Source organism: Mycobacterium sp. Soil_C_30, from assembly GCF_057656995.1.
Genome location: NZ_JBDGJH010000004.1, coordinates 170,384 through 226,757 on the forward strand (window position 1 = coordinate 170,384; position 56,374 = coordinate 226,757).

At 68.4% G+C, this 56,374-nt stretch carries 59 protein-coding genes (2 of these 59 cut by a window edge); 43 read left to right on the plus strand and 16 right to left on the minus strand.

From position 1 onward, the window contains the following. The 5 genes in view from AC3A6P_RS09015 to AC3A6P_RS09035 are tightly spaced (at most 51 nt apart) and all read right to left on the minus strand, a layout consistent with a single transcriptional unit that may run on beyond the window. Positions 1-825, minus strand: the 5' portion of a protein-coding gene (locus AC3A6P_RS09015; protein WP_487690905.1) for an ATP-binding protein. The gene continues 669 nt to the left of window position 1, outside the view; the window shows 825 of its 1,494 coding nt (coding positions 1-825); its start codon is at positions 823-825; its stop codon lies beyond the left edge, outside the window. Next, positions 825-2,306, minus strand: a complete 1,482-nt coding sequence (locus AC3A6P_RS09020; RefSeq protein WP_487691444.1) for an ATP-binding protein — start codon at positions 2,304-2,306, stop codon at positions 825-827. The genes AC3A6P_RS09015 and AC3A6P_RS09020 overlap by 1 nt, the downstream gene beginning before the upstream one ends. 14 nt (positions 2,307-2,320) lie before the next feature. Beyond that, the gene (locus AC3A6P_RS09025) at positions 2,321-3,985 is read right to left on the minus strand and encodes an NAD(P)/FAD-dependent oxidoreductase (protein ID WP_487690907.1); all 1,665 of its coding nucleotides are present in this window, start codon (positions 3,983-3,985) and stop codon (positions 2,321-2,323) included. A 51-nt stretch (positions 3,986-4,036) separates the two neighbouring features. Next, positions 4,037-5,461, minus strand: coding sequence for a flotillin family protein (locus AC3A6P_RS09030; protein ID WP_487690909.1), 1,425 nt, complete (start codon positions 5,459-5,461; stop codon positions 4,037-4,039). Then, positions 5,461-6,006, minus strand: coding sequence for an NfeD family membrane protein (locus AC3A6P_RS09035; RefSeq protein WP_487690911.1), 546 nt, complete (start codon positions 6,004-6,006; stop codon positions 5,461-5,463). The genes AC3A6P_RS09030 and AC3A6P_RS09035 overlap by 1 nt, the downstream gene beginning before the upstream one ends. Before the next feature lie 309 nt (positions 6,007-6,315). On the opposite strand from AC3A6P_RS09035, the gene infA reads away from it, so the two are divergent. The 8 genes from infA (at position 6,316) to truA (ending at position 10,940) form a co-directional block, all read left to right on the plus strand. After that, positions 6,316-6,537: a translation initiation factor IF-1 gene (gene infA / locus AC3A6P_RS09040; RefSeq protein ID WP_003418601.1), complete on the plus strand. Its 222-nt coding sequence runs from the start codon at positions 6,316-6,318 to the stop codon at positions 6,535-6,537. Positions 6,538-6,587: 50 nt separating this feature from the next. Beyond that, positions 6,588-6,701 (plus strand): 50S ribosomal protein L36, encoded by a 114-nt coding sequence (gene rpmJ / locus AC3A6P_RS09045; RefSeq protein ID WP_003879483.1) that lies wholly within the window; start codon positions 6,588-6,590, stop codon positions 6,699-6,701. Between the two features lie 159 nt (positions 6,702-6,860). Beyond that, positions 6,861-7,235 (plus strand): 30S ribosomal protein S13, encoded by a 375-nt coding sequence (gene rpsM / locus AC3A6P_RS09050; RefSeq protein WP_487690913.1) that lies wholly within the window; start codon positions 6,861-6,863, stop codon positions 7,233-7,235. Positions 7,236-7,241: 6 nt separating this feature from the next. Then, a complete protein-coding gene (rpsK, locus tag AC3A6P_RS09055; protein WP_487690915.1) occupies positions 7,242-7,664 on the plus strand; it encodes a 30S ribosomal protein S11 in 423 nt (140 codons plus the stop codon). 17 nt (positions 7,665-7,681) lie between these two features. After that, positions 7,682-8,287 carry a 30S ribosomal protein S4 gene (gene rpsD / locus AC3A6P_RS09060; protein WP_487690916.1) on the plus strand — a complete coding sequence of 202 codons (606 nt, stop codon included), beginning with the start codon at positions 7,682-7,684 and terminating at the stop codon, positions 8,285-8,287. A 74-nt stretch (positions 8,288-8,361) separates the two neighbouring features. Further along, positions 8,362-9,414, plus strand: coding sequence for a DNA-directed RNA polymerase subunit alpha (locus AC3A6P_RS09065; RefSeq protein WP_487690918.1), 1,053 nt, complete (start codon positions 8,362-8,364; stop codon positions 9,412-9,414). A 67-nt stretch (positions 9,415-9,481) separates the two neighbouring features. Further along, complete coding sequence (rplQ, locus tag AC3A6P_RS09070; RefSeq protein WP_487690919.1) at positions 9,482-10,054, plus strand: 50S ribosomal protein L17; 573 nt, start codon at positions 9,482-9,484, stop codon at positions 10,052-10,054. Next, entirely contained in the window at positions 10,041-10,940 is a 900-nt protein-coding gene (gene truA, locus AC3A6P_RS09075) for a tRNA pseudouridine(38-40) synthase TruA (protein ID WP_487690921.1), read from the plus strand. Before rplQ ends, truA begins: the two co-directional genes overlap by 14 nt. Positions 10,941-10,985: 45 nt before the next feature. On the opposite strand, the gene AC3A6P_RS09080 is transcribed toward truA, so the two are convergent. The 5 genes from AC3A6P_RS09080 to AC3A6P_RS09100 form a co-directional block, all read right to left on the minus strand. Further along, the gene (locus AC3A6P_RS09080) at positions 10,986-11,675 is read right to left on the minus strand and encodes a cutinase family protein (RefSeq protein ID WP_487690922.1); all 690 of its coding nucleotides are present in this window, start codon (positions 11,673-11,675) and stop codon (positions 10,986-10,988) included. A 37-nt stretch (positions 11,676-11,712) separates the two neighbouring features. After that, positions 11,713-12,420 (minus strand): cutinase family protein, encoded by a 708-nt coding sequence (locus tag AC3A6P_RS09085; protein ID WP_487690923.1) that lies wholly within the window; start codon positions 12,418-12,420, stop codon positions 11,713-11,715. A 62-nt stretch (positions 12,421-12,482) separates the two neighbouring features. Beyond that, the gene (locus tag AC3A6P_RS09090) at positions 12,483-13,094 is read right to left on the minus strand and encodes a cutinase family protein (protein ID WP_487691445.1); all 612 of its coding nucleotides are present in this window, start codon (positions 13,092-13,094) and stop codon (positions 12,483-12,485) included. A gap of 116 nt (positions 13,095-13,210) precedes the next feature. Then, a complete protein-coding gene (locus AC3A6P_RS09095) occupies positions 13,211-13,816 on the minus strand; it encodes a cutinase family protein (RefSeq protein ID WP_487691446.1) in 606 nt (201 codons plus the stop codon). A 126-nt stretch (positions 13,817-13,942) separates the two neighbouring features. Then, the gene (locus AC3A6P_RS09100; protein ID WP_487690925.1) at positions 13,943-14,974 is read right to left on the minus strand and encodes an EamA family transporter; all 1,032 of its coding nucleotides are present in this window, start codon (positions 14,972-14,974) and stop codon (positions 13,943-13,945) included. Between the two features lie 80 nt (positions 14,975-15,054). Between AC3A6P_RS09100 and AC3A6P_RS09105 the strand changes: the two genes are divergently transcribed. Beyond that, complete coding sequence (locus AC3A6P_RS09105; protein WP_487690927.1) at positions 15,055-15,609, plus strand: CGNR zinc finger domain-containing protein; 555 nt, start codon at positions 15,055-15,057, stop codon at positions 15,607-15,609. Between the two features lie 58 nt (positions 15,610-15,667). Further along, entirely contained in the window at positions 15,668-17,008 is a 1,341-nt protein-coding gene (eccB, locus tag AC3A6P_RS09110) for a type VII secretion protein EccB (protein ID WP_487690929.1), read from the plus strand. Here eccB and mycP read toward each other — a convergent pair. Further along, entirely contained in the window at positions 16,961-18,331 is a 1,371-nt protein-coding gene (gene mycP / locus AC3A6P_RS09115; RefSeq protein ID WP_487691447.1) for a type VII secretion-associated serine protease mycosin, read from the minus strand. The two genes, eccB and mycP, sit on opposite strands and share 48 nt — an antisense overlap. After that, positions 18,292-19,371, minus strand: a complete 1,080-nt coding sequence (locus AC3A6P_RS09120; protein WP_487690930.1) for an EsaB/YukD family protein — start codon at positions 19,369-19,371, stop codon at positions 18,292-18,294. Before AC3A6P_RS09120 ends, mycP begins: the two co-directional genes overlap by 40 nt. Positions 19,372-19,495: 124 nt before the next feature. Here AC3A6P_RS09120 and eccCb point away from each other — a divergent pair, with 124 nt between their 5' ends. The 17 genes from eccCb to AC3A6P_RS09205 all read left to right on the plus strand — a co-directional run bounded on the left by eccCb (position 19,496) and on the right by AC3A6P_RS09205 (position 36,733). After that, positions 19,496-23,074 (plus strand): type VII secretion protein EccCb, encoded by a 3,579-nt coding sequence (gene eccCb, locus AC3A6P_RS09125; RefSeq protein ID WP_487690931.1) that lies wholly within the window; start codon positions 19,496-19,498, stop codon positions 23,072-23,074. Continuing rightward, complete coding sequence (locus AC3A6P_RS09130; RefSeq protein WP_487690933.1) at positions 23,071-24,270, plus strand: type VII secretion-associated protein; 1,200 nt, start codon at positions 23,071-23,073, stop codon at positions 24,268-24,270. Before eccCb ends, AC3A6P_RS09130 begins: the two co-directional genes overlap by 4 nt. A 67-nt stretch (positions 24,271-24,337) precedes the next feature. Continuing rightward, entirely contained in the window at positions 24,338-24,658 is a 321-nt protein-coding gene (locus AC3A6P_RS09135) for a WXG100 family type VII secretion target (protein ID WP_487690935.1), read from the plus strand. A 19-nt stretch (positions 24,659-24,677) separates the two neighbouring features. Further along, complete coding sequence (locus AC3A6P_RS09140) at positions 24,678-24,968, plus strand: WXG100 family type VII secretion target (protein ID WP_487690937.1); 291 nt, start codon at positions 24,678-24,680, stop codon at positions 24,966-24,968. A 168-nt stretch (positions 24,969-25,136) separates the two neighbouring features. Further along, the gene (locus tag AC3A6P_RS09145) at positions 25,137-26,429 is read left to right on the plus strand and encodes a helix-turn-helix domain-containing protein (RefSeq protein ID WP_487690939.1); all 1,293 of its coding nucleotides are present in this window, start codon (positions 25,137-25,139) and stop codon (positions 26,427-26,429) included. A gap of 111 nt (positions 26,430-26,540) precedes the next feature. Further along, entirely contained in the window at positions 26,541-26,954 is a 414-nt protein-coding gene (locus tag AC3A6P_RS09150) for an STAS domain-containing protein (protein ID WP_487690941.1), read from the plus strand. A gap of 141 nt (positions 26,955-27,095) precedes the next feature. Beyond that, positions 27,096-28,619, plus strand: coding sequence for an aldehyde dehydrogenase (gene adh, locus AC3A6P_RS09155; RefSeq protein WP_487690943.1), 1,524 nt, complete (start codon positions 27,096-27,098; stop codon positions 28,617-28,619). 283 nt (positions 28,620-28,902) lie between these two features. After that, positions 28,903-29,346, plus strand: coding sequence for a 50S ribosomal protein L13 (rplM, locus tag AC3A6P_RS09160; protein ID WP_487690945.1), 444 nt, complete (start codon positions 28,903-28,905; stop codon positions 29,344-29,346). A 59-nt stretch (positions 29,347-29,405) separates the two neighbouring features. Continuing rightward, complete coding sequence (gene rpsI, locus AC3A6P_RS09165) at positions 29,406-29,855, plus strand: 30S ribosomal protein S9 (RefSeq protein WP_487691448.1); 450 nt, start codon at positions 29,406-29,408, stop codon at positions 29,853-29,855. Positions 29,856-30,190: 335 nt separating this feature from the next. After that, entirely contained in the window at positions 30,191-30,715 is a 525-nt protein-coding gene (locus AC3A6P_RS09170; protein ID WP_487690947.1) for a hypothetical protein, read from the plus strand. Between the two features lie 181 nt (positions 30,716-30,896). Next, complete coding sequence (locus AC3A6P_RS09175; protein WP_487690949.1) at positions 30,897-31,421, plus strand: hypothetical protein; 525 nt, start codon at positions 30,897-30,899, stop codon at positions 31,419-31,421. Positions 31,422-31,623: 202 nt separating this feature from the next. Next, a complete protein-coding gene (locus AC3A6P_RS09180) occupies positions 31,624-32,172 on the plus strand; it encodes a hypothetical protein (protein ID WP_487690951.1) in 549 nt (182 codons plus the stop codon). Positions 32,173-32,391: 219 nt separating this feature from the next. Then, entirely contained in the window at positions 32,392-32,859 is a 468-nt protein-coding gene (locus AC3A6P_RS09185; RefSeq protein WP_487690952.1) for a hypothetical protein, read from the plus strand. 148 nt (positions 32,860-33,007) lie between these two features. After that, the gene (locus tag AC3A6P_RS09190; RefSeq protein WP_487690954.1) at positions 33,008-33,529 is read left to right on the plus strand and encodes a hypothetical protein; all 522 of its coding nucleotides are present in this window, start codon (positions 33,008-33,010) and stop codon (positions 33,527-33,529) included. An 80-nt stretch (positions 33,530-33,609) separates the two neighbouring features. Further along, a complete protein-coding gene (gene glmM, locus AC3A6P_RS09195; protein WP_487690956.1) occupies positions 33,610-34,947 on the plus strand; it encodes a phosphoglucosamine mutase in 1,338 nt (445 codons plus the stop codon). 49 nt (positions 34,948-34,996) lie between these two features. Beyond that, positions 34,997-35,293: a type VII secretion target gene (locus AC3A6P_RS09200; RefSeq protein WP_487690958.1), complete on the plus strand. Its 297-nt coding sequence runs from the start codon at positions 34,997-34,999 to the stop codon at positions 35,291-35,293. Positions 35,294-35,347: 54 nt separating this feature from the next. Further along, positions 35,348-36,733, plus strand: coding sequence for a hypothetical protein (locus tag AC3A6P_RS09205; protein ID WP_487690960.1), 1,386 nt, complete (start codon positions 35,348-35,350; stop codon positions 36,731-36,733). 137 nt (positions 36,734-36,870) lie between these two features. Here the strand turns inward: AC3A6P_RS09205 and AC3A6P_RS09210 are convergent, their stop codons facing one another. Together AC3A6P_RS09210 and AC3A6P_RS09215 are read right to left on the minus strand one after the other, a co-directional pair. Then, entirely contained in the window at positions 36,871-37,911 is a 1,041-nt protein-coding gene (locus AC3A6P_RS09210; protein ID WP_487690962.1) for an LLM class F420-dependent oxidoreductase, read from the minus strand. Positions 37,912-37,952: 41 nt separating this feature from the next. Beyond that, the gene (locus AC3A6P_RS09215; protein ID WP_487690964.1) at positions 37,953-38,795 is read right to left on the minus strand and encodes a dienelactone hydrolase family protein; all 843 of its coding nucleotides are present in this window, start codon (positions 38,793-38,795) and stop codon (positions 37,953-37,955) included. A gap of 66 nt (positions 38,796-38,861) precedes the next feature. Between AC3A6P_RS09215 and glmS the strand changes: the two genes are divergently transcribed. Next, on the plus strand, positions 38,862-40,730 hold the full coding sequence (gene glmS / locus AC3A6P_RS09220) for a glutamine--fructose-6-phosphate transaminase (isomerizing) (protein WP_487690966.1): 1,869 nt from the start codon (positions 38,862-38,864) through the stop codon (positions 40,728-40,730). 116 nt (positions 40,731-40,846) lie between these two features. Here glmS and AC3A6P_RS09225 read toward each other — a convergent pair whose 3' ends face one another. Then, positions 40,847-41,239, minus strand: a complete 393-nt coding sequence (locus AC3A6P_RS09225; RefSeq protein WP_487690968.1) for a hypothetical protein — start codon at positions 41,237-41,239, stop codon at positions 40,847-40,849. 201 nt (positions 41,240-41,440) lie between these two features. Here AC3A6P_RS09225 and AC3A6P_RS09230 point away from each other — a divergent pair, with 201 nt between their 5' ends. After that, the gene (locus AC3A6P_RS09230; RefSeq protein WP_487690969.1) at positions 41,441-42,349 is read left to right on the plus strand and encodes an alpha/beta fold hydrolase; all 909 of its coding nucleotides are present in this window, start codon (positions 41,441-41,443) and stop codon (positions 42,347-42,349) included. Here AC3A6P_RS09230 and AC3A6P_RS09235 read toward each other — a convergent pair. After that, the gene (locus AC3A6P_RS09235) at positions 42,340-42,726 is read right to left on the minus strand and encodes a DUF4440 domain-containing protein (RefSeq protein ID WP_487690971.1); all 387 of its coding nucleotides are present in this window, start codon (positions 42,724-42,726) and stop codon (positions 42,340-42,342) included. The genes AC3A6P_RS09230 and AC3A6P_RS09235 overlap by 10 nt on opposite strands. A 76-nt stretch (positions 42,727-42,802) precedes the next feature. Here AC3A6P_RS09235 and AC3A6P_RS09240 point away from each other — a divergent pair, with 76 nt between their 5' ends. From AC3A6P_RS09240 to AC3A6P_RS09305, 14 genes are all read left to right on the plus strand, one after another. Then, positions 42,803-44,215, plus strand: coding sequence for an NAD(P)H-hydrate dehydratase (locus AC3A6P_RS09240; RefSeq protein ID WP_487690973.1), 1,413 nt, complete (start codon positions 42,803-42,805; stop codon positions 44,213-44,215). A gap of 14 nt (positions 44,216-44,229) precedes the next feature. Continuing rightward, positions 44,230-45,612 carry a glutamate decarboxylase gene (gene gad, locus AC3A6P_RS09245; protein ID WP_487690975.1) on the plus strand — a complete coding sequence of 461 codons (1,383 nt, stop codon included), beginning with the start codon at positions 44,230-44,232 and terminating at the stop codon, positions 45,610-45,612. A 45-nt stretch (positions 45,613-45,657) separates the two neighbouring features. Then, positions 45,658-46,800, plus strand: coding sequence for an alanine racemase (gene alr / locus AC3A6P_RS09250; RefSeq protein ID WP_487690977.1), 1,143 nt, complete (start codon positions 45,658-45,660; stop codon positions 46,798-46,800). Continuing rightward, complete coding sequence (locus AC3A6P_RS09255; RefSeq protein ID WP_487690979.1) at positions 46,797-47,900, plus strand: alpha/beta fold hydrolase; 1,104 nt, start codon at positions 46,797-46,799, stop codon at positions 47,898-47,900. Before alr ends, AC3A6P_RS09255 begins: the two co-directional genes overlap by 4 nt. Continuing rightward, positions 47,893-48,360 carry a tRNA (adenosine(37)-N6)-threonylcarbamoyltransferase complex ATPase subunit type 1 TsaE gene (tsaE, locus tag AC3A6P_RS09260; protein WP_487690981.1) on the plus strand — a complete coding sequence of 156 codons (468 nt, stop codon included), beginning with the start codon at positions 47,893-47,895 and terminating at the stop codon, positions 48,358-48,360. Before AC3A6P_RS09255 ends, tsaE begins: the two co-directional genes overlap by 8 nt. After that, positions 48,357-48,995, plus strand: coding sequence for a tRNA (adenosine(37)-N6)-threonylcarbamoyltransferase complex dimerization subunit type 1 TsaB (gene tsaB / locus AC3A6P_RS09265; protein ID WP_487690983.1), 639 nt, complete (start codon positions 48,357-48,359; stop codon positions 48,993-48,995). Before tsaE ends, tsaB begins: the two co-directional genes overlap by 4 nt. After that, positions 48,992-49,471, plus strand: a complete 480-nt coding sequence (rimI, locus tag AC3A6P_RS09270) for a ribosomal protein S18-alanine N-acetyltransferase (RefSeq protein WP_487690984.1) — start codon at positions 48,992-48,994, stop codon at positions 49,469-49,471. Before tsaB ends, rimI begins: the two co-directional genes overlap by 4 nt. Further along, on the plus strand, positions 49,468-50,493 hold the full coding sequence (gene tsaD, locus AC3A6P_RS09275) for a tRNA (adenosine(37)-N6)-threonylcarbamoyltransferase complex transferase subunit TsaD (RefSeq protein ID WP_487690986.1): 1,026 nt from the start codon (positions 49,468-49,470) through the stop codon (positions 50,491-50,493). The genes rimI and tsaD overlap by 4 nt, the downstream gene beginning before the upstream one ends. Further along, positions 50,490-50,912 (plus strand): nuclear transport factor 2 family protein, encoded by a 423-nt coding sequence (locus tag AC3A6P_RS09280; RefSeq protein ID WP_487690988.1) that lies wholly within the window; start codon positions 50,490-50,492, stop codon positions 50,910-50,912. The genes tsaD and AC3A6P_RS09280 overlap by 4 nt, the downstream gene beginning before the upstream one ends. Positions 50,913-51,101: 189 nt before the next feature. After that, the gene (groES, locus tag AC3A6P_RS09285) at positions 51,102-51,404 is read left to right on the plus strand and encodes a co-chaperone GroES (protein ID WP_003929249.1); all 303 of its coding nucleotides are present in this window, start codon (positions 51,102-51,104) and stop codon (positions 51,402-51,404) included. An 83-nt stretch (positions 51,405-51,487) separates the two neighbouring features. Then, positions 51,488-53,113, plus strand: coding sequence for a chaperonin GroEL (gene groL, locus AC3A6P_RS09290; protein ID WP_487690991.1), 1,626 nt, complete (start codon positions 51,488-51,490; stop codon positions 53,111-53,113). A gap of 197 nt (positions 53,114-53,310) precedes the next feature. Next, positions 53,311-54,813, plus strand: a complete 1,503-nt coding sequence (locus tag AC3A6P_RS09295; protein WP_487690993.1) for an adenylate/guanylate cyclase domain-containing protein — start codon at positions 53,311-53,313, stop codon at positions 54,811-54,813. 80 nt (positions 54,814-54,893) lie between these two features. After that, positions 54,894-55,562, plus strand: coding sequence for an RICIN domain-containing protein (locus AC3A6P_RS09300; RefSeq protein WP_487690994.1), 669 nt, complete (start codon positions 54,894-54,896; stop codon positions 55,560-55,562). Between the two features lie 271 nt (positions 55,563-55,833). Continuing rightward, on the plus strand, positions 55,834-56,374 hold the 5' portion of the coding sequence (locus AC3A6P_RS09305; protein ID WP_487690996.1) for an HD domain-containing protein. The gene runs 38 nt beyond the window's last position; the window shows 541 of its 579 coding nt (coding positions 1-541); the start codon lies at positions 55,834-55,836; its stop codon lies off the right edge, out of view.

Consider the following 56,374-nt stretch of genomic DNA (forward strand, 5'->3'; position numbering starts at 1 on the left):
GTCGTCCACCAGGGCCGAGACCCGCTCCAGCCAGTCGGTGTCCAGACCGGCCTCGACGAACGTCGGGGCGTACTCCCAGGCGCTGGCGATGCCGTGGTCGTCGAGCCAGTCGCCGATCTGATCCTCCCGGTCGGAGGTTTCCAGCGCCGACAGTTCGAGGTCCTTGCTCTTGGCCACCTGCTCGGCCACCTGATCCTGGATGGTGACCAGCATCCGCAGCGCCTCGGGAGTGAATCTCGCCTCGGCCACCATCGCCAGCTTGTGCCGCATGTGGCCGACACCTTCACGCAGGTCGGCGACGGCACGGGCGGTGGCCGCCGCCGGATTGTTGAGCTGATGGGTCAGGCCGGCGGTGATGGTGCCCAGTGCGAGCAGCTTCTCGCGTTGATCCAGGATCGAGCGGGCCCGCGCGGTGCCGACCATGTGCCCTTCGAGCAGATGCACGGCCATGGGGAACTGCGACTGCATGAACTTCGCGAACGCTTCGGCGTCGAGCACGAACATCCGCGACGGGCGGGTCAGCCGCACCGAAGCCTGATAGACGTGTTCCTCGCCAGGGATGTAGGCCGACCACGCGCCGCAGTACACGCCGCGCTGCGAGGTGCGGCCGGTTTCGATGTCGACGCCGCCGGAGCGCTTCGTCATCACCAACTCGCCGTCGATCAGCACGTAGAAACACGTCGCCGGGTCACCCTCGGAATGCAGGGGACCGGCCGGGAAGGTCTCGATATGGCCGTGCCCGCACAGCATGTCGAGCTGCTCATCGGTGAGGTGCTCGAACAGGAACAACGTGCGCAGCTCCTCGGCCAGGCATTGCTCGCCCATCAGGCTTCCTTCCTAAACACGTCGGTGTCGGGCGCGGTCACGTTCACCGGTGGAACCGGTCGCGGCGAGAAATCCGGAGCGGGAGCATCCGGTGCGACGGTCAGCGGCAGCAACACCGTGAAACAAGTGTCACCCGGTTTTGATTCCGCCCACAGATTTCCGTGGTGCCCGTCGACGATGCGTGTCGCGGTGTCGAGCCCCAGACCGGTGCCCTCACCGAACCGCTTGGTGGTGAAGTACGGGTCGAAAACACGGGTGAGCAGTTCGGCGGGGATACCGCGACCGGAATCGCGGATTTCGACGCGCACCGAATCGCCGTCGCGGCGGGTGCGCAGGGTCAGCACCCCGGCAGGCGCCCCGGCGAGGGCGTCGAGCGCGTTGTCGATCAGATTGGTCCACACCTGGTTGAGCTCGGCGGGATGACACGGCAGCAGCGGGATACCCGCGCCGAAATCGCGTTCGACGGTGACGGAGGGCACCAGCCGGTGCGCCAGCATGGTCAGGGTGCTCTCCAGCTGCTCGTGGACATCGCTGAGGTCGAACGGCGCACGGTCCACCTGCGAGTACTGCTTGGCGTAGTCGACGAGTCCGGAGATGCGCCGCGTGGCGTCTGTCAGCTCGGTGAGCAGCAGCTCGGTCTCGACGACGGAGCGCAGCCGCCGCAGCACCGAGTTCAGCTGGTCCGGGGTAGCGGCGCACGGCGCCGCGGCCACCCGTTCCATCCAGTCGATGTCCAGTCCGGCTTCGGCGAAGCTGCTGGCCAGTTCCCACGCGTCGGGCACGTCATGGTCATCGAGCCACTGGCCGACGGCGTCCTCGAGATCGGACTTCTGTACCGCCGACAGCGTGCTGGGCTTAGCCGCCAGCTCGGCCACCCGGTCCTGCAGCTCGACGAGATCGGGCAGTTCGGCGCGCTGATGCCGCAGTTCTGCCACCTGAGCCCGGAGCTCGTCGGCGGCACGGGCAGCCGCGGCGGCCGGGTTGTTGAGCTCATGGGTCAGCCCGGCGGTCAGCTGCCCGAGCTGCACCAGCCGGTCATGGGTGTTGAGAATGCGGGTCTGGTAGGACCGGCCGTCGGAATGGGCGATCAGCAGGTGGCTGGCCATGGGGAATTCGGTGCGCAGGAACGTCCCGAACGCCGTCGCGGGGATGGCCAGCATGCGCGACGGTTTGGTCAGCGTGGCGGTGTTGTCGTAGGTGTCGGCCTCATCGAGCAGGAACGCCGCCCACGCACCGCAATAGGACCCGGGCTGCGAGGCCCGCCACATGTCGATATCGCGGTCACCGGATCGCTTGGACAGCGCGATCTCACCGTCGAGCAGAACGTAGAACACCGCCGCCGGGTCGCCCTCACGGCAGAGCAGCCCCGGCGGCAGTGTCAGGACCTCGGCATCGGCGCACAGACGGGTCAGCTGGTGGTCGGTCAGTCCTTCGAAGATGAACAGCCCGCGGAGCTCGTCGATGTCACACCGGTCTGACAACACCCCCGCTCCCGTCAGGCTTCGGCCAGATACCGGTGCACCAGCATCACCGCCATGGACCCTTCGCCGACGGCGGCGGCCACCCGTTTGGCGGATTCGGCGCGCACGTCTCCGGCGACGAACACCCCCGGCACGCTGGTCTCCAGATGGTGCGGCGGGCGGTCCAGCGTCCACCCGGAGATGTCACGAAGATCCGGTCCGGCCAAGATGAAGCCGTGGTCGTCGCGCACCACCACACCGTCGAGCCAGTCGGTACGCGGCTCGGCGCCGATGAAGATGAACATGCGCCCGCACTTGAAGTCCTCGCGCTCACCGGTTTCCCGGTTCTCCAGGCAGATTCCCTCGAGGTGGCCGTTGCCCTTCACCGCGTGCACCACGGTGTTGGGCATCTCCTTGATCTTGTCGTTGGCCCGGATCTGCTGGATCAGGTAGTACGACATCGAGTCCTCGAGCGTGCGCCGGCTGACGATGGTCACCGACTTCGCCGTGCGCGACAGGTACATGGCGGCCTGCCCGGCGGAGTTGGCGCCGCCGATGACGTACACCTCGTCGTCGTCGCAGTCCGAGGCCACCGACGCGGTGGCGCCGTAGTAGACCCCGGCCCCGGTGAGCCCCGCGCATCCTTCGGCCGGCAGCTGGCGGTACTCCACACCCATCGCCAGGATCACCGACCGGGCGCCGATGGAGCGCCCGTCGGACAGCCGGACCGTGCGGGCCGAACCGTCGACGTCCAGGCCCGTCACCTCGGCGGCGGTGATCAGCTCGGCCTCGAATTTCTCGGCCTGGCGGCGCGCCCGCTCGGCGAGCTGAGACCCCGACAACCCGTCGGGGAACCCGAGGTAGTTCTCGATCCGCGAGCTCTGTCCGGCCTGGCCGCCGGTGGCGGTGCGCTCGATGAGCACCGTCTTGAGGCCTTCGGAGGCGCCGTACACCGCGGCCGCCAGGCCGGCCGGGCCGCCGCCGATCACCACGAGGTCGTAGAAGTCGTCGGCCGGAGTGGTGGTCAGTCCGAGGGTGGCGCCCAGTTCGGCGTCGGTGGGATCCACCAGCGTCTCGCCCTGTTCGGTGATCACCACCGGCAGCGTCAGCTCATCGAGATGGGCGGCCTCCAGCAGCTGTTTGCCCTTGGGCTCGTCGGCGCGAAACCAGGTGTAGTACAAGCGGTTTCGAGCCAGGAACTCGCGCACCTCATTGGAGCGGGCATTCCACGGGTGGCCGATGATCTTGGTGTGCGGAATGGCGTGCTCGCCGGTGGTGCGCCACGCCTCGATCAGCGCGTCGATCACCGGGTACAGCTTCTCCTCCGGCGGATCCCACGGCTTGAGCAGGTAGTGGTCCAGATCGACGACATTGATGGCGTCGATGGCCGCGTGGGTGTCGGCGTATGCGGTCAGCAGCACGCGCCGGGCCATCGGGAAGATGTCCATGGCGGCTTCGAGGAACTCGATACCGCTCATCTGCGGCATGCGGTAGTCGGCGACGTACACCGCCACCGTCTCACCGCGCAGCTTCAGTTCGTTGAGGGTCTCCAGGGCATCGGGGCCGGATTCGGCGCGGACGATCCTGAAATGTTCGCCGTAGTGACGGCGGAGATCCCGAGCGACGGCGCGCGAAACCGCAGGGTCGTCGTCGACGCTCAGGATGACGGGTTTACGGGTCTGTGACTCTGATCCGGACATCGCCTGTAAGTATGCGCCGGGCGGGTGACATCCGGCGCCCGACCGCAGGTGTTACTCGGTGGGCGAAACGGGCTGCCCGTTGGTGATCGGCGGCGCAGGCTCCGGCCGGTTCAATAGCTGCGCCAGATCGATCCCCGACGCCCGCAGGCTCTCGACGATCTTGGCCACCGCCAGCGGGCTCACCCCCAGCAGTCCTCCGACCGCGTCCTGGGCGTCGGACGGGCCGCCGATGATCGAGAGCCGCTCGATCTCCGCGAGCGGCATGGCGGCCGCTTCGGTGGCCTTGACCACCGACTGCAGCACATCGGGCAGGGTCTGCAGCCGGGCGGCCTCGGGGGAGTAGGTGTTCAGCGCGGCGGCGATCTCCTTCTTGCCGGCGGCTTCGGCCACGAGCCTGGCCTGGATGCCGTCGGCCTCGGCCTGGCGTTCCACCCGGAACGCCTCGGCGGCGGCCTTGCGCGCGTCGGCCTCGGCCTGCCCGGCCAGGATGGTGGCCTGCCGCTGCCCCTCGGCGCGGGCGATGTCGGCCTGCCGCTGCGCTTCCGCCGGGGCGATGACGTCGGCCTGCAGCGCCGCCCGGGCCTGTTCGGCGCGCCGCTGCTCCACCTCGATGCGGGCCTGCACGCGGGCCGCCTCGGCCTGCTCGGTCGCGATGCCCACGTCCTTCTGCGCGCGGGCGTTGGCCAGCGGGCCCGCCTGGTCGGCCTCGGCGTTCTCGGCTTCGGTCTGGGCCCGCAGCCGGGCGAGTTCCACATCGCGGCGCTGGTTGGCGGTGGCGATCGCGGTATCGGCCTCGGCCTGCGCGACAGCGCCCTCCTGGCGGGCTTTCGCCGACCGGATCTGGGCGTCGCGCTCGGCCTCGGCGGTGCCCACCGCGGCATCGCGCTTGACCTCGGCGATGCGCCGCTGGCCCAGCGATTCGAGGTAGCCGTTCTTGTCCGAGATGCCGGCGATCTTGATGACGTCGACCTCCATACCGATCCGCGCGAGATCGGCACCGGCCTCCTCGACCACGCTGCGCGCCAGGGTGTCACGGTTGGAGTTGAGGTCCTCGACCGTCATCGTCGCGGTGATACCGCGCAGGCTGCCGGCCAGGATGTCGTTGATCTGATTCTGCAGGGCATCCAGATCCGAGGTCAGGAAGCGTTGCACCGCAGTCTGTACCGCTTCGTCCGCCGAACCGATGCGGACCAGGCCGACGGCCTCGACGTTGACGGGGACGCCGTCGTTGGACAGCGCGTTCTGCAGGTTGATGCTGACGTTGAACGGCTCGAGGCTCATGATGTCGACGCGCTCGATTCCGGGAACCCGGAACCGGGCCCCGCCGCGCACCACCTTGGGTGCACCGCGACCGGTGAAGACGGCGACCTCGTTGGGCGGGACCTTGATGTAGTTCTTGACGTAGATGAGCGGTACGACGACGAGCAGCAGGACGGCCGCGACGGCCGCGACGATGATGATCACGAGCAGAGACATCAGGGTGTGCCTTCCAGATCGGGAATTGCTGGGTCTTCCGGAACCGCGACGACGTGGACGTAATCGGCATCGACATCGGCGATGTAGATGCGGGTGGACTTGCTCAGGGCCGAGGGCTCGGCGGTGACCGCGCGGGCCCGGACCCGGTTGCCGTCGGGGTCGGCGAACGCCACCTCACCCCAACCGTCGGGCGGGATCTCGAGGGTGACGGTGCCCAGCAGGCCGATGTAGGACACCCGGCCGCGCTGGGAGTTCGACTGCTGACGCCGTAGATAGGGCATCAGCGCGCCCTGCAAGATCAGCACGAGCACCACCCCGCTGCCCAGGGCCACGAAACCGGCCCCGAGAGCACCCAGTCCCGCCCAGGTACTCAGCAGTCCGCCGGTGCCCACCCCGAGGATCGCCGCGGACAGGCTCGTCAGGCTCAGGAATGGCAGCCCGTCATGGCCCACGTCATGACCACCGCCTCCGGAGTCGCCGAGCAGCAGGGTCACGAGCAGCGCGATTGCGCCCACCGCGAACGCGGCCACGTACACGGCTGTCACTTCGACCCCCTCCGGCAGAATGGTCGTGGCGGCACGGCTGTCGAGATGATCTTCGCATCCCGGCGTCGTTGCTGGTTGACGCTCGAGCCGGACCACGAACGGCTGTTTTTGGAGCATGGCCGCCGAACGGGTATCGTGGACCAACGGTGCGGCAACCGCGCCGACTCTTTGCGTGCTCGTTCTGCAGATTCATCTGCCGAACTTCAGGAATGTCTCACTTCCGGTCCACGTTGTGTAGTCGGCAACGATTGCTGCGCCGAGTCGGACGCAGTAGATACGAAACCGAACAAGCAAGGATCGCCGAAGCGTATGGCCAAGAAAGACGGTGCCATCGAGGTCGAGGGCCGCGTGGTCGAGCCTCTGCCCAATGCGATGTTCCGCATTGAGCTGGAGAACGGACACAAGGTGCTCGCGCACATCAGCGGCAAGATGCGGCAGCACTACATCCGCATCCTGCCCGAGGACCGCGTCGTGGTGGAGCTCTCTCCCTACGACCTGTCCCGTGGCCGCATTGTGTACCGCTACAAGTAAACAGTCCGACACTCACATCCCCATTTAGACAAGACAGGATCGTTACTGCCGTGAAGGTGAACCCGAGCGTCAAGCCGATCTGCGACAAGTGCAGGGTGATCCGCCGGCATGGGCGGGTCATGGTCATCTGCTCTGATCCGCGCCACAAGCAGCGTCAGGGCTGAACCCCTCCGCCGTTCGGCTGAGCACCACCCACAACTGAATGCAGACCTCCCAGTACCACTGAGGGCATACGGCCCTCGACCACGTCCGGCACGGAGGCCGGACCCCGTGAGGGGAACGGACTGGGAACAGACCTCCGCAACGAAAAGGAACACTGCCTGATGGCACGTCTCATGGGCGTTGACCTCCCGCGCGACAAGCGCATGGAGATCGCGCTGACCTACATCTACGGCATCGGCCGTACCCGCTCCCAGGAGATCCTGGCTGCCACCGGTATCGACCGGGACCAGCGCTCCAAGGACCTGACTGATGACCAGGTGACCCTGCTCCGCGACTACATCGAGGGCAACCTCAAGGTCGAGGGCGATCTGCGCCGCGAGGTGCAGGCTGACATCCGCCGCAAGATCGAGATCGGCTGCTACCAGGGCCTGCGGCACCGCCGTGGCCTGCCGGTGCGCGGTCAGCGGACCAAGACCAATGCGCGCACCCGCAAGGGCCCCAAGCGCACCATCGCCGGCAAGAAGAAGGCCAGGTAACAGCACATGCCTCCAGCTAAGAAAGCCGCAGGCGGTGCAGCTGCCCGTCGTGGCAAGACCACCCGCCGCCGGGAAAAGAAGAACGTTCCCCACGGCGCTGCTCACATCAAGAGCACGTTCAACAACACCATCGTGTCCATCACCGATCCCCAGGGCAACGTCATCGCCTGGGCGTCCTCGGGTCACGTCGGCTTCAAGGGTTCGCGTAAGTCGACCCCGTTCGCCGCGCAGCTGGCCGCCGAGAACGCTGCCCGCAAGGCGCAGGAACACGGCGTGAAGAAGGTCGACGTGTTCGTCAAGGGACCGGGTTCCGGTCGCGAGACCGCCATCCGTTCGCTGCAGGCCGCCGGACTCGAAGTCGGCGCGATTTCCGACGTCACCCCGCAGCCGCACAACGGCTGCCGTCCGCCCAAGCGGCGCCGGGTCTAGGGGAGAGGGACTAAAAAATGGCTCGTTATACCGGACCCGCCACCCGCAAGTCGCGCCGTCTCGGCGTCGACCTCGTCGGCGGTGATCAGTCGTTCGAGAAGCGCCCCTACCCGCCCGGCCAGCACGGCCGCGCGCGGATCAAGGAGAGCGAATACCGCCAGCAGCTGCAGGAGAAGCAGAAGGCTCGCTTCTCCTACGGCGTGATGGAGAAGCAGTTCCGTCGCTACTACGAAGAGGCCGTGCGGCTGCCGGGTAAGACCGGTGACAACCTGCTGCGCATCCTCGAGAGCCGGCTGGACAACGTGGTGTACCGCGCGGGCCTGGCCCGGACCCGTCGCATGGCGCGTCAGCTGGTCAGCCACGGCCACTTCACCGTCAACGGTGTCAAGGTCGACATCCCCAGCTACCGGGTGTCGCAGTACGACATCATCGACATCAAGGACAAGTCGATCAACACCCTGCCCTTCGAGGTCTCCCGGCAGACCGCCGGCGAGCGCCCGATCCCGGGCTGGCTGCAGGTTGTCGGCGAGCGTCAGCGCATCCTCGTGCACCAGCTGCCCGAGCGCGCGCAGATCGACATCCCGCTCAACGAGCAGCTGATCGTCGAGCTCTACTCGAAGTAACACCCGTCCTGGCCCAACCGGGTCATGGATCACCCGACGGCATCAAATAGCGGTTGCCGAGAAGGAGAAAAGAAATGCTGATTTCTCAGCGTCCCACCCTGGCCGAAGAGGTCGTTGCCGAGAACCGTTCGCAGTTCGTCATCGAACCGCTGGAACCCGGCTTCGGCTACACCCTGGGTAACTCGCTGCGGCGCACCCTGCTGTCGTCCATCCCGGGCGCAGCGGTCACCAGCATCCGCATCGACGGTGTTCTGCACGAGTTCACCACCGTGCCCGGGGTCAAGGAAGACGTCACCGACATCATCCTGAACCTCAAGGGTCTGGTCGTGTCCTCCGAAGAGGACGAGCCCGTCACCATGTACCTGCGCAAGCAGGGCCCCGGTGCGGTCACCGCCGGTGACATCGTGCCGCCGGCCGGTGTCACGGTGCACAACCCCGACATGCACATCGCCACCCTGAACGACAAGGGCAAGCTGGAGGTCGAGCTCGTCGTCGAGCGCGGCCGCGGCTACGTCCCCGCCGTCCAGAACAAGGCCTCCGGTGCCGAGATCGGCCGTATCCCGGTCGATTCCATCTACTCGCCGGTGCTCAAGGTGACGTACAAGGTGGAGGCCACCCGGGTCGAGCAGCGCACCGACTTCGACAAGCTGGTCATCGACGTCGAGACCAAGAACTCGATCAGCCCGCGCGACGCCCTGGCGTCTGCGGGTGGCACGCTCGTGGAATTGTTCGGTCTGGCACGGGAACTCAATGCCGATTCCGAGCACATCGAGATCGGCCCCTCGCCCGCCGAGGCCGACCACATCGCGTCGTTCGCGCTGCCCATCGACGATCTGGACCTGACCGTCCGGTCGTACAACTGCCTCAAGCGCGAGGGTGTGCACACGGTGGGCGAGCTCGTCGCCCGCACGGAGTCCGATCTGCTGGACATCCGTAACTTCGGCCAGAAGTCCATCGACGAGGTGAAGATCAAGCTGCACCAGCTCGGTCTCTCGCTCAAGGACTCACCCGCCACGTTCGATCCGTCCGAGGTTGCCGGTTACGACGTCGCCACCGGTACCTGGAACAGCGATGCCGGCTACGACCTGGAAGACACCCAGGATTACGCCGAAACCGAACAGCTCTAACCCAAGCTCTACATCCGTCCCGGTCCTACCTGATACGGGGGCCGGCCCCATTTAGGAGACAGTCGCAATGCCCAAGCCCACAAAGGGTGCTCGCCTCGGCGGGTCGTCCTCTCACCAGAAGGCGATCCTGGCCAACCTGGCCACCTCGCTGTTCGAGCACGGTCGGATCAAGACCACCGAGCCCAAGGCTCGGGCGTTGCGGCCCTACGCGGAGAAGCTGATCACCCACGCCAAGAAGGGCTCGCTGCACAACCGGCGTGAGGTGCTCAAGAAGATCCGTGACAAGGACGTCGTGCACACCTTGTTCGCCGAGATCGGGCCGTTCTACGCGGACCGCAACGGTGGCTACACCCGGATCATCAAGGTCGAGAACCGCAAGGGCGACAACGCCCCCATGGCGGTCATCGAGCTGGTCCGGGAGAAGACGGTGACCTCTGAGGCCAACCGTGCCCGCCGTTCCGACGCTGCGCAGAAGGTGGCGGCCGCCGCCGCGACCACAAGCTCGCCTGTGGAGGATGAAGCGCCGGAGGCCACCGACGCCCCCGTCACCGACGAGGTCGTCGAGGACACCACCACGGCGGCCGAGGCTGTGGAGGAAACCCCCGCCGAGGACGCTCCGGCCGAGGATGACAAGAAGTAGCGACAACGCTGTGAACGTGCCCGCCATCGAATGCGATGGCGGGCACGTCGCTTTTGTCCGCCTGCGCCTCGAGATCGCCTACGACGGCACCGAATTCGCGGGCTGGGCGCCGCAGGCCGGGCAGCGCACCGTCGCCGGTGTCATCGAGGAGACGCTCTCGACGGTGTTCCGGACGCCGGTGGTGCTGCGGGTGGCCGGCCGCACCGATACCGGCGTCCACGCCACCGGCCAGGTGGCGCACGTCGACGTTCCCACGGACGCGCTGGGGCAGGCGTATCCACGCACACCTCGTCCCGGTGAACCCGAATTCCTGCCCCTGGTGCGCAGATTGGGGCGGTTTCTGCCCGCGGACGTCCGCGTACGCGATATCGTCCGCGCGCCTGAGGGTTTCGACGCCCGCTTCTCGGCGTTGCGCAGGCACTATCGCTACCGGTTGACCACGGCCCCCTACGGGGTGGAACCACAGCAGGCCCGGTTCATCACTTCCTGGCCGCGGCCACTCGATGTCGAGGTGATGGCCGCGGCGTCGCAGAACCTCCTGGGGTTGCACGATTTCGCCGCGTTCTGCCGTTACCGCGAGGGTGGTACCACGATCAGGGACCTGCAGGCACTGTCCTGGCAGCGCGACGGCCACCTGATCACCGCGGCCGTCACCGCAGATGCGTTCTGCTGGAACATGGTGCGTTCGTTGATCGGTGCGCTGCTGGCCATCGGTGAGCATCGCCGGCCCGTCGATTGGCTCGGCGGCCTGCTCTCAGAAGACAAGCGCTCCAGCGACTTCGCCGCCGCACCCGCCCGCGGACTGACCCTGGTGGGGGTCGATTACCCGCCCGATGACCAACTGGCCGAACGGATTCACGTCACGCGGGACGTGCGGCGCCGCTGAACGGCATCCCAAAGACCCGCACCGGGTTGGTGGGATGACGCTCCGTCAGATGCGGCCTGCCACGAAGTCTGCGGCCTGATTGACCATGCCGCCGTTGATGTAGGCCGGCTGCAGGTGATCGGACCAGTTGTTCTGCCAGGTGTTGGGGTCGGCAGGGTTGCAGATGGGGTCGGCGCCGTGGCACAGCTCGATGGTGCGCTCCTTGTAGAGCGGGCTGAAGTTGCTGATCGGGCCGATCCAGGCGGCGCCGTTGCCGAACAGGGCGATCGCGGCGATCTTCTGGTCCATCCCCGGCGGCAGGGGCTTGTCGAAGCCGAAGAATCCGAACGGCACAGCCAGCACCACGTCGGTGACGGCGGCGCCCAGTGAGTAGCCGCCGAGCACCAGCCTGGTGTCGGGGCAGCGCCCCGCCATGTCCTGGATGCGCGAGCTCATGTCGTTGGCGCCGACGTCGATCTCGTTGTCGGCCGGGTAGTTCACCGCGTACAGATCGATGTTCTTGTCGGTCTTCTGTCGCAGCGCGCTGACAAACGCATTGCCGATCTGGCCCGCGCCCGCGGGTTCGACGCGGCCGCGGGCGAAGATGACCTCGACCTGCGGGCACGGTGCCGCGGCGGCGGTGGGAAGGCCGCTCGATGAGGACGGTACGACGGCCGGTCCCACCAAGGACAGCGCCGCGGCTCCGATGACTGCACACAATGACCCGATGGCGCGCCCGACTCGCATGAGGCACATGGTACTTGGCCGGGCCGAACCCGCCAGGTTTCTTCGATCAGAGTCTGGCCGCAGCGAATTGCGCGGCCTGGTTCACCAGCCCGGAATCGATGTAGCCGGCCTGCAGGTGATCGCCCCAGTTGTCCGGCCAGGTCTTGACGTCCAGGCTCGAGCTACAGACCGGATCCTGAGCGTTGCACAGGTCCACGATCTTGTGGGTGTAGGTAGGCAGGAACTCCGACACCGGGTAGCCGAGGACCTTGCGGGCGCCGTTACCGAAGAACGCCACGGCGGCGATGTGGCTGTCACTACCCAGGGGCAGCGGGTTGCTGTACCCGAAGAACGGCCCGGGCGTGGCCAGGACCAGATCGGTGACCGTGGCGCCGAGTGAATAGCCACCCAGCACCAGGCGGGTGTCGGGACAATTGGCCACCATGTACTGGATGTGCGAACTCATGTCCTTGGCGCCCTGGTCGACGCTGATCTCGGCATCGTAGTCCACCGGGTAGTACCCGATGTTCAACGAGCTCTTGGCCCGCAGCGCATTCACGAACGCGGTGCCCACGATGCCGGTGCCCGCGGGTTCCTCCCGGCCGCGGGCGAAGACCACTTCGGCCTGGGGGCATACCGCGGCCTCGGCGGTGGGCAGCGCACCCGCACCGTCGGGAAGCGCTGAGGGACCCGCTGTCAGAAGCACGGCGGCGGCGATCACCGCACACGTCGAGGCGAGGACCCGCCGAACACGCGTGTGACAGAAGTGACCCATGTGGTCAATATAGCCTGCGGTGCAGCTCAGCCCCGGGACGAAACCGTCGCGCGCGTCAGTTCTTAGAGCCGGCCGACGATGAAGCCTGCGGCCTGCGGAACCAGCGGACCGCGCTCGTAGCTGGTGTGGGCGAACGGGTTACGACCGTCAGAACAGATCGGATCGCCGTCGCTGCACATGTCGATCGATTTACCGGCGAACTGACCCGAACCGTTGAGGGGGACACCGAACTTCGCCGAGGGGTTGCCGAATACCGCGGCGGCAGCGACATTGCCGTTCAAATTGCCGGGAAGTGGCGGCCCCGAACCGACATCGCCGACCCGATTGCCCAGTGGCGGGATTCCGGCCAGCATGTCCACCACGGCGGCGCCCTGGGAGTAGCCGCCCAGCACGATTCGTGTGTTCGGGCACTGCTGTGACATCAGCGCAATGCGATTGGTGGCATCACGGGCACCGTCGGCCGCGCCGAAGAAGTCGTATGTCGCCGGGTAGATGACACCGTAGGTGCCGACGTTGAGTCCGCTCTGCGCGCGGATCGCGTCGGCCAGTGCCACTCCGACACGGCCGACTCCGGGCGCTTCGCTGGTGCCGCGCGCGAAGACGACCTCGACGTCGGGGCAGGGGGGTTCGGCCGATGCTGTGCCCATACCCCCGGCCGGTGCGACCAGCAGCATGCTCGCGGCAATGACGGGCGCAACGGCACGGGTGATCCGGCGCAACAGTGACGGGGTCTCCGGACGGTCGCTCATGGCGCTAATACTCACACAGCGACGGGTTTCCACCGAATCCATCAGACCAGTCCCGCAACGAAAGTGGCGGCCTGCGCGGTGAGACCGGCAGGGCCGTAACCGCTGTGTGCGGCAATGTCGTTGCCGCCGGAGCACACTGGATCGCCGACATTGCAGAGGTCGATCGACCGGGTGCCGTAAACGGGGCTGACGGTAAGGGGCAGCCCCACTTTCGTGGTGGGATTGCCGAACACCGCGAGAGCGGCGATGTGCGCGGGCACATTCGGGGGCAACGGCGCGTTGAAACCCACCGCCGGGAAGGGAACCGCAGCCAGTACGTCGACGATGGCGGCGCCTTGCGAATACCCGCCCAGCACCAGGCGGGTGTCGGGGCAGTTGGTCACCATCCACTGGATGTGACCGCTGGCGTCGTTGGCCCCGCCGGCCGCTGCCAGGAAGTCCCAGGTGGCCGGATAGTTGACCGCGTAGGTGCCGATCGAGCGGTCGCCGACCTGTCCGCGCAGGGAGTCGACGAACGCCCCGCCGACGCGGCCGAGGCCGACCGGTTCGTCGGTGCCGCGCGCGAAGATCACCTCGATGTCCGGGCAGGACGGTTCGGCCTGCGCGGCGGGAACGACCGTCTGCGGCGCCGCTATGAGCGTTGCCATGGCCACGGCCGCCGCTCCGAGCGCGGCGGCCAGCGCCCTGCAGATGTTCACGGTGCGTTTGTCGCTCGTCACAGCAAAGATGTTAGCCCAGCACGACAGATGGATGCCGTGTGATTTTCGCGGCAGTCAGTCCCGACGGCTCGGGTCCAGGCGGTCGGTGTCCTCCAGCGGGCCCACGTCAGGCCAGGTCGCGGCGGTCACCTCAGCGGAGCGGTCGCCGGCGCGTGCCGTCGCCAGACCGACCAGCACCACCAGTCCGCCGACCGCCTGGGTGATGCTCATCGCCTCACCGACCAGCAGCCAGGCCCACAGCACCGCGAACAGCACTTCGGACAACCCGACCAGCGACGCGAAGCTGGGCCGCAGGCGGGCGATACCGCCGATGCCCAGCGTGTAGGCGATGGCCGTGGGCAGGAGCGCAAGCAGGATCACCGGGACGATCCACGAGGTGGTGAAGCCCGCGACCACCACGTCGCTGGTGCTGAAGGCCAGCGGCATGAGGCCCGTCAACCCCAGTGCCGCCACCGCGGCGGCGCCCACGATCAGCCCGCCGGCCGCCAGGGTGATCGCGTCGAGTCCGTCGCCGTCGGTGCTGACGTTGTCACTCATCAGGAAGTAGCAGGCCGCGCAGATCGCCGCCCCCAACCCCCAGATGACGCCGGTGACGTTGACGGTGGCCGACGTCAGTCCGTCGAACACGCCCAGCACCAGCATGATCCCGGCCACTGCGGTGCCCACGCCGGCGAGGGTCCGGTTGCTGGGGCGTCGTGAGGTGGCGATCCAGACCCAGCCGACCACCAGCAACGGCGCGGTGTACTCGAGGAGCAGCGCCACGCCGACCGAGAGGTGGGAGACCGCGTTGTAGTAGCACAGCTGGGCTCCCGCGATGGGAATCAGGCCGTAGAGCACGATGGGTTTGATGTGCTGCAGCGCCTGGCGGAACCAGCCGGGCTTGACGACGGTGGCGAACACGGCCATGGCCAACGCGCCACCGGCGAGGCGGGCCGTCACCGCGGCGGTGGGGCTCCAGCCCGCCGCCATCAACGATTTGGCGAAGGGGCCGGACAGACCGAACGTGAATGCCGAGCCGAGCGCAAACAACAGACCGAGCCGGAACGTACTGCTCCGCGCCGCGCCGGTCGATTCGGACATCAACATGTCGAGCCACCTCCCCGAGGATGTAATGAGTAAAATGAACTTTGGTAGTGACGCTACGGGTGTGAGAGGTCAGGAGTCAAATGATTTTCAGTCATGACACTGAGCTCACATTGCGTGCGGCCTGTGTATTGGTCAACACCGATCGGGTGGACGGTGAACAGCTGGGAGACCAGCCTGCGCTCGACCGGTACCTGACCGACTGGGGATGGACGGGACGCCGTGACCACGACGACGCCGAACTCGACGACGTACACCGGTTGCGGGTGCGGTTGGGCAAGATCTGGGCCGTCGCCGAGGACGAGGAACGCACCGTCGGTCAGGTCAACGCGCTGCTGTCGGATACCAGGGCCGCGCCGTGGCTGACCCGCCATCCCGAGATGCCCGAGTGGCATCTCCATCTGGCTTCCATTCACGACCCGCTGGCGCAGCGGATGGGCGCCGAGATGGCGATGTCGCTGGCCGACCTGATCCGCGCGGGGGAGTTGCGCCGCCTCAAGACCTGCGCCGCCCCGGACTGCGAAGCGGTGCTGATCGACCTGTCGCGCAACCGCTCCCGCATGTTCTGCGATACCGGCAACTGCGGTAACCGGCAGCACGTGGCCGCCTACCGGGAGCGTCGGGCCAAGGAGGACTGACCGCCGGTCTGTGGATGGACGCACACCCGGGCGAGCGTGGCCGCCATAGCGTGGCGCAATGGCACGACCGTCCAAACGGCTGCAGCTCAGCGCGCAGCGCTTCCTGGTGCACCGGATGGAACGCGCGCTGCTGGCCGCAGACATCCACACCGACGACAATTCGCCTCGCTCGCAATGGCTTTCGCTTGTGGCAGGCGCGGGCGCGGCGGCGGTGGCGGTGGTCCTGTGCACGGTCATGGCCGGGCTGCGGCCGGCGCCCACCTGGGGTGACGCCGGCATGGTCGTGGTGCGCGGCAGCGGTGCGCTCTACGTGCGTGTCGACGACGTCGTGCACCCGGTTCTCAACCTGACCTCCGCGCGGCTGATCACCGGGACCCCCGATGTGCCCGAGCAGGTCACTGCGGCGGCCCTCGAAGGCGTCGCCCGCGGTGTGCTGCTGGGCATTCCGGGCGCCCCGTCCGAGATCGGCGAACCGCTGACCGACTCGGGGTGGACGGTGTGTGACCACAATGCGACGACGCTGATCGCGGGGGCTCTGAGCTCCACCGCGAGGCCGCTCGCGCCGGACCACGGGGTTCTGGTGGCCGGCCCGTCGGGCACGGTCTACCTGGTGTACGACGGCCGGCGGGCCCGGGTGGACCTCACCGACCCCGGTGTCGTCAGAGCGCTTGGCGCCGAGGGTATCCGCCCCGCCCTCGTGTCGCGGGCACTACTGGAACTGGTGCCGGAAGTGGCGCCGATCCGTACCCCGCAGATACCGGCCCTCGGCGCGCCGGGGCCGGCAGCCCTGCCCGGCTTCATGATCGGTGACGTGGTGCAGGTGCGCGGGGCGAGCGAGGCGCAGTTCTATGTGGTGCTGGCCGGCGGGATCCAACGAATCGGGCAGGTGGCCGCGGACGTCCTGCGGGCAGCCGGGCGAGCCTCCTCGGTCACCTCCATTGCCCCGGCCTCGCTGGCCGCGATTCCGGAACTGGGCGTGCTGCCGGTGGCCGGCTTCCCCGACCGGATCGGCGCGGTCAGTGGTGACGAGCACGGGGTCTGCGCATCATGGCGCGACGGTAGCGTCGATGTGCTGTCCGGGCCGACTCCACTGGAGGCGACGCAGATGCCGGTCGAGTTGGCGCAGGCCGACGGCGCCGGACCCCGAACCGATGCGGTGTACCTGCCGGCCGGCCGGTCGGCCCACCTGACCGAGGGAACAGGTTCGGGCGCAGGCTGGCTGGTCACCGAGTTCGGCACTCGGTTTCCGGTCGCGGACACCGACACCGCGCGGGTGCTGGCCCTGCCCGCGCCCACCGCGGTCCCGCGCGCCGTCCTCGAGGCGCTGCCGCAGGGCCCGGCGCTGAGCCGGTCAGCCGCCCTCACCGCCCACGACACCATCTCCACCCGGTCGCCGTAGCCTGCCCAGCACAGCGGTTCCGGTCAGCAGCACCACACAGAGCCCGGTCCCGGCCACCGCGGTGGCCGCCGCCCTGCCGTTCGACGACGTGGGCGGAGGCGGTGTCGGTGCGGCGATACTCCGGGGTGCCGGCAGCGGTACCGGAGCGGGCGGCGTTTCGGCGCTCAGTGCAGCAGCCGGGTCCACCACCCCGTGGCCGGTCTCCGGGGTCCAACCCGTCGACACAGGGCGTGCCGTCGACTCGAGACGTTGCATGACCTGCCGTGCCGTCAGCTCCGGGAAGCGGGACCGCACCAGGGCGGCGACACCACTGACCACCGGCGCGGCGTAACTGGTCCCCGATATCGGCATGGTGCGGCCGAACGCCGGCAGTGCATCGACCACGCCGCTGCCACTCGGATGTAACGACACCACCTGCTCGCCGGGTGCGGCGATGTCCACCCACGGACCGGGCAGGCTGAAATCGGACGGCGCACCCGTCGGACCGACCGATCCGACGGTCAGTACGTAATCGTCATACCAGCCGGGGCTGGTGATCACCGTGGTTGTCTCCCAGTCGGATTCGCTGTCCTCCGGCGGTCTGGGGCACCTGCCCGCACCGCCGATGTTCCCCGCGGCGGCCACCACCACGGCGTCTTTGACATCCACGGCATAGGCCAGCGCGGCGCCGAGGGCGCGGTCGTCCAGCGGGCCGGCGGCGCAGGCGACGGTGGAGATGTTGATGACGGTGGCGCCCAGGTCGGCAGCCGTCCGTACCGCCATGGCCATGGTGTTCACATCGCCGGAGCCGGTATCAGAGGAGTCGGCGGCGGTGAACATGGCGCTGGACTGGCGGATCGCCAGGATGGCGGCGGCCGGAGCGATGCCTGAGAATCCCATCGGGTCGTCGAGATCGGCTGTGGCGGCGATGATTCCGGCAACCAGCGTGCCGTGGCCGTCGCAGTCCTGGGTCCCGTCACCTGTCGACACGTAATCACCTCCGGCGTGGACTTCGGCGAGCCGCCGATGCCGTGCCACACCGGTGTCGATGACAGCGACCCGCTGACCCTGGCCGCGGGACAACTGATGGACCGCCGTGACATCGAAGAACCCAGGCGCGGAACGGGGTTTGGCCGCCACCGGCACAGTGGCACACGGCTCCCGCTGCACACTGGGTCGTGGCGGTGCCGGTGCTGCGGCCGCGGGTAACAGGCCCGCGTCCACCACGGGCGGACTCACGGCGTGGGCGGCAGGCACCGCGGCCGACAGTGCGAGGGTGACGACAGCGAGGCTGGCCGCCGCCCTCACGGCAGCAGCCCGCCGAACGCGCCCACGGTCCAGCATCCCCACGGTGTCACCGCGGCCAGCAACCCGAGTTCCAGTCCGTTGAGCACCCGGTCGGTCACCGGCGACACCGGGATTCGACCAGAGGACACCGCAAGCAGAAGGCCCGCGACGCCGAGCACCACGGCGACCAGGCAGGACACCATGGGAACCTGAACCCCCAGTCGCAGTAAAACAGCTGCGGCGCAGACCATTCCACCACCACCCAATGCGAATGCCGACAGCGCCTGACGATGGGCCCGGATGCGAAGCGCCAGGACAGCCGCCACCACGGCGCCCAACACACACGCGGCCCACCCCGGCTGTGCGCAGGCGACGGCGACCACGCCCAGGGCAGCACCCGCCGCCGCCCCCGCCGTCAGGGCCGCCAGCCGGCGATGCAGGACAGCGGGTTCCGCGCCCGCGGACACCCGGACCACCAACCGGGCCGCACAGCTGAGCACCGCCAGCGAGACCACCACCAGCGCGACACCACTGGTGGCCACGCTCAGCCCGCCGAGTGTTCCCACCAGGGCCACCACCGAACACAACGCCGCCACCCACGCCGTCGCGGACCCGGCACCTGCAGGATCGCCGACCACCCGCACCGAGACCACAGCGGTGACCGCCGCCGCGGCCGACGCCAGCAACACATCGGGTAGACCCGGTCCGCCCGGCACCACCAGAACACCGGTCAGGGCGGCCATCACCGTCGCGACCACCGCTCCGACCCGGCGGATCGCCAGCGGGCCCGCCGGGTGGGACTGCCCGGCCGCAGCCGCGACGGCCACCGCCGGGTCGATCACCACCGGCGCACGATGCGCCACCCCGGCCGTCCGCAGCATCAACACTGATCCATCGCGAACACCGTTCTGCTGCAGTGTCTTCGATGAATCCAACGGTCCATGCCCGATCGGCGCCAGCGCGCCCCCGCGGCTGGGATGCAGCCCCACCTCGCTCAGCAGGTCATGCAACGCCGGCAGCAGCACCGCCACCGGGACGTCACCGGGGAGGGTCAGATCAATGCCGTCACCGCCGGTGTACACCACAACGCGAGTCACGCCCGGGACTGTAAGCACGCCCGCGTGCCGGCCGTACACCGCTGTGCACAGGTGAATTGCCAAGCGGCGCGCGGCTGCTTAGCGTCCGCACTCACATCGCAGCTGCTATCGGCGGGGAGGGCCAATGCACGTCGAGATCCCGGTGGCGGCACCGCCCGCGGTGCCCACCGCGACGCCCACCGCCATGCAGAGCCGGCTCATCCCCATCCTCACCCTGGTGATCACGGCGGCCATGGTGGCCGCGGTCTACGCGGCCGGCTCGCCGCTGGTGAGCAGTCCCATGTTCTTGATGTTCCCCGCGGTGCTGGTGGTGTCGGCTTTGGGCAGTCTCGCCCAGGGTGCCGGCAGGCAGGGCACGGCCGAGATGAACGCCGCCCGCCGCCGCTACCTGGCCTACCTTCATGACATCGGTGCACAACTCGGGGACGCCGCGGCCGCACAACGGAATTCGGCGGAAGTCGAGCACCCCGAGCCCGACGAGTTGTGGCAGCTGGCGGGGACACCGCGGCAGTGGGAGCGCGACCCCGGCCACGTGTCGTTCTGCCGGATCAGGGTGGGCCGAGGGCAGGTGGCGGCGACCACCCGGCCGGTCGCGCCACAGCAGGACGACAGTGGTGAGGTCGATCCGGTGACAACTGCGGCGCTACAGCGACTGCTCACTGCGCACACCGTCCTGGAGGACGTCCCGGTGACCGTGGACTTGCGGCAGACGCCGCTGCTGCGACTCGGCGGCGACGAGGCAGCTGCCCGTGCGTTGGCGCGCGCGATGCTGTGCCAGCTCGCCGTTTTCCACAGCCCGGCCGAGGTGGCGATCGTCGCGGTGACCGGCGGTGGACAGCGGCACCAGTGGGATTGGCTGAAATGGCTTCCGCATCATCGGGATCCGTTGATGGCCGATGCTGCCGGTCCGCGGCGGCTGACGTTCCGGACAGTCAGCGCCGCGCTTGCTGCCACGCCGGAGGACCGGATCACGGTGCTCGTCATCGACGGTGTGGAAACCGGGAACTGTCCGGGTGGCCCGCAGGTGGCGGCCATCTGCATCACCGGCGCCTCGCCGAGTCCGGACCTGCCCGTGGTGCAACCCGACGCGTTGTCCCTGCTGTCGGCCGCGACGTGTGCCCGTCGCCTCGCGGCGCACTGCGGCGCACCGCAGCCCCACGAGCGCCCGGACTGGCTGGGCTTGCTCGACGGGTCCGGCTCGCGGCTGCGCTGCCCGATCGGCACCACCGAAGAGGGCGAACCGCTGTATCTGGACATCAACGAGGCGGCACTCGGCGGTGCGGGGCCACACGGATTATGCCTGGGGGCAACGGGATCGGGTAAATCAGAACTGTTGCGTACGGTCGCACTCGGCATGATCGCCCGGCACTCACCCGAGGAACTGAACCTCGTCCTCGTCGACTTCAAGGGTGGGGCCACATTCCTGGACCTGGAGCGTGCCCCGCACGTGAGTGCGGTCATCACCAACCTCGCGGAGGAGGCGCATCTGGTCGACCGCATGCAGGACGCTCTCGGAGGCGAGATCCAGCGTCGCCAACAGCTCCTGCGGTCGGCGGGCAACCTGGCCGGCGTGACGGCCTACGCGCAGGAGCGAAGGTCCCGTCCCGATCTTCCGGCGCTGCCGGCGCTGTTCCTGATCATCGACGAGTTCTCCGAACTGCTCAGCTCGCACCCGGAGTTCATCGAGCAGTTCGTGGCGATCGGACGGCTGGGTAGATCGCTGGGCGTCCACCTGCTGTTGGCCAGCCAGCGCCTCGACGAAGGTCGACTGCGTGGTCTGGACTCGCATCTTTCCTACCGTATCTGCCTGAAAACACTGTCCCCCAACGAGTCGCGGATCGCGATCGGTGTTCCCGACGCCCACCATCTGCCCACCACCCCGGGCGCGGCCTACCTCAAGGTCGGTGCCGCCGATCCGGTCCGCTTCCAGGCCGCCCATGTCTCTGGGCCGGCGCCCGCGAGCAGGGCACCGGTGGTGGTGGAGTCGCCGCAGGCGCCGGCGGTGTTCAGCTGCGCGCAGGTCGGTGTGGTGCGGCCGGTTGCGGTCCGTGCCACCGACCGGCGGGTCCTGGAGGTTGTCCTCGACGGGGTGGCCGGTTCCGGGCCGACGGCGCACCGGGTGTGGTTGCCGCCGCTGACGCAATCACCGACCCTGGACAGCCTGACGGCGGAACCAGTTGCGCCTCTGGTGATCCCGATCGGAATGTCCGACCGGGCATTCGAGCAGCGCTATGCACCGGTGGTTCTCGATCTGTCCGGGGCGGCCGGAAACGTCGCGGTGGTCGGGGCGCCACAATCGGGGAAGTCCACCGCGTTGCGGACGTTGGTGCTGGCGCTGGCCGCGCGCCACAGTCCGGCAGATGTGCAGCTGTACTGCCTGGACTTCGGCGGCGGCGGCCTGGCCGCGATGGCGCAGCTGCCGCACATCGGCGCGCTGGCGGGGCGGCAGCAGCCCGATCTGGTGCACCGCACGGTGGCGCATGTCGCGGCCGTGCTGCGACGCCGCGAGGCCCTGTTCGGTGCTCGCGGCATCGGTTCCATGGCCGACTACCGACGGCAACGGCCGGCCGGGTCAGAGGATCCGTATGGCGACGTGTTCCTGGTCGTCGACGGCTGGCCCACCGTGCGACAGGAGTTCGACGGGCTCGACTCCGCCATCACCGCGATCGCCGCCGACGGGTTGTCCTTCGGCGTGCATGTGGTGCTGTCGGCGTCCCGGTGGGCAGATATCCGGCCGGCGCTGAAAGACCAGATCGGCACTCGCCTCGAGCTGCGGTTGGGCGATCCGGTGGACTCGGAGATCGACCGCGCCCGCGCCCGCGCCGTGCCGGCGAACCGGCCCGGTAGTGGTCTGGCGCCGGACGGGGCGCCCATGCTGGTGGCGTTACCCCGGCTCGACGGCGTGTCCAGCAGTGCAGGGCTCACCGAGCAGGTCAACGCGGCCACCGCCACGCTGGCGGCTCGACATCACGGGCCGCGAGCACCCCAGGTGCGGCTGTTGCCCGACCAGCTCGACTATCACCAGATGCCGAAACCCCCGCTACCCGTATTGGGGGTGGGCGGCGACGAATGCTCCATGGTGACAATCGATTTCGCGGAGCATCCGCTGCTCCTGGTGTCCGGCGATCCCGGGTGCGGCAAGACCGCGGTACTGCGCCTGCTCTACCGCGAGATCTGCCGCACTACCGCGCCATCGGCAGCGCAGGTGTACCTGATCGATCCCCGGCGCACGCTGCTCGCCGAACACCACCCGGACCGGGTGGCGGGATACGCGGCCACCGCCGCGCAGTGCACCGACGTGGTCGCGACGCTGGCGGCCCTGCTCCGCGGCCGCATCCCCGGAGCGGATGTCACCGCAGCGCAGCTTCGGGCGCGGTCGTGGTGGACCGGCCCCGAGGTGTACCTGATCGTCGACGACCATGACCTCATCGCCGGTGCCGCGGGCAATCCGCTCTCACCTGTCCTCGAGCTGCTCCCGCACGCCTCCGACATCGGCTTGCGCCTCGTGGTGGCGCAGCGCGAGACGGCCCGGTCACTGTATGAGCCGGTGCCGGCCGCGATGCGTGACCTCGCCGCGGTCACCGTGCAGATGGGGCACGGCGACGACGCGCGGCGCCCGCAGCCATTGCGGCCCGGCCGCGCCGTGATGACCACCCGGTCCGGACGGCACCTGCTGCAGCTGGCGTGGGTGGAGCCGGCGTGACCGCGGCGATCTGCGCGGTCGGGCCCGCTACCATCGCCCGGCTGCCCGGCGACCCACCCGAGGCGCACCCCGCCGGGGTGGCCCTGGTGCAGGCGGCCCTCGATGGCGGGGACGGGCGCTGTGTGCTCGTCGGCGATGAACCCGCCCCACTGCAACGGGTGTGGCTTGACAGCCTGGCACCGCTACTCGCCGGCGCTGACCGCGCGGTGCTGATCCACCCCTCGTGGTGGACCGCGCCGCGGATCGAGACGGTAAGCGCCGCGGTGGCGGGCCTGGACGCCGATGCGGAACTGATGTCGCGTTCCGTGGTGCTCGGGCACCGGCATCCCCGCGCCGTTGTCGTGGAGATCGCGCCGCACGCCGTCCTGGTGCTGCGCGACGGCCTGCCCGTCGCCGTGCACCAGCGGATCTGCGCGCCCGATGCGGTGGCGCGTCGCGTCGCCGAAACCGTTCTCGGGGCTGGGCGGGAGGGGCCCGTCGTCATCGACACCCCGGCACAGGTCGCCGGCGCCTTCGAGGTCGCCGCGGCGGTCGAAGCGGCGCTGGCATGCCACTCGGTCCAGGTCCGGAGCTCGGATGACCGGCAATTGTTCTGGGCAGCAACCACACTCGTGCGCTCGACGCCCCAGCCCGGGCCCGTCGAGGCCAGGGAAGTGCGACGGATCCGTTGGCCGGCGGTGTTGTTCACCGTCGCGCTCGCCGCCGTCATCCTGGCGGCCGGCGTCGTCGTCGCACCCGGGGAGCGTCGCGAACGCGCGGCCCCCACGCCGGTCGCCGCGCTGGTCGAAGGCAGCGTCACCCTGCAGATCCCCGCCCACTGGATCGTTCGCAGGATCACCTCCGGCCCGGGATCGGCGCGCGTGCAGGTCATCTCGCCGGAAGACAGCGACGCGATGGTGCACATCACCCAGTCCCGGCTGGTGGATCCGGACCTGGCCGCCACCGCGACCGCACTACGGCGTGCGGTCGACGCCGAACCCCAGGGCACCTTCGTCGACTTCAACCCCGCCGACCACCGTGCCGGCCGGGCGGCGGTCACCTACCGCGAGATCCGGCCCGGGCGCGACATCCTGTGGACGGTGCTCGTCGACGGTGATGTGCGCATCAGCATCGGCTGTCAGAACGCAACCGGCCGCAGCATCGCGGTGGCGGCCGCCTGCGACGACGCGATACGCACCGCCCAAAGACTTCGATGAGGGAACCAAATCGACTCGGGGACAGACGAACAGAGAAACAGCACCGACACGCTGAAGGAGACCGCCGATGACCAACGCCTCGCTGACCACAGATTTCGCGCTGATGCGCGCTGCTGCCGACACCACCGACGCCCGCTGCGCGGAGATACGGACACTGCTGCAGGGCTGCATCGGCAGACTGTCGGCGGTCCCGCCCTCGGTGTGGGGTGGGATGGCGGCCACCCGCTTCCAAGACGTGGTGCAGCGCTGGAATGCCGAAACCGTCAAGCTGTGCCACGCATTGGACAACATCGCCGCGACAATCCGGCACAACGAGCAGACGCTGAACGAAGCCGGCCACCAGCACGCGCAACAGATCGCCGCCGTGGCCTCCGAGCTCCGTCCCTGACCCACCGAGGAGAGCACCCATGGACCAGATCAGCTACGACTTCAACGAGATCGACCTCGCCGTGCGGCAGGAGATCCAGACCACCGCGACGCGGCTCAATGCCGCCCTCGACGACCTGACCGCGCGGATCGCCCCGCTACAGCAGGTCTGGACCCGGGAAGCGGCGCAGGCCTACCTCGTGCAGCAGACCGCCTGGCGTCAGTCCGCAGCGGCGCTCAACGACATCCTGATGCGGCTCGGCAACGCCGTCGCCCAGGGCGCCGGACACGTCGCTGACACCGACCGGGCGGCGGCCAACGCCTGGCGGTGACACCACGAACCTGTGCGGCCCTGCGGGGAATGGAGAGCCCTGCGGGGCCGCACAGCAACCGCCCGGGAACAAGTGGCTGCGCAGTGGCTCGCCGAACGGATAGGGTGGCGGCACACGGCGAGTCCGAGGACGTGGCACTCGCCAAGGGAACGGTGATCGCCGGTGGACATGACACAGGATTCGCGCGACCGGGTAGCAGCCCGGACGCTTCTTGCTGTGCACGAAAGATTCGTCGCCGGTGAGGTCGACGCCACCTACCTCGACGCCAACCAGGTGCGGCCGGTGGTGGCCGAGAGTTGGCGGCGCAGCCTGGCCGGCGGCGTCGACCCCGACCTCGGCGGTGCCCGGCAGTCGTCGGTGGCGCTCACGGTGGCCCGCCTGCGCGAGACCCACCCCTTGGCACCCGCGCTGCCGGTGATCCGGCGCCTGCTCGTCGATGACGCCGTCGACTCGGGCGTGGTGGTGGCGGTCAGCGCCGCCGACGGCACGCTGCTGTGGGTGGAAGGCGACCCGGTGATGCGTCGTAAAGCCGAGGCCATGAATTTCCTGCCCGGCGCCGACTGGAGCGAACGGGGAGCCGGCACCAACGCCCCGGGCACCGCGCTGGCACTGGACCGGGAACTGCAGATCCGCGGTGGCGAACATTTCTCCCGCGTCGTCCAGCCCTGGAGTTGCACCGCGGCACCGGTCCACGACCCCAGCACCGGCGCGCTGCTGGGTGCGATCGACCTGACCGGCGGTGCCGAGGTGGCCTCCCCACAGACGCTGGCCCTGGTGCGGGCGACGGTGGTGGCCGTCGAGAGCCACCTGGCGCTGTTGCGGCTCACCGGCAACACCACGCCCGAACCAGCGGCGCGCAAACCGCATCTGGTGGTGCTCGGGGCCGAGCGGCCACGCTGGGTCACCACCGATGACCTCGGCCATCTGCGGGCCACCGGACTCACCGGACGCCACGCCGACATCCTGGTGCTGCTCAGCCGCCACCCGGAAGGGCTGTCCGCCGACCATCTCGCAGTACTGCTCGACGACAAGGACCTCGACGTCGTCACCGTCCGTGCCGAGATGTCGCGGCTGCGAAAGGTGATCGGGCCCGAGCACCTCACCTCACGTCCCTACAAGCTGCTGGTGCCGGTGACCTCCGACATCGGCGAGATCTTCGATGCGCTCGACGCCGGTGACGTGGAGTCGGCGCTGGCCCGATACCAGGGGCCGCTGCTACCGCAGTCGGCGTCACCGGCCATCGCCCGGCTGCGTACCCAGCTGTCCGCGTCGCTGCGCGGAGCGGTGCTGGCCGAGGCGGCACGTGGGCGGACGGACCTGCTGCGGCGGTGGCTGGAATCGCCGGAGGGCCGCGATGACCGCGACGGGTGGCGGGTGCTGCGCGACAGCGCGGTGATCGATCCGCTGCGCCGCGCTCAAGCAGGCGGGCACCTGGCCGGCATCGACTACGAACTCAGCTGACCCGCGTGGTGAAGTGCCCGAATTCTCGCGATCAGGTTTGATGAATTCGAAATTGGGGTAACCCACCGGCCAAATCGGCCTGAGCAGCACTTATCGAGTGGTGGAATCACGGTGACGGTCACGTACCTCCAAGGTGTGCAGGATGACTGCGCCCTGCGGTCACGCCGGGCCACGCGCTCGACACCCCTGGTAGTCACCCGCCTCGACCACGCGGTGACCTCGGAACTCGTCATCGCCGCGGTGGGTGAGGTCGACGCGAAGAACGCCAAGGCCTTCGCCGACCAGGTATGTGCTCTGATCGCCGATGCCGGCCCGGGGCGCGACATCACCGTCGACCTGTCCGAGCTGGACTTTCTGGCCGTCGACGGATGCACGGCCCTGCACGCGGTCAACGCGTTGGTCATGCGGTGCGGGGCTTCTTGGGCGGTGCTCCCCAGTCCGGCGGTGCACCGGGTGCTGCAACTGTGCGACCCCGCCTCGCTGATCCCGCTGACCGAGGCCCAGGAACTCGCCGAACCCGCCTGATCACAGCGATTCTGGCCGGGTTCGCGACGATGCAACTGTGGTGCAACGGTTCAACTCTTACCGTGGTGACGCACGACACATTCGTGACTCACTGACAGCTGATTTCAGCTGGGGGAGCAGCAGACGGTAGGAGATGAATCGATGACCACCTACGCCCGGCCAGGTGCCGACGGCGCGCTGATGTCCTTCGACGCACGCTATGACAACTACATCGGCGGCGAATGGGTGCCGCCGAACGCGGGCCGTTACTTCCAGAACCCCACCCCCGTCACCGGTGAGGTGTTCTGCGAGGTGGCCCGCTCCGACGAATCCGATATCGAGAAGGCCCTCGACGCCGCTCACGCCGCCGCCCCCGCCTGGGGTAAGACCTCGGCCGCCGAGCGTGCGCTGATCCTCAACAAGATCGCCGACCGCATCGAAGAGAACCTCGACTCCATCGCCGTCGCCGAATCATGGGACAACGGCAAGCCGATCCGGGAGACCCTGGCCGCCGACATCCCGCTGGCCGTCGACCACTTCCGGTACTTCGCCGGCGCGATCCGCGCCCAGGAAGGTTCGCTGTCGGAGATCGACGACGACACGGTGGCCTACCACTTCCACGAGCCGCTCGGCGTCGTCGGCCAGATCATCCCGTGGAACTTCCCGATCCTGATGGCGGTGTGGAAGCTGGCTCCGGCACTGGCCGCCGGAAATGCCGTGGTGCTCAAGCCCGCCGAGCAGACCCCGGCCTCGATCCTGTACCTGGTGTCGTTGATCGGCGACCTGCTGCCCGCCGGTGTGCTCAACGTGGTGAACGGCTTCGGTGTCGAGGCCGGCAAGCCGCTGGCCTCCAGCAACCGGATCGCCAAGATCGCCTTCACCGGCGAGACCACCACGGGCCGGCTGATCATGCAGTACGCCTCGCAGAACCTGATCCCGGTCACCCTGGAACTCGGCGGCAAGAGCCCGAACATCTTCTTCAGCGATGTGCTGGCCGCCGCCGACAACTACCAGGACAAGGCGCTCGAGGGCTTCACGATGTTCGCCCTCAACCAGGGCGAGGTGTGCACCTGCCCGTCGCGCTCGCTGATCCAGGCCGATATCTACGACGAGTTCCTGGCTCTGGCCGCGATTCGCACCAAGGCAGTGCGCCAGGGCGACCCGCTGGACACCGAGACCATGATCGGCGCCCAGGCCTCCAACGATCAGCTCGAGAAGATCCTGTCCTACATCGAGATCGGCAAGAGCGAAGGTGCCCAGGTGGTCACCGGAGGTGAGCGTGCCCAGCTCGGCGGTGACCTCAACGGCGGTTACTACGTGGCGCCGACCATCTTCACCGGCCACAACAAGATGCGGATCTTCCAGGAAGAGATCTTCGGTCCGGTGGTCGCGGTGACGTCGTTCAAGGACTACGACGAGGCGATCTCCATCGCCAACGACACCCTCTACGGCTTGGGCGCCGGCGTGTGGTCCCGCAACGGCAACACCGCCTACCGGGCCGGCCGTGACATCAAAGCCGGCCGGGTGTGGACCAACTGCTACCACCAGTACCCCGCGCACGCCGCGTTCGGTGGTTACAAGCAGTCCGGTATCGGCCGCGAGAACCACAAGATGATGCTCGATCACTACCAGCAGACCAAGAACCTGCTGGTGAGCTACAGCGACAACGCTCTGGGCTTCTTCTGATCAAGGAAGCCCATCGGCGAGTACGGATCCCCTTTCCACCGTCCTCGCCCAAGATCGGGCGGGTGCTCTCCTCCCCGGGAGCGCCCGCCCGATCGGCGTTTTGACCTGCACCGACACGCACAGGTAAGCTGCTCCGTCGGCGTGCGGTACGCCCGGACTCTCCGGGAACGCGTCGCTTCCGGGTCAGTGTCGGTCGCCGGAAGTGTTCACCGCTTCGCCTGGCCGACGCCCGGTTTCCGGGATCCACAAGCCCGTGAGGGCCCGAGAAGAGAAGGTAAGCGCTGTGCCTACGTACACGCCGAAGGCAGGTGACACCACCAGTTCGTGGTATGTCATCGATGCCACGGATGTGGTGCTCGGCCGGCTCGCCGTCGAAGCAGCCAAGCTGCTCCGCGGCAAGCACAAGCCGACATTCACCCCCAATGTCGATGGTGGCGATTTCGTGATCGTCATCAACGCCGACAAGATCGCCGTCAGCGGTGACAAGCTCCAGACGAAGTTCGCCTACCGCCACTCGGGTTTCCCGGGCGGTCTGCGCGCACGCTCGCTGGGCGATGAGATGGCCAAGCACGCCGACCGCGTGGTCGAGCGGGCCATCGTCGGGATGCTCCCGCACAACAAGCTGAGCCGCCAGATCCAGAAGAAGCTGCGCGTTTACGCCGGCCCGGATCATCCGCACGCCGCTCAGCAGCCGATTCCGTTCGAAATCAAGCAGGTGAGCCAGTGACCGAAACCACCGACACCACAGAAGACTTCAGCGCCGACGTCGTTGCCGATGAAGCGTTCGTGACGGAAGAGGTCGCCGCGTCGTACGACGATGACGCAGTGGCGCGCGAGCCCATCTACATCGACCGTCCCATCCAGACCGTCGGCCGCCGTAAGGAAGCCGTCGTCCGGGTGCGTCTGGTTCCGGGCACCGGCAAGTTCGATCTCGATGGCCGCACCCTCGAGGCGTACTTCCCGAACAAGGTGCACCAGCAGCTGATCAAGGCTCCGCTGGTGACCGTCGATCGCCTGGAGAGCTTCGACATCTTCGCTCACCTCGATGGTGGCGGGCCGTCCGGCCAGGCCGGCGCGCTGCGTCTGGCCATCGCCCGAGCGCTGATCCTGGTCACCCCCGAGGATCGTCCGGCGCTGAAGAAGGCCGGCTTCCTGACCCGCGATCCGCGTGCGATCGAGCGTAAGAAGTACGGCCTCAAGAAGGCCCGTAAGGCGCCTCAGTACTCGAAGCGCTGATCCAAAGAGTTCGAGATGGTCGCCGAGCACGTGTCAACGTGCTCGGCGATCGTCGTTTCGGGGGAGTAACACCCAAGTGTGACCTGTCACACACCACAATCTCAGGAAATCGCCGCACCTGGCTGCCCTGCGATGTCGCCAAAGACAGTTACTTAGCGCGCCGCACCCATCGCGGCCACTGTGTGATCGGTGGTTGAGTTTCCGCCCCGGGATGAGACAGCCTCAGATCCGGAAGCGCGGGCGTCTAAGTCACGTCGGCAGAGATTCTGCCTCCGGAACCGAGCACGTCGCTCGTGCGTCCGGACCGTGGCTTCGCGATTCGGAAGGGGTACCTGATGAAGGTAATCAGTAAGAACTTCAAGACTGCCGCCGTGGGCACCTTGTTCGGGGGCTCGCTGCTGTTCACCGCGGGCATGGGCATTGCAGGCGCCGAGCCGGTACCGGCTCCGGTGCCCGACGGCCTGGTCAACGTCACCGTGGGTGGCACCACCATCCTCGACAGCGTGCCGGCCGACGTCGCCAGTAACGCCAGCGCCGCGATCTGCGGCACTGCTGCCACCGATGTCAACGTGCTGGCTCAGCAGGTGGACACCCAGGGCGTCAACCAGACGGTCTGCGCGGGGCTGCCGGGCGGTGACCTGGTGCTGACGCAGAACGTGATCGCTGAAACGCCGTCACCGGTGTTCCCGGAGACCGAATCCGACAGCGCGGGCGAAGGCTCGGCCGAAGGTAGCGCGGGCAGCGCCGAAGGCGGCGCCGCCGAGGCTCCGACCGGCTCCGCCGAGAGCGCCGAGGGCGACACCAGCGGCGCGGGCGCGGCTGAGCCGCCGGCCGCTGAAGGCGAAGAAGACGCCGGATAACTGACGCCGGTTCACCGCCCGTACCCACCCAGGGTGCGGGCGGTGACTGTGTCCGGGTTTGAGCGCTTCGAGCGGGGTAACACCGACCTCGTCCGGTTGGCGTGAACCCAACGCCGGCACTCGAATCGCCATAGCTGCACATCACGGCTGTGGCGAGATCGCAAGCAAGAAGAGGTGACTGATGATCAGCATCAGGAAGAACTTCAAGACAGCCGCCGTAGGTGCCGTGTTCGGTGGATCGCTGCTGTTCACCGCAGGACTCGGCGTCGCGGGTGCCGAGCCCTCTCCGGCGCCGCCGGCGCCCGCACCCGACGGTCTGGTGACCGTCACCCAGGGCGACACCGCAGTAGCGGATGGCGTAGCCATCGATCAAGCCGTCGGAGTGGTGGCGGATCTGTGCGGGGCGAACGCCCCGAATGCGCTGAGCCTGGCTCAGCAGGTCGACATCGAAGGTGGCAGCCAGGTGGCGTGCGCCGGACTCCCCGCCGGTGATGTGCTGATCGTGCAGAACGGCGGCGCTGCCCCATCGCCGGTCTTCCCTGGGCAAGGCCCCGCTCAGGAACCGGCGGCCGACGTGCCCCCCGGCTCCGCCGAAGGTGGCGCACCCGCCCAGGCGCCCAACCCCACCGCCGACCCCGACTTCGGCATCGGGGGAGATCAGCAGGTCGGCGAGGATGAAGGGCTGACCACCGACGAAGAGGAATGATCTCGGTGTCTCTTGCCGCCCGCATCCTGTGATGCGGGCGGCGATTGATTTCGGGGGGTTTGAGAATCCGGCGAGGCGTCAACAAGATCACCAAGCGGGCGTCACACCGGCGCCGGCAGTGTAAAGCTCTGCCTCCCGGGCGCGAGCGAAATGCCTTGCGCGTCAACGGATCGCTACGTCGCGAAATCGGAAGGGATCTCTGATGAGTGCTGTCAGCAAGAACTTCAAGAACGCCGCTGTAGGAACAGTTTTCGGTGGCGCACTGCTTTTCTCCGCCGGTCTGGGAGTGGCAGGGGCGGAGCCGGCGCCGCCTCCGCCTCCGACCCCCGACGATCTGGTGACTGTCACCCAGGGCGCCACCACCGTCGTCGACAGCGTGGCCACCGCCGAGGCCGCAAGTGCGATCGCGCAATTGTGTGGGCCCGCGGCACCGAACGCCCTGGGGTTGGCCCAACAGGTCGACGCTCTGGGCGGTAGCCAGGTCGCGTGTGCCGGTCTGCCTGCCGGCGACGTTGTTGTCGCACAGAACATCAGCGCCGAGGCGCCGTCGCCGACGGTGCCGGGTGGCCCGGCCGAGACGGCCGTGGACCCGTCGGCCGAACCGGCTGCACCTGTTCCGCCCGGCTCCGCGGAGAGCGCCGAGGGTGACAGTACGGGTGCCGGTGCAGCCGAGCCGCCGCCCGAGGAAGAGGAAGAGCCCGGTTCGCCCGCGGCCGATGAAAGCATCGGCGCCACTTGGGATCCGATCTGATAGCCGGTCACTCCGAACACCGCTCGCGCCCCTGGGTGTGAGCGGTGTTTTGGTTGTGAACCATCTGTGGATCGCGGTCCACGGGTTTCCGATTGCCTGCGGAGTCAACAGAATTGAGGAGCGGACGTCATCGCGACGTCGGCAGCCGGGGGACTGCCGCCGGCTGCGCCGAACTCGGTGAGGCCTACCGGACCGCCACTCGAGTGGAAGGTGTCACCGATGAGCATCGGCAACAGAATGAAGACCGCCGCAGTGGCCGCCGTGTTCGGCGGGACGCTGATGGCGACGGCAGGAATGGGCACAGCGCAGGCTCTGCCGGTGCCGCCACCGCCGCCCGGGTCTGACGGGATGGTGAATGTCGTGGTGGGTGGGGCGACGGTCCTCGACAGTGTCCCCGACTCGCAGGCGGTGCAGGCCGTCACGAGCATGTGTGCGCTGTCGGCCCCGGCCGTCGACGCGATGGTCGCTGCGGTGGACGCGGCGGGCGGCAGCCAGACGGCGTGCTCGGGCCGGTCGGGTGGTGATGTGGTGCTTGTCCAGAACCTCCCGCCCGCGATGGAGAAGTCGCCAGTTGTCCCGGGCACATCGGCGTCCTTCGGATCCGGTGGCGGCAGCGAACCCGACGGCCCCGCGCCGATCACCGGAAGCCTGCCGACCGAACCCGACAACATGTCCAGCGAGAACTGACACCCACTTCCGCGGCTCGCGGGTTTGAGATTCTGCGAAGGCGTCAACTGCTCTGAGGTAAGGGCGGACGCCCGCTACTCCTTACGCCGATGCGGACGCCCGCCGGGTATCACCGGACCGCAACGTTGCATGGCGGAAGGGGTAACTGATGGATTCCCGGAATTTCCGATCACATCTCGCACGGGCTGCAGTCGGCACCGTCATCGGCGGTTCGCTGGTTGTCACCGCCGGGCTCGGGTTGGCGCAGGCCGAACCACCGCCACCGCCGCCGCCGGGTCCGGATGGCCTGGTCAACGTGGTCGTCGGGGGCACGGTGCTGCTCGACAGCGTGCCCGTCGCCCAGGCCACGCAATCGGTCGCCGGTAGCTGCGCACTTCCGGATGCCGTCGTCAGCGCCGTTGTCGCGCAGGTCGACGCCACCGGGGCCAGCCAAACGGCCTGCACAAGCGCCGAGGGCGATGTGGTGCTGGTCCAGAACGGACCGCCGGCCATGGAGACGTCGCCGGTGGTGCCTGGCACCGAGGCCGGCACCGGAGCCCCCGAAGAGCCGGCCCCACCTGCGCCGCCGGAGGGGATCGAGGGTGACACATCCGGCGCCGGTGCAGGTGAACCGCCCGACGTTCCGGAAGGCGCCGACAAGCCGGAACCGAACAACCCCGGCTACAACTGATCGTGATCGGTTGATTCACCGCCCCTCGGTCCGGTGCGGCAGTTGGCTCCCGGACCCCCGAATGTGAGATGTTGGGGTCCATGGCTCGACTTTTCGGTACCGACGGGGTGCGCGGAGTCGCCAACCGTGACCTGACCGCCGAACTCGCCGTCGCGCTCGGTTCCGCCGCGGCGCGGCGACTCGGGCGGTCCGGTCCGGCGAGACGGCAGGTGGCCGTGGTGGGGCGTGATCCCAGGGCCAGCGGTGAGATGCTGGAGGCCGCGGTGATCGCCGGCCTGGCCAGTGAGGGTGTCGACGCGCTGCGGGTGGGCGTGCTGCCGACCCCGGCGGTGGCGTACCTGACCAATGCCTACGACGCCGATTTCGGCGTGATGATCTCGGCCTCGCACAACCCGATGCCCGACAACGGCATCAAGATCTTCGGCCCCGGTGGCCACAAACTCGACGACGCCGCCGAGGACCGGATCGCCGAACTGGTGTCCTCGGGCCCGGGGGAGCGTCCGGTCGGGGCCGGTATCGGACGTGTCCTCGACGCCGAAGACGCCCTCGACCGGTACCTACGCCACGTCAGCAAGGCGGTCTCGGCACCGCTGGACGGCATCACCGTCGTCGTCGACTGCGCCCACGGTGCGGCGTTCACCGCCGCGCCCCGTGCCTACCGCGCCGCCGGCGCCACGGTCATCGCGCTCAACGCCGAACCCAACGGGCTCAACATCAACGCCGACTGCGGTTCCACCCACATGGACGCCCTCCGGGAAGCGGTGCGCGTGCACGGCGCCGACCTGGGCCTGGCGCACGACGGCGATGCCGACCGCTGTCTGGCCGTCGGCGCCGACGGCCAGATCATCGACGGTGACGCGATCATGGTGGTGCTGGCGTTGGCCATGCAGGAGGCCGACGAACTGGCGTCGAACACCCTGGTGGCCACCGTGATGAGCAACCAGGGTCTGCACATGGCCATGCGCGATGCCGGCATCGTGGTGCGCACCACCGGGGTGGGTGACCGGTATGTGCTGGAGGAGCTGCGGGCCGGTGAGTACACCCTCGGCGGTGAGCAGTCCGGACACATCGTCTTACCCGCCTATGGCACCACCGGCGACGGCATCGTCACGGGGCTGCGGCTGATGTCGCGAATGGCGCAGACGCAGAAGCCGCTGGCCGAGCTCGCCGCACCGATGCAGACGCTGCCCCAGGTGTTGATCAACGTCGAGGTCACCGACAAGACCACCGTGGCCGCCGCGCCGGGTGTGCAGAACGCGGTCGCCGAGGCCGAGGCCGAGCTCGGTGACACCGGCCGGATCCTCCTGCGACCGTCGGGAACCGAGCAACTGGTGCGGGTGATGGTCGAGGCCGCCGATGAGGACACCGCACGCCAGCTGGCGGTGCGGGTTGCCGAATCGGTGAGCGAGCAGAACTGATCCGCCGCCGGCGGGAACCGTTTCGCCGGGCCTCACGACTAAGTGAGGCATGGGGATTACACAGACCGCCAGGGTCGACGTCGCCGCGCTCGACACCATTGCACACCGATTCGACGACGCCGTCGTCCTGACCGAGCGGGCTGCGCGCGGCCGTCTCGGGTTCGACGGCGCGTCGGCAGGACGTGCGCACGCCGGACACGGAGACCAGTGGCGCCGGGCCGTCGAGGCGGTGCTGACCGACCTCACGGCGTGGGGGCGTGCCGCGGCCGAGATCGGCACCACGCTGCGGGTGGGTGCCCGCCGGTACCGCGACGCCGATCAGGCGGCCGCCGACGGGATGTCCTGACCCATGTCCGCGTCGTTTGATGTCGCCGGAAGATTGGCCGAAGGTGCTGCCGCAGTGGACAACACGCAGACATACGTGCGCGCGTGTGCGCTGCGCGGCTATCACCATCCCGATCTGACCCAGCACAGCGCACAGGTGCAGGACTGGTTTCGCACCGAGGACGGGCTCGACCTGCGGTTGCTCGACGCCGATTGTGGGGTGCTGAGATCGGTGGCGCAGCAAGCAGGTGCGGCCCTTGAGTGCGTGCGCACGCAGATCGCCGCGATGGACGGGGCCTGGGATGGCGAAGGCGCCAGTGCGGCAATGGATTTCCTGCGCCGACATGCGGACAGTGCGGCCAGGGTCACGGCGGCGGCCGAGACGGCGGTGGCCGCCGCCGAGCGGCTGCGTGACGAACTGTGGCGAATCGTCGGCGACAAGGTGGACACCACGGTGTCGATCGATGACCGCACGTCGTCGCAACGGGCAGGGTGGTTGACGGCGGCACGGGCGGTGGTGGCGGGAGGTGCCACAGCCGAGGAGGCCAATCACGTTGTCGACAGCGAGATCACGCCGTATGTGGACACGGTGATCGCCGGTCAGTGGGTTCCCGCCATGCGTGCGTCCCTGGATGCCCTGGGATCGGTCTATCGCGAGGCGGTTGACGCGGTGGCCTCGCGCACCGGTGCCCGCTTCGACATCCCGGGCGACCTCGGTCCCGGGCCCGTTCCGGTGACGCCGCCGAGCGCGGCGGGAGTGTCACCTGCTGTGGTGACCGTGCCGGCGGCGGCAGCACCGACACCGATGGCCTTCGGTCAGCCGGCGGCGGCAACACCGGCACCGTTGTCGTTCACCGAGCCGGCGGCCGCAACGCCGGCGCCGACACTGCCCGGCGAGCCGGCTCCACCCCTAGCGGCGCCCAACTCCGCGATACCACAACCAGATCCGTTGGGTGCCGCCATGCCGCCGGTGGGCGGCATGGCGTCGGGATTGCCGGATGCGCTCGGAGGTGCTGCCGGGCTTCCCGGGCGTTTCGCCGAGAGTCTCGGAAGTCTGTTCGACGCGAATCCGGCTCTGGGCGAGCCGCCCACCGAGCCCGCCCTTGCTGATCCACCGGAGCTCGAACCCGACCAAGTGCTCGAGGACCAGGCGCTCGAGGACCAGGCGCTCGAGGACCAGGCGCTCGAGGACCAGGCGCTCGAGGACGAGACCCCCGACGAAGACGCACAGGAAGATCCTGAAGGCGAGGAGGAAGCGGCGGCCGGCGAGGACGTGGCGGACGGCGAGCCGGTGGTCGAGGAGGCTGCGACCGATACCGACACCGGCGATGCGCCGCCGCCCGACTGTCCCGAGACCGAGGTGGCTGAGCCGCCGGCTTCGGTACCGCCACCCCCGCCGGCGGATCCGGCAGCGACACCCTGTGAGATCGCCGCGGACGAACTGCCGCAGGTGGGGGAGTGAGGAAAGGTCACTTGAAGCTGCATCGGCGTGCCGACCGTCGCATCTCGGTGCCGCCCGGTGAAGCGAGTGTCACTACAGGGCGGGTTCCAGCCCAGAATCCCGCACCGTAGTGACACTCGGTCACGAATGCTTGAACTCTAGGACGTCAACGACACGAGTTCTTCGACGAAGCCGACGGCCTCGCGCTCGTCGGAGGCCAGCGGGTGTACCAGCATGGTGGTGACCCCGGCCTCGGCGTAGGCGGCCAGGCGTTCCTTGACGAACGACCGCGGCCCCACCAGAGACACGTTGCGCACCAACTCATCTGGCACGGCGTTGATGGCCTCTTCCTTGCGGCCTGCCAGGAACAGGTCCTGGATGCGGTCGGCCTCGGCTTCGTAGCCGTAGCGGGTGGCCAGCTTGTGGTAGAAGTTCTGGCCGCGGGCGCCCATACCGCCGATGTAAAGGGCCAATTGTGGCTTCGCCCAGGCCAATCGATCTTCCACGTTGTCCCCGATGGCCAGGCTGGCCGAGACCATGATGTCCAACGGTCCCAGCGAGGGATCGCGCTTGGCGTAACCGGCCCGCAGGGAATCGCCCCACACGTCGTCGGTCTTCTCGGGATAGAAGAACACCGGCTGCCAGCCCTCGGCGATCTCGGCTGTCAGCTGCACGTTCTTGGGTCCGAGCGCCGCAATCGTGATCGGGATACGTTCGCGCACAGGGTGATTGATGAGCCGAAGTGGTTTACCCAGGCCGCTGCCCTGGCCTTCGGGCAGCGGGATCTGGTAGTGCTTGCCGTTGTAGTTGATCTTCTCTCGGCGCCAGACCTGGCGGCAGATCTCCACCACCTCGCGGGTGCGGCCCATCGGTGCGTCGAACGGCACACCGTGGAAGCCCTCCATCACCTGCGGGCCGGAGGTGCCGAGGCCCAGCCGGAACCGGCCGTCGGACACGTAATCCAGCCCGGCGGCCGTCATGCCCAGCAGGGTGGGGGTGCGGGTGTAGATGGGAACAACACCGGTGCCGAGCTCGATGGTCGAGGTCTTGGCGGCCAGATAGCCGAGCTGGCTGATGGCGTCGTAGGAGTAGGCCTCGGCGACCAGCGCGATGTCGACGCCGATCTTCTCGAACTCGACCACTTGTTCGGCGGCCTCACGAAAGCCGCCGGCGTAGCTCAGAAAGATGCCTGTCCGCATGAACGAGTTATACACCCAACCGGTTGGTTGGCCAATTCCCGCTAGGGCTTGAGCAGTGCGATGACCTTGTTCTCCAAGTCCACCGGATCTTCGTTCGGATCGGGCAACTCGGTCTTCGGCAACACCGCCTCGGGATCGCCGAACTCGGCGTAGTCCTTGTTGCCCGTCAGATGGAACAGCAGAAAGCCCGTCAGCAGTGCGCGCACGATCTTCTGAGTGCTCCGGTCGGCGCCGGGGAGCCCGACGGCGCGCGCCAGCCGCCGTCCCTCCACCAGACCGCCCGCTTTCCCGCCGCTGACGGTTCGCAGCGTGCCGGCCTCCCACACCCGGGACAGCTCCACGGCGTTGGAACGCAGCGTCATCGGGTCGCCTGGGGCGCTGAGTACCAAGCCGGGGGCCTTCAGCCCGGCGGCGGGTTCCTCGGCTCGGGGTGACGTGCTGGACGGGAACAGGGCCGCGACGGCCTTTACCCGGGCCGGGGCGCCGGCTGCGGCGAACACAGCGGCCGAGCCGCCGAAACCGTGCCCGGTGACGCCCAGTTTGTTCGGATGCACGCTGATCTGCCCGGGCCCGAGCCGGACACCGGCGACGATGTCCAGCGTGGTCCCCAGGTCGAACGCCAGGTTGAGCACCGACGGGGCGATTCCTTTTTCGGTGTCGGGGGCGGCCGCAACGATGCCCCAAGACGCCAGATGTTCGAGTGTCCCGACATAGCTGAGCGCAGGTGTGAGCCAATCGTGGGCGAATGCCACACCGGGCAGATTCAGTCCGGATTCCGGTGTGTACACCACCCCTGGTAACCCCGCGAAGGCCAGGTCACCGCGCAGAACACGATGGGGTCCACGTCGACGCAGTTTGGCGAAGAGCTTCTTCGTGCTGGCCACGCCTAGACCCTATAGCGGGCGATTTGAAACAGGTGGACTCGGGCCGCTGGACTACCCTGGTACCTCATGTGCGGAATCGTCGGATACGTGGGTACGCGCCACGCCCGCGGCGTCGTCGTGGACGCCCTGGGCCGGATGGAGTACCGCGGTTATGACTCCGCGGGGGTGGCGCTGCTCGACGGTGACGGTGGGATGACCGTCCGTCGGCGTGCCGGCCGGCTGGCCAACCTGCAACGAGCGTTGGAAGAAACCGACACCGCGGCGCTGGCCGGCACCACGGGACTGGGCCATACCCGGTGGGCCACCCACGGCCGGCCCACCGATCGCAATGCACACCCGCATCGCGACGCGGCGGGCAAGATCGCCGTCGTTCACAACGGCATCATCGAGAACTACGCCATCCTGCGCAAAGAGCTGGAAACCGCGGGTGTCGAGTTCGCCAGCGACACCGATACCGAAGTCGCCGTTCACCTGGTCGCCAAGGCCTACCACGACGGTCCCACCGCCGGTGACTTCGTGCGGTCGGTCTACGCCGTGCTGCCCCGACTGGAGGGTCATTTCACCCTGGTGTTCGCCAACGCCGACGAACCCGGCACCATCGTGGCGGCCCGGCGCTCCACCCCGCTGGTGGTCGGCATCGGCGAGGGCGAGATGTTCGTCGGCTCCGATGTCGCGGCGTTCATCGAATACACCCGCGAAGCCGTCGAGCTGGGCCAGGATCAGGCCGTCGTGATCACCGCCGACAGTTACACGATCACCGATTTCTCGGGAAACGACGACGCTGCTCACGCCCGCGTCTTCCACATCGACTGGGATCTCTCGGCCGCGGAAAAGGGTGGCTACGAGTACTTCATGCTCAAGGAGATCGCCGAGCAACCCGCGGCCGTCGCCGACACACTGCTGGGGCATTTCGTCGACAACCGCATCGTTCTCGACGAGCAGCGGCTCTCCGATCAGGAGCTGCGCGAAATCGACAAGGTGTTCATCGTCGCCTGCGGCACCGCGTACCACTCGGGGCTGCTGGCCAAATACGCGATCGAGCACTGGACCCGGCTGCCGGTCGAGGTGGAGCTCGCCAGCGAGTTCCGCTACCGCGACCCGGTGTTGGACCGCAGCACGCTGGTGATCGCGATCAGCCAGTCCGGCGAGACCGCCGACACGCTGGAGGCGGTGCGGCACGCCAAGGAGCAGAAAGCCAAGGTGCTGGCGATCTGCAACACCAACGGCAGCCAGATCCCGCGCGAATGTGATGCGGTGCTCTACACCCGCGCCGGCCCGGAGATCGGCGTGGCCTCCACCAAGACGTTCCTGGCGCAGGTGGCCGCGAACTACCTGGTGGGCCTGGCGTTGGCGCAGGCGCGCGGCACCAAGTACCCCGATGAGGTCGAGCGCGAATACAAAGAGCTCGAGGCCATGCCGGATCTGGTGTCGGAGGTGTTGACCCGGATGGGCCCGGTCAACGAGGTGGCCAAGAGGTTCGCGTCGTCGTCGACGGTGCTGTTCCTGGGCCGGCACGTCGGTTACCCGGTGGCACTCGAGGGTGCGCTGAAGCTCAAAGAGTTGGCCTACATGCACGCCGAAGGCTTCGCCGCCGGCGAGCTCAAGCACGGCCCGATCGCGCTGATCGAGGACGATCTGCCGGTGATCGTGGTCATGCCCTCACCCAAGGGTGCCGCGATGCTGCATTCCAAGCTGCTGAGCAATATCCGCGAGATCCAGGCGCGCGGTGCGCTGACCATCGTGATCGCCGAGGAAGGTGACGAGACGGTGCGGCCGTATGCCGATCACCTCATCGAGATCCCGGCGGTGTCAACGCTTTTCCAGCCGCTGCTGTCCACCATTCCGCTGCAGGTGTTCGCCGCCGCAGTGGCTCAGGCCCGCGGGTACGACGTGGACAAGCCGCGCAACCTGGCCAAGTCTGTCACCGTCGAATAGCCCGAGGACGACGGCGCGGGGCCCTCAGCTGGGCACATATATGTGCGTGGCGACAGCCCAGCGGCGTGTCGCGCGGTCAACCGCATATATGTCGCGGAACTAGGCCCGACAGCCGGCTACCCGAACAGCCACCCGTCGTCGGCGCCCACGGCGGCCCCGAAGACGTTGATCCCGATCACACAGATCAGGATGCACAGCACCAATGTGCCCACCGCCACCGGCCAGGCCAGGCTGCGCCGGACGAGTTGGATGATCGCCACGGTGATCCCGATGACCCCGGTGACTGCGGTGATCAGCAGGGTGCCGCCGACGGCGCCGATTGCACCTTCGACGCTGCACGTCGCCGGCGGGCAGGTGTCCAGGAATGCCAGCATGAATATCCCGATGAACGCGGCAAACGCCGCAAACGCCACGGTCAGCACCATGGCGGTGATCGAAATGCCCATGTCCACACCGGAAATCGGTGGTTTGCGCGGGGCCGGTGGTGGTGGCGGCATGCCGTAGACCATGCGGGCGAGTCTAGGCGGCGGGCGCCGAGGCGGGTGAGGGACGAGGCCGGGGAGGTGAGTCGCCGTCCGGGAGGATGTGGCGGCGGGCGCCGAGGCGGGTGAGGGACGAGGCCGGGGAGGTGAGTCGCCGTCCGGGAGGACGCGCCGGCGTCGATTTACACTGGGCCCATCGACGCTCCGTTTGACCTCGCCGTTCCCGATGTGCGGATCGCTGCCGACGACAGGATCGGGCACTTCCGCAGCGCCGAGGCGTTCGCCGACTTCCTGACCTGTTACCGGTCGTGCTTCGCCGCGCTGCCGCCGGTGGCCGAGATCCGCGACGTGCCGACCAGTTTCGGCGTGGTGCGGGTGTACCGTTTCGCCGGCCGGGGTGACGGTGCGCCGGTTCTGCTGCTGCCCGGGCGCAACGGCCCCACCCCGGTGTACGCCACCAATCTGCCTCCGCTGCTGCAGCACCGCGACGTCTACTGCCTCGATCTGCTCGGTGAGCCCGGTCTGTCGGTGCAGACCGCGCCGATCACCGCCGCCGCCGATCAGGCGCGCTGGCTCGACGACACTCTCACCGGCCTGGGCCTGGACCGCGTGCACCTCTGCGGCATCTCCATCGGTGGCTGGGCGGCGGTGAACCACGCCGTGCGGTGCCCGGGGCGCACGGCGTCGCTGACCCTGCTGGATCCGGCGATGACCTTCGACCGCATCCCGCTGCCGATGCTGGCGGCCTCGATCCCGATGGTGGTGCCGGGGGTGCCGCAGTGGGTGCGCCGGCGGCTGTTGAGCTGGATCGCCGGTGGCTCGGACATCGGCGCGGCAGCCGAGGCGGCCGACTTGATCTCGGCGGGAACCAGCGACTTCGTGCTGCGGCTACCGGCGCCGACGCGCTTCACCGACGCGCAGCTGCGCAGCGTCGAGATCCCGGTGCTGGCGCTGCTGGCCGGTCGCAGCGTGGTGTTACGCGCCGAGCGTGCCGCCGCGCACGCACGAAAAGTCTTGAGACACGGCGAGATCGAGATCTGGCCGCAGGCATCGCACGCCATCAACGGCGAGTATCCGATGGAGATCGCCGAGCGGGCACACCGGTTCTGGGGCGCGGTGGAGGCGTCTCACCTCTGACGGGTGTGCCGGCACAACACGAGCTTCCACCCGTGCTCGCCGCGCCGATACATCGAACAGACCGTGCCCACCAGCGCGCGGCAGTTCTCGCGCGGATACCCGGTGCTGATGTACTCCAGCGCCGCACATCGGGCGCCCACCGAAACCAGGTGCGCGCCCACGATCGCGTAGCCGGACCACCGCGGAGTCCTGGCCAGCGTGGCGGTGACGGCGGTGCGGTCCATGATGACGCCGTTGCTCAACTCCATCAGCGCGTCCTCGGCCAGGACCTCGCGGCAGAAGTCGCCGCCGGTGCCGTCGCACAGTGACTGCCACCCGCGCTGCTCGAGCGTCACCAACTCCTCGAGAAGCCGATCGGCAGGACCACACGCGCCCATGCTCGGGACGTTAACAGCGTCGAGCACGTAACCTGAGCGGAATCACGCCAGGAACACCACAACGACCAGAGGGCTGATGCGGCACTACTACTCCGCGGAGGTGATCCGTGCGGCCGAAGCGCCGCTGCTGGCCGGCCTTCCCGACGGTGCACTGATGCGGCGGGCAGCCCACGGCTTGGCCACCGCGATCGCCGGCGAACTGAGGATCCGGACCGGCGCAGTGGCCGGCAGGATGGTGTCGGCTGTCGTCGGCTCCGGTGACAACGGCGGCGACGCACTGTGGGCGGCGACGTTGCTGCGCCGGCGCGGGGTGGCCGCCGAGGCGGTGCTGCTCGACCCCGGGCGGGCCCACGCCGCCGGTCTGCGCGCGTTCCGCGCGGCCGGTGGACGTATCGTCGAAAAGCTCTCTCCCACTGCGGATCTGGTGATCGACGGGGTGGTCGGCATCTCCGGATCCGGCCCGCTGCGTGCCAACGCCGCCGCGGTGTTCGAGTCCACCGACGCACCCGTCGTCGCCGTCGACATCCCCAGCGGAGTCGACGTCCACACCGGCGCCACCCCGGGGCCCGCTGTACGTGCCGCGCTCACCGTCACATTCGGCGGACTCAAACCCGCACACGCGCTGGCCGACTGCGGCCGCGTCGAACTCATCGACATCGGATTGGACCTGCCCGATACCGACGTCCTCGGATTCGAGGCGGCCGACGTCCGCGACCGCTGGCCCATCCCGGGTCGCACCGACGACAAGTACACCCAGGGCGTCACCGGCATCCTGGCGGGCTCGGCCACCTATCCCGGCGCGGCGATCCTGTGCACCGGCGCGGCGGTGGCGGCCACCTCCGGCATGGTGCGCTACGCGGGCACGGCGGCCGCCGAAGTGGTCTCGCACTGGCCGGAAGTCATCGCCACCAAAGACCTGGCCTCTTCCGGGCGGGTGCAGTCATGGGTGGTCGGGCCCGGCCTGGGAACCGACGAGGACGGCGCGCGGGCACTGACCTTCGCGCTCGACACCGACCTGCCGGTGATCGCCGACGCCGACGCGCTGACCATCCTGTCCGCGCATCCCGAACTGCTGGAGAACCGCACCGCGCCCACGGTGCTCACCCCGCACGCCGGGGAGTTCAAGCGGCTGGCCGGACGCGAACCGGGTGAGGACCGCATCGGCGCCGCCCGGCGCTTGGCGGACACCCTGGGGGTGACCGTCCTGCTCAAGGGCAACGTCACGGTCATCGCCGACGCGGGCGGCCCGGTCTACCTGAATCCGGCCGGGCAGTCCTGGGCGGCCACCGCCGGTTCCGGTGATGTGCTGTCCGGAGTGATCGGCGCGCTGCTCGCCTCGGGTCTTCCTCCGGTGGAGGCGGCCGCCGCGGCGGCGTTCGTGCACGCCCGCGCGGCCGGGCTGTCGGCACTCGATCCGGGCCCACGCGGGGCGCCGACGTCGGCCTCGCGCATCCTCGCTCATCTACGTACCTCGATCGCCAGCCTCTGACTCGGAAGGACACCATGCCGCACATCAATCGGGCGTCGTCATCGATCACCCCGGCCTACACCGGGCGAATGTTCACCGCGCCGATCCCGTCGCTACGGCTGCCCGACGAGGCGATGGAACCCACCGCGGCCTACCGCTTCATCCATGACGAGCTGATGCTCGACGGCAGCTCCCGGCTCAACCTGGCGACCTTCGTGACCACGTGGATGGATCCCGAGGCCGAGAAGCTGATGGCCGAGACGTTCGACAAGAACATGATCGACAAGGACGAGTACCCCGCCACCGCCGCCATCGAGCAGCGCTGCGTGTGCATGGTCGCCGACCTCTTCCACGCCGAGAATCTGCGCGACGACGACCCCTCCAGCGCCGTCGGCGTCTCCACCGTCGGTTCCAGCGAGGCCGTCATGCTCGGCGGGCTTGCCCTGAAATGGCGGTGGAAGGAGCGCGTGGGTGACGGCTGGAAGAAGAGGACCCCGAACCTGGTGATGGGCGCCAACGTCCAGGTGGTGTGGGAGAAGTTCTGCCGCTACTTCGAGGTGGAACCGCGGTACCTGCCGATGGAGGAGGGGCGTTACGTCATCACCCCCGAGCAGGTGCTCGAGCACGTCGACGAGGACACCATCGGCGTCGTCGCCATCCTGGGCACCACCTATACCGGTGAGCTCGAACCGATCGCCGAGATCTGCGCGGCACTCGATCGGCTGGCCGCCGACAAGGGCCTCGACATCCCCGTGCACGTCGACGCCGCCAGCGGCGGATTCGTCGTCCCGTTCCTGCACCCGGAGCTCGAGTGGGACTTCCGGCTGCCGCGGGTGGCCTCGATCAACGTCAGCGGCCACAAGTACGGACTGACCTACCCGGGCATCGGGTTCGTGGTGTGGCGCAACGCCGATCACCTGCCCGAGGACCTGGTGTTCCGGGTCAATTACCTGGGCGGTGACATGCCGACGTTCACGCTGAACTTCTCCCGCCCCGGTAACCAGGTGGTGGGCCAGTACTACAACTTCCTGCGCTTGGGCCGCGCCGGCTACGGCCAGGTGATGAGCTGTCTGTCCTCGACCGCGCGCTGGCTGGCCGACGAACTGCACCGCAGCGATCACTTCGAGGTGATCTCCGACGGCTCGGCCATCCCGGTGGTGGCGTTCCGGTTGACCGGCGAGCACGGGTACACCGAGTTCGACGTTTCCGCGGGGCTGCGGTCCTACGGCTGGCAGGTGCCTGCCTACACCATGCCGGAGGGCGCCGAGGACGTGGCGGTGCTGCGCATCGTCGTCCGGGAGGGTTTCTCCACCGACCTGGCCCGCGCGCTCAAGGACGACCTGATCGAGGTGCTCGACAGGATGGACAAGATCCAGCCGCAGGGCACCTTCGACGATGTGGCGCACTTCGCGCACTGACGTCGCTGGACAGGCGTCGACGGCTTTCTGGGACAATCGACGGCGGTGAATACAACCCAGACGCCTCTGGCGACCCCGACGGCGCAGGTCGATCTCGACGCGATCGCGCACAATGTCCGCGTGCTCGCCGAGCACGCCGGTTCAGCTGCGGTGATGGCCGTGGTCAAAGCCGACGGTTACGGGCACGGCGCCACCCAGGTGGGCCGGGCCGCGCTGGCGGCCGGTGCCGCCGAACTCGGAGTCGCCACCATCGGGGAGGCGCTGGCGCTGCGCCGCGACGGCATCACGGCCCCGGTGCTGGCCTGGCTGCACCCGCCGGGCACCGATTACGCCCCGGCGGTGGCCGCCGACGTGCAGCTGGCGGTGTCCTCGCTGGAGCAGCTGAACGGGGTGCTGGACGCGGTGCGGCGCACCGGCACCACTGCGACGCTGACCGTCAAGGTCGACACCGGGCTCAACCGCAACGGCGTGCCTGCCGCGCACTATCCCGAACTCGTGACCGCACTGCGGGCCGCTGTCGCCGAGGATGCGGTGCGGGTGCGGGGGATCATGAGTCACCTCGCCTGTGGTGACGACCCCGACAGCCCGGTCAACGATCAACAGCGGCAACGCTTCACCGAGATGTGCGGGTACGCCCGCGCACAGGGATTGCCGTTCGAGGTGGCGCATCTGTCCAATTCGCCCGCCACGCTGACCCGGCCCGATCTCGCCTTCGACATGGTGCGACCCGGTGTCGCGGTCTACGGTCTGAGCCCCATCCCGCAGCGTGGCGATTTTGGGCTTGTCCCGGCGATGACGTTGAAAGCTCCTGTGACACTGGTGAAGTCGCTCGCCGCCGGGGACGGCGTGTCGTACGGGCACACCTGGGTGGCCGATCGGGACACCACCGTGGGCCTGATCCCCCTCGGTTACGCCGACGGCATCTTCCGCGCCCTGGGCGGCCGGATCGAGGTGCTGATCAACGGTGTCCGTTGCCCGAGCATCGGGCGGGTGTGCATGGATCAGTTCGTCGTGGACGTGGGTGCCGCCGACGTCACCGTGGGCGACGAGGCGATCCTGTTCGGCCCCGGCACCTCCGGTGAGCAGACCGCCCAGGACTGGGCCGACCTGTTGGGCACCATCAACTACGAGGTCGCGACCAGCCCCCGCGCCCGGGTGGTGCGCAGTTACCGCGGAGGCGGCCGATGACCGCGCACCACAAGCCCCGCTGGGGGCGATGGCTGGCGGGTGCGACCGGCCTCGGTGCCGTCGGCGCGGTGGCCGGCGCCTCGGTGGCGCGTTCGATGACCCGGCGTGAGGTGCCCGAAGATCCCTACACCGCCGAGGATTTCGCACTGCTGGAAGCCGATCGCGGTGGTGTGGTGACCACCCCGGACGGCGTGGACCTGGTGGTGCGTGAGGTCGGGCCGGTCGACGCCCCGGTGACCGTGGTGTTCGCCCACGGTTTCTGTATGAACATGGGCGCATTTCATTTCCAGCGTCGCGAGCTGAGCCTGATGTGGGGCGATCAGGTGCGGATGGTGTTCTACGACCAGCGTGGGCACGGCCGGTCCGGGGCGGCAGACCCCAGCACCTACACCGTCGAGCAGTTGGGTCAGGACCTCGAGCTGATCCTGACCACCATGGCGCCCAAGGGGTCGGTGGTGCTGATAGGGCATTCGATGGGCGGGATGACCGTGCTGTCGCACGCCCGCCAATTCCCCCGCCGGTACGGTGGCCACATCGTGGGCGCGGCCGTCATTTCCTCTGCCGGATCTGGTCTTTCGCGTTCTCCGCTGGGGGAGATCCTGCAGAACCCGGCGCTGGAGGCCGCTCGCTTCGCCGCGCGTTATGCACCCGGGATGGTGCACCGCGGACGCGGTGCGGTGCGCTGGGTGCTGGCCCCGGTGCTGCAGGCGGCGTCTTTCGGTGATGACCGTGTGAGCCCCACCGTCGCCAAGTACTCCGAGGAGATGATCCACGACACCCCGGTGGCCACCATGGTCGGATTCCTGCACGCCCTGGGGGTGCATGACGAAACCGCGGCGCTGCCGGTGCTCGCCAAGATCCCGACGCTGGTGGCCTGCGGGTCCAAAGACGTCCTGACCACCCCGGAACATTCCGAGGAACTGGCCGCTGAGCTGCCCAAGGCCGAACTGCTGATCGTCGGCGGTGCCGGACATCTGGTGCAGCTCGAGCAGCCCGACCCGATCGACGATGCCCTGGTGCGACTCGTCGACCGGGCCACCCCCAACAAGCTGGTGGCGCTCACCCGGCGGCTCAAGGAACGGGCGCGCATCCGTGGCTGAGCGGGAGTCGGGAACTGCGGAGCTGGCCAGCCCGGACGACACCGTGGCACTGGGCCGGCGGCTCGGTGCGCGGCTTCGCGCCGGCGACGTGGTGGTGCTCTCCGGGCCGCTGGGGGCGGGAAAGACGTTGCTCACCAAGGGAATCGCCGAGGCTCTCGACGTCGACGGGCCCATCACCTCACCGACGTTCGTGTTGGCCAGGTTGCACCGGGCGCGACGGGTGGGTGCGCCCGCGCTGGTGCACGTCGATGTGTACCGGCTGCTCGATCACGCTGCCGCCGACCTGCTGGCCGAACTGGACTCACTGGATCTCGACACCGATCTCGACGACGCCGTGGTGGTGGTGGAATGGGGGGAAGGCTTGGCCGAACGACTGTCGGACCATCACCTCGATGTGCGACTCGAACGGCTGGCCGACTCCGACACCCGCACCGCGGTCTGGCAGTGGAGTACCTCGTGACGCGCACCGTCCTGGTCATCGACACCGCCACCCCGGCGGTCACCGCCGCCGTCGTCGCCGTCGATGACGTGATCACCACGCTGGCGGTCCGTGTCACCGTCGACGCCCGCGCGCACGCCGAGACCCTGACCCCCAATGTGCTTGCCGCTCTGGCCGATAGCGGCCGCACCATGGCTGAGCTGAACGCGGTGGTGGTGGGAACCGGACCGGGCCCGTTCACCGGCCTGCGAGTGGGGATGGCCACCGCCGCGGCCTACGGGCACGCCCTCGACATCCCGGTGTTCGGGGTGTGCAGCCTCGACGGGATCGGCGGGGCTGTGGACGGGGAGGCGTTGGTGGTCACCGATGCGCGTCGCCGCGAGGTCTACTGGGCGCGTTACCGCGACGGTGTGCGCACCGACGGGCCGGCGGTCAACCCGCCCGCCGACGTGCCGGCCGACGGTGTGGCGGTGGTGGCCGGATCACCGTCACACGCGGCGTTGTTCGATCTCCCGGTGGTCGGACCCGAATACCCGTCACCGGTGGAACTCGCTGCTGCCGTGACGGATTGGAATGCCGATCCGGGACCCTTGGTGCCGCTGTACCTGCGCCGTCCGGACGCGAAGACGCTCGCGGAACGGCAGGCCGGGACGTGACGACGGTTCCGGTGCTGCTCGACCCGTTGACCCGGGCCGACGCGTCGCGGTGCGCCGAGTTGGAAGAGCAGCTGTTCCCCGGCGATGACCCCTGGCCGGCGGCGGCGTTCGCGCACGAAATCGCCGCTCAGCACACCCACTACGTCGCGGCTCGCGCCGGCGGCACGCTCGTCGGGTACGCCGGGATCGCCCGCCTGGGCAATCAGCCGCCGTTCGAATACGAGATCCACACCATCGGGGTGGACCCTGCCTACCAGAGGCACGGCATCGGGCGCCGGTTGCTGGACGCGCTGCTTGAGCGCGCCGACGCCGACGCCGCGGCGGTGTTCCTCGAGGTCCGCACCGACAACACAGGCGCCATCACCATGTACGAGTCGGCCGGGTTCGCCACCATCGGACTGCGCAAGCGCTACTACCAGGGCAGCGGCGCCGACGCTTACACCATGCGCCGTGAACCGATCGGAGAGCCAGCATGAGGATAATCCTTGCAATCGAAAGCTCTTGTGACGAAACAGGTGTCGGCGTCGCCCGCCTCGACGAGGACGGCACTGTCACCCTGCTGGCCGATCAGGTGGCCTCCAGCGTGGACGAACACGCCCGCTTCGGCGGCGTCGTTCCGGAGATCGCGTCCCGCGCACACCTGGAAGCCCTCGGACCGACCATGCGCCGTGCGCTGGCCGACGCCGGGATCAAGCGCCCCGACGTCGTCGCCGCCACCATCGGCCCCGGGCTGGCCGGTGCGCTGTTGGTCGGGGTGGCCGCCGCCAAGGCCTATGCCGCCGCCTGGGGGGTGCCGTTCTACGGGGTCAATCACCTGGGCGGGCATCTGGCCGCCGACGTCTTCGATCACGGGCCGCTGCCCGAGAGCGTGGGCCTGTTGGTCTCCGGTGGGCACACCCACCTGCTGCATGTGCGCTCGCTCGGCGAGCCGATCGTCGAACTCGGCACCACCGTCGACGACGCCGCGGGGGAGGCCTACGACAAGGTGGCCCGGCTGCTGGGGCTGGGCTACCCCGGCGGCAAGGTGCTCGACGACCTGGCCCGCACCGGCAACCGCGAGGCCATCGTCTTCCCGCGCGGCATGACCGGCCCACGGGATGCGCCGTATGCGTTCAGCTTCTCCGGGCTCAAAACCGCCGTGGCCCGCTATGTGGAGAGCCACCCGGATTTCGACACCGCGGACGTGGCGGCGGGTTTCCAGGAGGCCGTCGCCGATGTGCTGACCAAGAAGGCCGTGCGCGCCGCGACCGACCTGGGGGTGTCGACTCTGCTGATCGCCGGCGGCGTGGCCGCCAATTCCCGGCTGCGGGAACTCGCTGAACAGCGGTGCGCGGCGGCGGGTTTGACGTTGCGGGTGCCGCGGCCGCGGTTGTGCACCGACAACGGCGCCATGATCGCCTCCTTCGCGGCGCATCTGATGGCCGCCGGGGCGGCACCGTCTGCGCTGGACGTGGCCAGCGACCCGGGGCTACCGGTGGTGCAGGGGCAGGTGGCATGAACACCCACAAACTGGAGATCCACGAACTGCTGTACCGCTACGCCGAGCTGATCGACGCCGGCGATTTCTTTGGTGTGGGACTTCTGCTGGGCCGCGCAACATTCGCCGGGGTGGCCGGTGCCGAGGCCATCGCCGCGCTGTTCGCGAAGACCACCCGGCGCCATCCTGATGCCGGGAACACCCCGCGGACGCGGCATCTGGTGCTCAATCCGATCGTCGACATCGACGGTGACACCGCGACCGCACGATCCACCTTCTGCGTCGTCCAGCAGACCGAGACGGTGGCGCTGCAACCCATCGTGGTGGGGCGCTACGCCGACACTTTCGCCCGGGACGAGGTGGCGTGGTATTTCACCGAACGGCAGGTAGATGTCGAGATGGTCGGCGATGTGTCGGCGCATCTGCTGATCGGGCTGTGACTCTCGGCAACCCCGAACCTTGAGCGCTAGCACTCGCATGTATAGAGTGCTAGATGGCAGGCGGACACCCCCTGTGTCGGCTCCCGCGACGACGGCGCGAGGGTGTGACCGGATGCCGAACACCTGAGTACTGCAAACCCGGTTCGGGCACCGCCCGGGCCGCACACCACTGAGTGAAGGGGCTCCATCGTGGCGAGCGTGAACATCAAGCCACTCGAGGACAAGATCCTCGTTCAGGCCAACGAGGCCGAGACCACCACCGCTTCCGGTCTGGTCATCCCCGACACCGCCAAGGAGAAGCCGCAGGAAGGCACCGTCGTCGCAGTTGGCCCCGGCCGCTGGGATGAGGACGGCGAGAAGCGGATTCCCCTGGACGTGTCTGAGGGCGACGTCGTCATCTACAGCAAGTACGGCGGCACCGAGATCAAGTACAACGGCGAGGAGTACCTGATCCTGTCGGCTCGCGACGTGCTGGCCGTCGTCTCCAAGTAAGCGATCCGTGTCCTGCCCCGGAGATCCCCGCACCTTCGTGCGGGTGATGTCCGGGGCGGAACTCGTAATAGGGAAGAACCAATATGAGTAAGCAGATCGAATTCAACGAAACTGCGCGCCGTGCCATGGAGGTCGGCGTCGACAAGCTCGCCGATGCCGTCAAGGTCACCCTGGGCCCCCGCGGCCGCCACGTCGTTCTCGCCAAGGCCTTCGGCGGCCCCACCGTCACCAACGACGGTGTGACCATCGCCCGTGAGATCGACCTCGAGGACCCGTTCGAGAACCTCGGTGCCCAGCTGGTCAAGTCGGTGGCCACCAAGACCAACGACGTCGCCGGTGACGGCACCACCACCGCCACCGTGCTGGCGCAGGCCATCATCAAGGCCGGACTGCGCAACGTCGCCGCCGGCGCCAACCCGATCGCCCTGGGCTCGGGTATCGGCAAGGCCGCCGACGCGGTGTCCGAGGCCCTGCTGGCCGCGGCCACCCCGGTCTCGGACAAGGTCTCCATCGGGCAGGTCGCCACCGTGTCGTCCCGTGACGAAGAGGTGGGCGAGCTGGTCGGCGAGGCCATGACCAAGGTCGGCAGCGACGGGGTGGTCAGCGTCGAGGAGTCCTCGACCCTGAACACCGAACTCGAAGTCACCGAGGGCGTCGGCTTCGACAAGGGATTCCTGTCGGCGTACTTCGTCACCGACTTCGACTCCCAGGAAGCCGTCCTCGAAGACGCGCTGGTGTTGCTGCACCGCGACAAGATCAGCTCGCTGCCCGACCTGCTGCCGCTGCTGGAGAAGGTCGCCGAAGCCGGCAAGCCGCTGCTGATCGTCGCCGAGGACGTCGAAGGCGAGGCGCTGTCCACCCTGGTGGTCAACGCCATTCGCAAGACGCTCAAGGCTGTGGCCGTCAAGGCGCCGTTCTTCGGTGACCGCCGCAAGGCGTTCCTGGAGGACCTCGCCATCGTCACCGGTGGCCAGGTGGTCAATCCCGACGTCGGGTTGCTGCTGCGTGAAGCGGGCCTCGACGTGCTGGGCAGCGCCCGTCGTGTCGTGGTCAGCAAGGACGACACCGTGATCGTCGACGGCGGCGGCACCAAGGACGCCCTCGCCGGTCGTGTCGCCCAGCTGCGTTCCGAGATCGAGACCACCGATTCCGACTGGGATCGGGAAAAGCTCGAGGAACGACTGGCCAAGCTGGCCGGCGGCGTGGCCGTCATCAAGGTCGGCGCCGCCACCGAGACCGCGCTCAAGGAGCGCAAGCACCGCGTCGAGGACGCGGTGGCAGCGGCCAAGGCCGCGGTCGAGGAGGGCATCGTCGCCGGCGGTGGATCCGCGCTGGTGCAGGCGCGCAAGGCGCTCGACGGGCTGCGTTCGTCGCTTTCCGGCGACGAGGCCCTGGGCGTCGAGGTGTTCAGCAGCGCGCTGTCGGCGCCGCTGTTCTGGATCGCCGCCAACTCCGGTCTCGACGGCGCCGTCGTGGTCAGCAAGGTCGAAGAGCTGCCGAACAACCACGGCTTCAACGCGGCCACGCTGACCTACGGTGACCTGGTCGCCGACGGCGTGATCGATCCGGTCAAGGTCACCCGCTCCGCGGTGCTCAACGCCGCGTCGGTGGCCCGCATGGTGCTGACCACCGAGACCGCGGTTGTCGAGAAGCCGGCTGAGGAGCCGGCCGACGCCCACGGGCACGGGCACCACGGCCACGCGCACTAGTAGTTCGACAGAAGCACCCCCGGTCCGCTTGGGCCGGGGGTGTTTTCGTTCATGCAGCGTCGAGCGTGGGGTTGTGTACGCGCTGAGGCCGGAACTCGTGCCACAAGTACACACTCGGCCCGGGTGCGAGATCTCGGTGGGGCAGTAGTGCGCGGAAACACCCCCGGCGTGATCGGAGCGGGTGTTTCGTAATTGGCATGGATCGCATGTGGCAGTGGGCGTGGGATCGGTACGCGACGAGATATCCCTGGGCATGCTGGGCGCTCACGCTCCCGCTGGTGCTGCCGCCCTATCTGGCTTGGACGTTGTGCATCGTCGCTTTCGAGGGCTCTGATCGTTATCTCGAGGCGGCCGCGGTGACCGTGGTGGCCGCGCTGGTGCACCTGTACGTGCTGGTACACCCCCGCGCACAGGAGGCTCGCCTGCTCGCGCAGTGGGCCGCCGGCAAGGACATCGACCGACAAACCGCACTGCACGCCACCTACAGCTATGGCAGGAAGGTCCTCGTGACGGCGGTGATCGCCACGGTTTTCTGGGCCGCGGCCCTCTTCGCCGGTGTCGGGATGATCGCCGGAGCCGGCGGGTCGACGCTGATGCAGTACGCGATCATGGGCGCCATCGCCGGAACCGCCGGCCAGCTGGTCACTTTGCACAGTTACGTCGAAGGGGCGTTGCGGCCCGCCAGGGTTGCCATCACCGCGGGTACGGAGATCGGCGATTCCCTGCCGCGCACTCGCCCGACGTTCGCCACGTGGACCATGGCGGCCATGCTCGTGGTGGGGTTCGCGTTCACCATTCTGGGTGCCTTGCTGGGAGCCGTGTTCGACGTAGCCAGGCACGGTCCTCTGCTGGCGCTCGCCCTCGGCGGTGCACTGGTGCTCGTCAGCGGGCCCTCGCTCTGGGCCACGTATTCGCCTCTGCTGCAACCCATCCGCGATCTCGCCAGAGGAACCGAGCGGGTGGCCGCCGGTGACTACAGCCGACGCCTGCCGGTGGTCCAGGACGACGATCTCGGCGCGCTGGCGGGGTCCTTCAACCGTATGCAGGCGGGTTTGGCGGAGCGGCGGCGACTTCAGGCAGCATTCGGCACCTATGTCGACCCGGGCTTGGCGGTGCGGTTGCTCGAGCAGGGTGACGATGTCTTCAGCGGTGAGCGTCGAGAGTTGACGGTGATGTTCGTCGACATCCGCGACTTCACGCCGTGGGCTGAGGCCAACACGGCCGAGGACACGGTGGCCCGGTTGAACACCCTGTTCGAGGTGGTGGTGCCCGCGGTCGTCCAGGCCGGTGGGCACGTGAACAAATTCCTCGGCGACGGTGCCCTGGCGGTGTTCGGCGCGCCCAATGAGCTTGCGGGTCATGCTGATGCGGCTGTATCGGCCGCTACCGTGATCCAGCGCCTGGTTGCAGAGCGGTTCGCCGGCACGCTGCGAATCGGTATCGGCATCAACACCGGTGTGGTGATCGCGGGCACCATCGGTGGTGGCGGAAAGCTCGAATTCACGTTGATCGGGGACGCCGTCAATGTGGCGGCCCGCGTCGAGCAACTCACGAAAGCCACCGGTGACCGGATACTCCTCACCGGTGACTGCGTCAAGGCACTGGCTGCCCGGCCATCGGGGCTCACCGAGCGGGGATCGTTTGCCCTGAAGGGTAAGTCGGCTCCGGTGCAGGTCTTCGCCCTCGACCCGGCGGCGTGACCGCACCGCCGGCTGACGCTCTTGAAAAGCTCGCAATCGCCGCAGGTAGCCCACTACGCATCTCAAACCACCCCATGTCCATGACGATCAAGGGCGACCGAATCACCCGGTCACAGTCCGCAGTTGGGTTGTTCACGGAACGGGGAGGATCCGCTATGTCCAAACACATTGTCCGGCTGATATCGCTGGCTGCACTCATGATGGGGTTCAGCCTGTGCCCGCCACTTGCCGCCGCTCACCCACCTGATCCATTCAGGATCGTCAACCACTACACGGGAATGGTGGTGGATGTGCCGGCGCCGAATGGCTCGACAGAGAACACTTTCACGCTGCTGTGGCCGTATTGGGGTGGGGCCAATCAGCAATTCGACATCGTCCCGGTCGACCCGAACAATCCCAGATCGGACTTCCAGTTGAAGGTTCGGCACGGCGGCAAATGCCTCGATGTCAACAACGCCAGCGGCGCTGACGGAGCACGCGTTCAAACCTTCGACTGCCATGGAGGCCCGAGCCAGCTGTGGTTCACGGAGCTGGTCACCGACCCGTACGTGACGTGCCAGCCGATGACGTTCTGCGACAACGTCAGAACCATCATCCGGGCGCGCCACAGTGGCAAATGTCTCGACGCGTGGAACCCCGGGCCGTCGCTGGCCAATCGTCCCAAACAAGGTGCCGCGCTGCAGCAGTGGACCTGCTTCAACAATGTCAATCAGTTCTGGGATCTTCCTGGGGGCCATGGGCCGCACTGACGCACTCGCTGATGGCGTGCGACACGCCTCCGCAAACTGGTACCCCCGGGCCGCGTGGCCCGGGGGTACCTTCCGTGTCGAATTCGGTCGATCGGGCTTGTTGATTTCCACCCGCATCCACCACACCGAGGTGTGAAATATGCCAGGACCCGTTCATGACGAGAGGAGTCCCGATGGCCGCCTCGCCCACGCCCATGAAACCGGCGCGCCAGAAGTCATGCGAATCCGGTTGCGCCGGAGCCATTTTCCTCTGCTGAAAGCACAGCTGACCATGTTTCCGACCACCCCGGCGGCGAGTGCGGCACTCGACGTTGCCACCCGGTACTACTCACCGGCACTGCTGAATCACTGCGTCCGCTCGTATCTGTGGGGAGCGGCGTACGGCAACGCCCACGGCATCGCCTTCGACGACGAGCTCTACTACGTCTCGGCGCTGCTACACGACATCGGCCTCACCGACCCCTTCGACAGTCACCGGTTGCCGTTCGAGGAGGCCGGCGGTGACCTGGCATGGGTGTTCGCGGTGGCGGCCGGTTGGCCGACCGGTCGGGCAGCCCGAGCCAAGGAGATCATCGTGTTGCACATGCGCGACGACGTCGCGTCCGACGATGACCCCGAATCGCACCTCTTGCAGGTCGCCACCAGTTGGGATGTGGTCGGACGGCGGCCCGAGGAGTTCCCGGATCACACGCGGCAGCAGATTCTGGCGCGCTATCCCAGGGGCGATTTCGGTAGCGAGTTCCTGGCGTGCTTCGAAGATCAGGCCCGCCGCAAACCGGACGGGGCGGCTGCGGTGTCGATCGCCAGTGACG

Bases quoted from the DNA above. Each gene is read 5' to 3' on its own strand.
- AC3A6P_RS09025 (WP_487690907.1), bottom strand. From the start codon at position 3,985: ATGTCCGGATCAGAGTCACAGACCCGTAAACCCGTCATCCTGAGCGTC.
- AC3A6P_RS09030 (WP_487690909.1), bottom strand. From the start codon at position 5,461: ATGTCTCTGCTCGTGATCATCATCGTCGCGGCCGTCGCGGCCGTCCTG.
- infA (WP_003418601.1), top strand. From the start codon at position 6,316: ATGGCCAAGAAAGACGGTGCCATCGAGGTCGAGGGCCGCGTGGTCGAG.
- rpsM (WP_487690913.1), top strand. From the start codon at position 6,861: ATGGCACGTCTCATGGGCGTTGACCTCCCGCGCGACAAGCGCATGGAG.
- rpsK (WP_487690915.1), top strand. From the start codon at position 7,242: ATGCCTCCAGCTAAGAAAGCCGCAGGCGGTGCAGCTGCCCGTCGTGGC.
- rpsD (WP_487690916.1), top strand. From the start codon at position 7,682: ATGGCTCGTTATACCGGACCCGCCACCCGCAAGTCGCGCCGTCTCGGC.
- AC3A6P_RS09065 (WP_487690918.1), top strand. From the start codon at position 8,362: ATGCTGATTTCTCAGCGTCCCACCCTGGCCGAAGAGGTCGTTGCCGAG.
- rplQ (WP_487690919.1), top strand. From the start codon at position 9,482: ATGCCCAAGCCCACAAAGGGTGCTCGCCTCGGCGGGTCGTCCTCTCAC.
- truA (WP_487690921.1), top strand. From the start codon at position 10,041: ATGACAAGAAGTAGCGACAACGCTGTGAACGTGCCCGCCATCGAATGC.
- AC3A6P_RS09080 (WP_487690922.1), bottom strand. From the start codon at position 11,675: ATGTGCCTCATGCGAGTCGGGCGCGCCATCGGGTCATTGTGTGCAGTC.
- AC3A6P_RS09085 (WP_487690923.1), bottom strand. From the start codon at position 12,420: ATGGGTCACTTCTGTCACACGCGTGTTCGGCGGGTCCTCGCCTCGACG.
- AC3A6P_RS09090 (WP_487691445.1), bottom strand. From the start codon at position 13,094: ATGCTGCTGGTCGCACCGGCCGGGGGTATGGGCACAGCATCGGCCGAA.
- AC3A6P_RS09095 (WP_487691446.1), bottom strand. From the start codon at position 13,816: ATGGCAACGCTCATAGCGGCGCCGCAGACGGTCGTTCCCGCCGCGCAG.
- AC3A6P_RS09100 (WP_487690925.1), bottom strand. From the start codon at position 14,974: ATGTTGATGTCCGAATCGACCGGCGCGGCGCGGAGCAGTACGTTCCGG.
- AC3A6P_RS09105 (WP_487690927.1), top strand. From the start codon at position 15,055: ATGATTTTCAGTCATGACACTGAGCTCACATTGCGTGCGGCCTGTGTA.
- eccB (WP_487690929.1), top strand. From the start codon at position 15,668: ATGGCACGACCGTCCAAACGGCTGCAGCTCAGCGCGCAGCGCTTCCTG.
- mycP (WP_487691447.1), bottom strand. From the start codon at position 18,331: ATGCTGGACCGTGGGCGCGTTCGGCGGGCTGCTGCCGTGAGGGCGGCG.
- eccCb (WP_487690931.1), top strand. From the start codon at position 19,496: ATGCACGTCGAGATCCCGGTGGCGGCACCGCCCGCGGTGCCCACCGCG.
- AC3A6P_RS09135 (WP_487690935.1), top strand. From the start codon at position 24,338: ATGACCAACGCCTCGCTGACCACAGATTTCGCGCTGATGCGCGCTGCT.
- AC3A6P_RS09140 (WP_487690937.1), top strand. From the start codon at position 24,678: ATGGACCAGATCAGCTACGACTTCAACGAGATCGACCTCGCCGTGCGG.
- AC3A6P_RS09145 (WP_487690939.1), top strand. From the start codon at position 25,137: ATGACACAGGATTCGCGCGACCGGGTAGCAGCCCGGACGCTTCTTGCT.
- adh (WP_487690943.1), top strand. From the start codon at position 27,096: ATGACCACCTACGCCCGGCCAGGTGCCGACGGCGCGCTGATGTCCTTC.
- AC3A6P_RS09170 (WP_487690947.1), top strand. From the start codon at position 30,191: ATGAAGGTAATCAGTAAGAACTTCAAGACTGCCGCCGTGGGCACCTTG.
- AC3A6P_RS09175 (WP_487690949.1), top strand. From the start codon at position 30,897: ATGATCAGCATCAGGAAGAACTTCAAGACAGCCGCCGTAGGTGCCGTG.
- AC3A6P_RS09180 (WP_487690951.1), top strand. From the start codon at position 31,624: ATGAGTGCTGTCAGCAAGAACTTCAAGAACGCCGCTGTAGGAACAGTT.
- AC3A6P_RS09185 (WP_487690952.1), top strand. From the start codon at position 32,392: ATGAGCATCGGCAACAGAATGAAGACCGCCGCAGTGGCCGCCGTGTTC.
- AC3A6P_RS09190 (WP_487690954.1), top strand. From the start codon at position 33,008: ATGGATTCCCGGAATTTCCGATCACATCTCGCACGGGCTGCAGTCGGC.
- glmM (WP_487690956.1), top strand. From the start codon at position 33,610: ATGGCTCGACTTTTCGGTACCGACGGGGTGCGCGGAGTCGCCAACCGT.
- AC3A6P_RS09200 (WP_487690958.1), top strand. From the start codon at position 34,997: ATGGGGATTACACAGACCGCCAGGGTCGACGTCGCCGCGCTCGACACC.
- AC3A6P_RS09210 (WP_487690962.1), bottom strand. From the start codon at position 37,911: ATGCGGACAGGCATCTTTCTGAGCTACGCCGGCGGCTTTCGTGAGGCC.
- glmS (WP_487690966.1), top strand. From the start codon at position 38,862: ATGTGCGGAATCGTCGGATACGTGGGTACGCGCCACGCCCGCGGCGTC.
- AC3A6P_RS09225 (WP_487690968.1), bottom strand. From the start codon at position 41,239: ATGGTCTACGGCATGCCGCCACCACCACCGGCCCCGCGCAAACCACCG.
- AC3A6P_RS09235 (WP_487690971.1), bottom strand. From the start codon at position 42,726: ATGGGCGCGTGTGGTCCTGCCGATCGGCTTCTCGAGGAGTTGGTGACG.
- AC3A6P_RS09240 (WP_487690973.1), top strand. From the start codon at position 42,803: ATGCGGCACTACTACTCCGCGGAGGTGATCCGTGCGGCCGAAGCGCCG.
- gad (WP_487690975.1), top strand. From the start codon at position 44,230: ATGCCGCACATCAATCGGGCGTCGTCATCGATCACCCCGGCCTACACC.
- AC3A6P_RS09255 (WP_487690979.1), top strand. From the start codon at position 46,797: ATGACCGCGCACCACAAGCCCCGCTGGGGGCGATGGCTGGCGGGTGCG.
- tsaD (WP_487690986.1), top strand. From the start codon at position 49,468: ATGAGGATAATCCTTGCAATCGAAAGCTCTTGTGACGAAACAGGTGTC.
- AC3A6P_RS09280 (WP_487690988.1), top strand. From the start codon at position 50,490: ATGAACACCCACAAACTGGAGATCCACGAACTGCTGTACCGCTACGCC.
- groL (WP_487690991.1), top strand. From the start codon at position 51,488: ATGAGTAAGCAGATCGAATTCAACGAAACTGCGCGCCGTGCCATGGAG.
- AC3A6P_RS09295 (WP_487690993.1), top strand. From the start codon at position 53,311: ATGGATCGCATGTGGCAGTGGGCGTGGGATCGGTACGCGACGAGATAT.
- AC3A6P_RS09300 (WP_487690994.1), top strand. From the start codon at position 54,894: ATGACGATCAAGGGCGACCGAATCACCCGGTCACAGTCCGCAGTTGGG.